Here is a 57,671-nt window from a genome sequence, read left to right as displayed (position 1 = left end):
TATCACAACCCTTACCACTTCTTGCCACGACAGGAACAACTGGCACTCCGAGCTGGTTTGAAAGTTTAGAAACATCTATTTGGATTCCGCGCTTATTTGCTACATCGACCATATTAAGTCCAATTAGTGCTGGCTTTTCAAACTCTAGCAATTGCAATGTCAGGTGTAAATTTCGTTCTAATTGTGAGGCATCCAATATATTTAGTAAGCGGTCAACGGTTTCATTCAAAAAGAAGGAAGTAACTACTCCTTCATCCTTTGACAGCGGATTAAGTGTATACACACCTGGTAAATCAATTAAATGACCAATATTATTTTTAAAGAAGCCAACTTTCTTTTCAACGGTTACACCGCTCCAGTTACCAACATACTCATAGGAACCTGTTAGATTATTAAACAATGAAGTTTTCCCTGTATTGGGATTTCCAATTAGAGCGATTTCCATTATATTCTCTCCACTTCGATTCGAACTGCTTCCGTGCGGCGAATACCTACACATTGTCCACATGATTCAATCATCACAGGTCCCCCAAAAGGCATCACACATTTCACACATACTTCTGAGCCTTCAGAAATTCCCAAGTCAAGTAATCGTCTTTGTACCAGGTGACCCACATGGGAAATATCAATAATTTTTCCTTTATCTCCTGCTTTTAACGAACCAAACATGTATATCACCCTATCTATATTAATTGAGAATGATTATCTTTCTATATGGTCATTTTAGCACTTTATAAGAGTTATCAAGCATGACAAATTTGTCAAAAGTTCGAAAATTACAGTAAAAAAGGAAAAGAGATATAAACTCTTTTCCTGTCTTAATTTCATATATTTTTATGAAAATAATTTCTTTGGTACTGCACTCATGACAATGATGATTATGATTGCACTGATGATGAAACTTGGCAGCATGAACGTTCCATTATATAGAAGTGAGTATACAGCTACTGGCTGTCCCTTTGGTGCATATTCTCCAAAGAACAAAATTCCCGAGACAACGTGACAAAGGTATCTTAAGGCACTTCCAAACAATGCACCGATAATTACATATGTCATCCACTTTCCTTTTTCATGGTTAGATATAGATTTCTTTACTTGGTTGGCAAAAATACCCGCTAACCCTACTATAGTAAAGGCAAGGAAATAATCAATAAATCCTTGTAGGAGTGTATATACTTGAGCAAATCCAAGGACCACTTGCAATAAACCTAGAATAAATCCTGTTAATAGTCCGCCCTTAATCCCCCAACGATAGGCCATTAAGAAGATTGGTACCATTGCAATACTCTTCTTTAATTCCATTTACAAGGAAAATATTACGTTCGGATGTTTTACTTAACGAATCTAATCGGTAAAAAAACCTTCCATATATTGCATGGATAGATTTCAAGACTTTTCTTATAAAAAAAGGAGGATTTTCTTTTTTTTCATCGAATAAACCTTCTAGGCAGTTTTTTGCCAATAACATAGGGGGAAAACGGCATGTTCACGGAAAACCAAACAGATTTACTTGATTTTTTCAGTCGAAATAAACAGAAATTAATTCAAGAATGGGAAAATGCCATTGTTACCACTCAAGCTGATCCATTTAAAACAAAAATTCACGATAACGGCGAGGCATTACTCGAAGTTTTACTTAATATGCACAAAATGACCGAACAAGAGGTTTTAGAGATTATTGAAAAACTTGCAATTGAAGTATCAGAGGAAAGAGTTTTGGCTGATATTAACCTTGGAGATTTTGTTTATAATGTAAATATTGGAAGAACCGTTTTATACAGCCAATTAAGCGATACTGGGATTCCATGGGAAGTAATGCAAGAAGCATTAAACAGGATAAATTTTTGTTTCGATAAATTTTTATACTATGCTGTATCACATTACTCTGAAGCAAAAAACAAAATTATTGAAGAAAAAACCATGCACATTGATTCTACCCATCAAGATCGATTAACACTGCTTGGCCAGATGACATCCAGTTTTATTCATGAGTTTAGGAACCCACTAACCTCTGTTCAAGGATTTATCCAGCTGCTAAAAGCGGATTATCCGGATATGAAATATTTAGATATCATTTCAAGTGAGCTGGATCAACTGAATTTTCGCATCTCACAATTCCTCCTTTTATCAAAGAAGGAACTGATTGGCAAAGAAAAAGATAACTTCAATTTAAATAAATTAGTAGAGGAAGTATTGAACTTCCTTTATCCAAGCATTCTTGACGGAAAAGTAAAAATTAGAAAAGAACTAAGTGAAGATATTACTCTTAATGGGTATGCAGATGAAATTAGGCAGGTTTTAATTAATATTATCTTTAATGCGATTGATGTATTAAATCATGATGAGAATCCAAATCCAACGATCGAAATCAATAGCAGTCTCGAAGATCAGTTCATTAAAATCAATATTTCCAACAATGGACCCGTGATCCCCGCGGAACTAAGAAAATCAATTTTCGAACCATTTTTTACAACAAAAAAACTGGGTACAGGTTTAGGCTTGTTTGTATGTAAAGAAATTATCGAAAAGCATAAAGGGAATTTAGAATGTGATTCTTCTCCTGATAAAACAACATTTTCAATTCTCTTACCTGTTGCAGCCTTAACCCCTTAACCTTAATTGAATTTGAAATTTCGTCGCCCATGTGACCAATCCCACTTTATTTAAAGCAGGGATTTTTTTATTTCTCATTAATAATTCCTCCCGTACCGAACCTAATATGCATATGATGAACTAAAAATTTATATCGGGAGAATAGACCAATGTTTACATTAAAGGTTGATAATGAAATTGAACTCCAGTTATTTCAAACGCATCACGCCTTACGATTATATCATTTGGTTGAAGAGAACCGTGAACATTTGCGGGAATGGATGCCTTGGGTGGATAGCATGAACTCTCCCTATCAGTTTGAGTCCATAATACCGATTTGGCTAAACCAATTTGCAGAAAATAGTGGATTAAATGTGGGGATACTTTATAAAGGGGAACTGGTCGGTTCCATTGGGTTACATCAAATCGATTGGCATAACCGAATGACAAGTATCGGTTATTATCTTTCAAAAAAGGCAGAAGGTCATGGCATCATGTCTCGTTCAGTTCAAGCCTTACTAAATTACGCATTTTTCCAGATAGGATTAAATCGAGTTGAAATTCGCTGTGGTGTCAAAAATAAAAAAAGCCGTGCTATACCAGAAAGACTAGGGTTTAATAAGGAAGGGATCATTAAGGAAGGCGAACAATTATATGGCCGCTTTCATGACCTCTATATTTATAGTATGCTTGCCCGTGACTGGAATAAACGAGTTCCTTATTAAAATATAACCATCTTCTCTTGTAGCTGCCTATTGGGCAGCATTTTTTTAGGTCGATTTGCTAATAGATTTTTTTTTTGAAATAATGTATTGAGACCAACGTAAGTGAGGTGGCATACCTTACCTCTTGTAAGGTGATAGATGATTTGGATGAATGTAGTTATTATTGTTATCCTAATAGCCTTTACAGCCCTTTTTGTGGCTTCAGAATTTGCGATGGTAAAGGTTCGATCCACAAGAATTGATCAATTACTATTAGAAGGAAATCCAAAAGCTGAAGCAGCAAAAAAGTTAATATCTAATTTGGATGGTTATTTATCTGCCACCCAGGTTGGGATTACCATCATCTCCCTAATTTTAGGGTGGCTTGGTGAGCCCACTATTCGAGAACTGCTCAATCCTATTTTTGACCTGATTCACATACCTTTATCACTCAAACACATTATTTCGTTTATTTTTGCTTTCATTGTCATAACTTATTTCCATGTCGTCATTGGCGAATTATCACCGAAAACGATTGCGATTCAAAAAGCAGAAGAGATTCTCTTGATTATTGCTCGTCCGCTCATCTTGTTTTATAAACTGATGTACCCGTTTATTTGGATTCTAAATCGTTCAGCTCGGTTTGTTACTGGTCTTTTCGGAGTACAACCGGCATCCGAGAATGATATCGTCTTGTCAGAGGAAGAATTGAGGTTAATCCTTTCGCAAAGCTATGAAAGCGGAGAAATTAATCAATCTGAATATCGATATATGAATCGAATATTTGAATTTGATAACCGGATTGCTAAAGAAATTATGGTCCCTAGAACTGAACTTATAACTCTTTCCATAGATGCCTCCATGGAAGAAATTATTGAAATCGTTAAAGAAGAAAAATACACTCGATATCCCTTAATTGATGGGGACAAAGATAATATTTTAGGGGTTATTAACATTAAGGAAGTCTTAACAGATTGCATCCAGCAAAAATGTACGGGCGACCGACCTCTTCTACCCTATCTAAAACCAGTGATTCATGTCATTGAAACCATTCCAATTCAAGAGCTTCTTGTCAAACTGCAAAAAAACCGTTCGCATATGGCAGTTTTATCTGATGAATATGGTGGGACAGCAGGAATTGTCACGGTTGAAGACATACTTGAAGAAATTGTTGGTGAAATAAGGGATGAATTTGACTTGGATGAGCTCCCTCTTATCCAGAAAAAAGCAGACAGCCATTTCATTTTAGATGGAAAAGTTTTAATCAGTGAAGTAAACGATCTACTCGGCACCACACTGGATGAAGAAGATGTCGATACAATAGGCGGCTGGTTTTTAACACAAAAGTTCGACGTACATAAAGGTGATTCTATTGAAAACGACGGATTTGTATTTAAAATTAATGAGATCAAAGGTCACCATATCTTGTACATTGAAGTTAGCAAAGTAGACACCGCTACTAAAAAAGCAGAAGTGGCTCCTGAGTAGGAGTTGCTTTTATTTTGTATAATTTTTGTAATATTTAGTCTTTTGTTGTTCATATTCACTTTGTTTTCCCATAAAATATAGTTATCTACCAATATACTAACCAGAACGTTTGACTGTATAGTTCAAATTCTTTATAATTATTGTTAATTTATAAAATTGTCGAGGTGGTATGATGACCATTAGACGATATTAGGAAAAAAACAAGAAATAAATTTAAGGCAATATGAGCTAATTTTTTTATCAAACTGGGAGGTGACTCCTTACCTGTCTAAAAAACAGGATAAGGGAACTTATTTGGACATATTTAACTTGGTTATTATAGCCATTTTAATTGCATTAACTGCTTTTTTTGTTGCTTCTGAATTTGCTATTATACGAGTTAGAAGCTCCAGAATTGATCAGTTAATTGAAGAAGGAAATTCGAGTGCTGTGACTGCTAAAAGAGTGATTTCTAATCTTGATGAATACCTTTCCGCCTGTCAGTTGGGGATAACCATAACCGCCCTTGGTTTAGGATGGCTTGGTGAAGCAACATTTGAAAAGTTGCTCCATCCGCTGTTTGAAGGATTGCATATTTCCGAAAGCTTTAACCAAGTAATATCTGTAAGTTTTGCATTTGCGGCTATTACCTTTTTACATGTAGTAGTTGGTGAACTTGCTCCAAAAACATTGGCGATTCAAAAGGCAGAATGGATTACCTTAGTGATGTCACGTCCGCTTGTACTTTTTTACAAGGTTATGTACCCTGTTATTTGGTTGCTAAATGGCTCTGCACGAATTACGACTAAATTTTTCGGGCTTAAGCCTGTTTCAGAAAACGAAATTGCCCATACAGAGGAAGAACTTCGAATTATCCTATCTGAAAGCTACAAAAGTGGTGAAATTAACCAATCAGAGTTTAAGTATGTAAATAAAATTTTTGAATTTGATAACCGTATTGCCAAAGAGGTTATGGTACCGAGAACGGAAATCGTTTCCTTGTCTAAAGAAGATACATTAGAAACTTTCCTTCAGGTATTACGGGAAGAGAAATTTACACGGTATCCGATCATTGATGGGGATAAGGATCATATCATTGGGCTGATCAATATAAAAGAAGTTATGACAGATTTAATTGGTAATGAAAAACTTGCAGAACGGACTCTAGAAAACTATACTCGGCCAATTATAAGAGTAATAGAAACAATTCCAATCCATGACTTATTAGTAAAAATGCAAAAGGACCGTGTTCATATGGCGATTTTGATGGATGAATATGGCGGTACTTCAGGACTTGTTACAGTAGAAGATATCCTTGAAGAGATTGTAGGGGAAATTCGTGACGAATTCGATATGGATGAAATTCCAGAGATTCGCAAAATTAAGGATAATCATTATATAATCGATTCTAAAGTTTTAGTTAGTGAAGTGAATGATCTTTTAGGGGTAGAAATTGACGATGAAGATGTCGATACAATTGGCGGTTGGATTTTAACCGAAAATTACGAAGCAAAAGAAGGCGATATCCTCCTTCATGAAACCTATTCCTTTAAAATTCTCGATATGGAAGATCATCATATTAAGTATATTGAAGTCACCAAAAATGCCAATAGTGAAGATTTAGTCAGCCAACAAGTCTCCATACCAAATTCAGAAGTGCTTTCTTAATACGATATTAAACCAGACGGAAAATCAATCCGATCTGGTTTTTTTGTTAAACCTCATAGTACTTTTGTCCAGTCAAGCTCCCCCGTTTAAGCATACTCTAATTTCAAAGGAGGGGAAGAATATGGATCGATTAGGAAGTTTATTTTTATTTTGTATCTTAGCTGGCTTTGCTTTAGTTCATATGCCAAGCATTTCATTCCTAGCTGGCCTGTCATCATTTTTCCATGTTGTCGGTGCACTTGCAATTTTAGTATTTGGTTTATTGTTGCTTTTCCTAGGCGTTAAAGCAATATTCAAAGAATTGTAAGCGTTTTCTAAACGAAAACAAAAAAGATCAGATCGTTTTCAATCTGATCTTTTTTCTATCTTGCTAAAATGATTATTTACACTTAAAAATAATCATATTCTCTTCCAACTTTGCGATTTTTACTAAATGTGAATCAAGTCGGCGATTGATATGCTGTATATCACTATTGTTTGTCTCTTCAATCCGCTGCAGAGATTCTTTTATATCGGAAAGGTCAATTTGATTTACTTCCACCCGGTGTTCAATGCTATCCATTTTTTCAAGCCGAGAAAGTCGTTTTTCAATACTCTCTAATGTATCATTCAATGTACGAAATAAACTTTTTATTTCATTAACATTATCTGTTAGCTTATCGATATCCTGCACCATTGGAATACCCCCTTCACTGCTTTTATATTATCATCATTTTCACTATATAAATGTTACAATATCAGCAACACTTGCTGGACAGCGAAATCGAACGATATTTTCCAACCCTTTTATACATATGCCCTCATCTACACTGATACATGTGAAAGTTTTATGGAAAATAAATGAACAATTTAAAACATCATAAAACCTCTTGATGGTGCGTGAATAATATCACATGCAAAACCGATGAAAAGTTATACCCTTTTGACATAGGGAATGGAAAACAGACTTTTATCAAGTTTACTATCCGAGCCATCCCATATGAATGATTACCTAATAGATAAAGGTGGGTGCATTTAGATGTTCATGTTTGTCGACGAAAAAGCTGCGACTTGGTTCACAAAAGAATTCGCAATAAATAAACCGTTTTTCATTCGGATGTTTCCTCAATATGCTGGTTTTGGAATAAAGCATAAAGGGTTTAGCCTTGCTTTTTCAGCTGAATCACCTGTTCATGTTGGATATTCTTATGAAATTAATGGTATTACCTTTTTTGTTGAAGTAAATGATGTATGGTTCTTTGAAGATACTGAAGTAACCTTAACCATTGATGAGAACCTTGATGAGATTTTGGTCAGGTACCAAGAACTCACAACCTTAGCGGTAAATTAATATTTTATTGTAATACAGTTCATGCCAGTATGGTGCATTAGGGAGTTTACAAATGGGCCCTGCATTCAGATAAGTTCGAACCTTCCCTTGTCCGAATATATGACTCTCATCAGCAGACGGTCCTGGAATACCATTAGACTTACACTTAAATTCTTCTATAAAAACAAAAAACACACGATACCGTGTGTTTTTTGTTCTAGAGCAACCTCGTCCTCTAATAAATAGTAACCAATATTAGTTTACTTGCTTATCTACGCTTGGCGGAAGTAATTTTTCGCTTTCATATACTTTTCCAAGTTTTTCTTCCCCTTGTGTGAAGGTTGCTGTTGCTGCATCAAAATTAGGTGTTTCTTTTTTTAATTCATCGGCTTTAGTTTGGTAAGATGCTGCAAAATCCTTTATTGCAGCCTCAAGATCGGCTTTTTTGTCTTTTAATGATTCAGGAATTTGATAATTATTTAATTCTGCAGCCACCGCCGCAGCTGATTCACTTGCTTTAGCTCGATCTTCAGCAGTTGGTAATTCTTCAGGTTTCGCATCTTCTTTAGTTGCCTTTGCAACATATGCATTTAAATCAGCATCTTTTGCGTTAATTTTATTTCCAAGATCCATATAGAATCTAACTAATTCCTTTTTAACGTCCGTTTTCGCTGCTGTCTCTTCTTTTGCATTCGTCTTGTCTGTTTTTACTTCATCATTGCTTGAACAAGCAGTAAGGCCCAAAGCCATCATAATTGTTGATACTAAGACCAAGAACTTTTTCATTTCCATCTCTCCCAAATTCACTAATTTTAAACCTTGTATATTTTACAACATTTGATTAGACGAAAAAAGTATTAAAGTGTTTCAAATCTTAAATAAAAATTTTCATATAATTTTTAATTTGCAATTCTAAACAAAAACATCAGTTAAATTACAATAGAGAGCACCTCATGAAATTGAGAGGTGTTTCTATTGTTTTTTCCTCCTAAGTCATAAGATTTTGCAAATAATCCATATATAAGTAATTTTTTTTGCTTTTTTTTAATTAAAATTGAGATAATAGCAATAGACAATAATATTTTTCAAAAATGAGGGGTTTCAAAGATGGTTAATCGTCAAAATAAAAAAACACAGCATTTAGCAACGATTTTTCTTGCTGTGATGGGAATCGGCTTTCTGGCAACGATACCTTTAAAAGATTCTATTTGGAGGACAATTCTGCAGGGCGGATTTGAAGCTGGATTGGTTGGAGGACTAGCCGACTGGTTTGCCGTAACAGCATTATTCCGTCACCCATTAGGTATTCCAATTCCGCATACAGCACTGCTTCCCAAAAACCGTCATAGAATTATCGCGGGTATAATTTCAATGTTAGAAAATGATTGGTTGACAAAAGAAAGTATTCGTAAAAAGATTGATACCATTCATTTTACTGATAAAATATTTGAGATAATCGACAATGAATTACCATCACCAGCAGTCCAAAAGAATTTCATCATGATGTCTAAACATTTGATAAAAATATTTGATATTAAAAGATTCGCACCGCTGCTAGAAGAAGAACTAAAAGCTCGAATCCACGAAATCGATAGTAAGAATTTTCTTCCCCTACTTATTGATCAGGTTACGATTAGAAAATATGATGAAAAAGCTCTTGAATATATGCTTAAAGAGATAGATGAATGGGCAAGGAAAGAAAGTACCAAGTATAAACTCGGCGGGTTGGCTGTCGATGCGGTGGAAAATATCAAAGCTGATGGTTTTATGCAATTTGCTTTAAAATCATTTAGTAACTTGGTTAATGAAGAAAAATTAGGTAGTATCATTCAAAACCTTATTTTAAAAGGGGTAGCCAGCTTTCGGGACCCATTAAATCAAAATCGTCAAACATTAATGATTCATATTGATAATAAACTGCAATCATTAAAAAATGACCAAAAGGTCTATGAAGAACTAAATCATTTTAAAACACATCTTGTTAATAAGTGGGAACTGGACGAACAAATTACTGAGTTATTAAATCAGATACAACAAAAAGCATATGATTTTATTGACAAGCCAAACTTTTATGATGATTATCTCCTCCCGATCATGAAAAATGGCTTAGAGCAAATCAAATCTAATCCAGAAAGAGTACTTTCGATTGAAGCCTGGATTAAGAACCATATTTCAAACTTTGTTGATAAAAATCATTCGAAAATAGGAACGCTTGTTAAGGAAAATTTAGAAAAACTAGATAATAAAACACTTATTAAAATGGTCGAAACAAATGTTGGAAAAGATTTACAATGGATCCGTGTAAATGGTGCTGTGTGTGGATTCCTCATCGGGCTTGTTTTAGTTGGTATTAAAGCGCTATTTTAATTCACTTTCAAAAAGCTGCCTAACTGGGCAGCTTTTCCTATTTAAAATTCTCATTTTGTCCCTATGAAATCAACGTTCTTTTTCAGAATTTCCCAACATATTTAGTACTGTAGTCACAACTTTAAGTAAAAAAGGGAGGCTGGAAAATGGCAGTAAGATTGATTAAAATTTCTGTGGTGTATTTTGTCATTGGGGTTTGCCTGGGGATGTATATGTCAATGACAGAAAATTTAAATTTTGCTCCTGTCCATGCACATATTAACTTATTAGGTTGGCTGACTATGGCAGTTGCTGGTCTCATTTATGTTGGTTTTCCAAGCGCAGCAGAAACAACACTCGCAAAGGTTCACTTCTGGGTTCATAATATATCTTTGCCCATTATGATGATTGGACTCGCTTTTTATGTATCCGGGACGAAAAGTGCCGAACCTGCCATAGCTACTGGTGGTACATTAATGGTATTGGGGATCATTGTCTATGCAATTAATATCCTTAAAAATGTTAGGAGTTAAGCGGCACTTTTAGTATTATTGTTATTCTACAACGGTTTAAACAAAGACGCCTCTTCAAGCGTCTTTGTTTTGTTAACGGTACGTTTCCAAGAATTTCCTTCTCAGTTTCATTTTTTCGTCATCCGTTATCTTGTTATAATAATTATAAATAGCACTTTCCCAATCTCCATACATTGGGTTTGGAAAGAGAATAAGTTTTTTACCGAACTCTTCCCTGTACTTGTCGACCGTTTGATTTCTTTTTGAAACAGATAATCCATCAAATCCATTGAAATCTCCCAGGTTATCACCAAATAATAAGACAATTTCATGGGTTCTCTCCACTTGGCGGCGGCGTGTTTCTTTCCCCTTTTCACCATGCTGCATTAATAACACATGCTCTTCATCTGCTTGTGGTGCACCCACATGCTGTAAATTCTTAATAGTGGCATCCTTTTGTGAATGATACCGGTTGGAAATGTAATAAATCTCTACACCTAAAGATTTTGCATACTTCAAAAATTCAATTGCTCCCGGAAGCGGTTTTGCCTCAGCCCTTTTAAACCATTCATTCCAATTAAAAGGAATTTTTCTACCTGCTATCACATACCAAGCTTGATGCGGGCTGTTATCTAATATGGTTTCATCGATATCAAGGACAACAGCCGGCTTTAAGGCATTCCTTCCCCTTCTTTTACTCATGATTTCATCCAATCTCATTCTTCCAATGTTATAACCCTGATAATATAATCCTTTTGCTTCCCCTGCTTTTTGAAACCATAGCACGGACATCGTGTTTTGTTCTGATAAACCGGCCACTACTTCGGCATTGACCTGAAAACTTGCAAGAAAAATCGATAAAAATGCTACTGTGATTAAAGTAATTATTTTATTCAATTCCAACACCAATCCCTCATTTAAGTTTCAAAGTTAGTATGTGAATTAGTAATAATTCCAATCATTAATCCTGATTATTCTTTTTTGTTACTTTACTTCAGTCTCCAACTTCGTTATAGTGTACTTATCAACTGATAAGGTAATAACGACGAAAGGACCCATATTTTATGAGTAAGATGAACATGGAAGCTAAAGCAATGAATCAAACGGAAACATACCAATTGATTATTCAGACTGCGCGGGGCCTATTTATGGAACAAGGCTATCGTGCCGTATCCACAAGGCAAATTGCAAAAATTTGTGGGGTTACACAGCCGGCGCTATATCATCATTTTAAAAACAAGCAAACTCTTTATGTTGCTGTGATGCAGCAAACTCTTCACCAAACTGAAGTTGACCTAAATGGTCTGTTATCACAATTCACTACCTTTCAGGAAAGGCTTACACAAATTGCACTTTATATGGCGGCTCATTTTGAAATGGATATGTCCCAAATGTTTCATGATATTTCACATGAACTTCACCCCAACGACCAGCAACAACTTTATCAATCGTGGATTAAAGCATTTTTAACTCCTGTTGAAAACATGATTAATGATGGGGTTTCAAAGGAAGAAATAAAAAATCCAGCAAGGATGAATACTACTACCACGCAATTAGCCTATTTGATATTAAACTTTATTAAATCTATTCTAGAACCTGAAAATACCGCAAGACTCTCTGTGAAGGAGAGACAAACAAAGGCGGAGGAAAAAGCCAAATTAATGGTTAAAATTTTTATTTACGGGATGAGAGCATAATTTTTTTTACCAACAACTTATCAATTGATAAGGAAACAAGAATGGAGTGTGAACAAATTGGAGAAACAATGGGTTAAGATGTATGGCAATGCTGTAAGCGGAAAGAAAGGCAGATGGATTGTTCTTTTGATCTGGCTGTTACTAGCAACAGTATTAAATGGAACTCTTCCACAAGCAAACTCGCAAAAGAATGAGATGGCTTCTAATTTAGAAACATCCACACCGTCACAACAAGCAAAGATCATTGCAGAGAAAGAATTCCCATCAACTTCAGGTATTCCTGCTTTGTTAACTTGGTATAAAGCAACTGGATTGACGGAAGTAGATCTTGCACTCATACAAAAATATTCCAAAGAATTAGATCAAAATCCAGTAGACTCCCAGGATTCTGTTGTCCCTTTTTATCAACTCCCACTTCCAGCTCTTAAACAACAGCTCTCAGAGGATGGAACAACATTAATTTTACCTGTTACGTTTAAAAGAGATACGGACAAGGAGAAAATTGCTGATGGCCTCTCAGCATTTAAAGAAAAAGCTACAATAATCTTTCCACAGGATCCAAATAAAGCAAAAATTAGTGATAAGGATCAAATAGTATTACGAATTACCGGACCAGCCGGGATTTCAACAGATGCAACAGCTTTATTTAGTCAAGGAGACCTTTCCTTACTATTTGGGACGGTTGCCATTGTTCTTGTCTTATTATTACTAATCTATCGTTCGCCTGTATTAGCGTTGATCCCATTATTAGGGGTTGGGATTGCCTATGGTATCATTAGTCCCATCCTCGGCGGTATTGCAAAGGCGGGCTGGGTAGAACTGGACTCACAAGCCCTATCGATTATGACGGTACTCCTTTTCGGTGCTGGCACCGATTATTGTTTATTCCTCATTTCCCGATTTAGAAGCAATTTACTTGAAGAAAAAGATAAACTTACTGCAATGAAGCTTTCACTTAAAGGGGCTTCTGGCGCAATCGCCATGAGTGGGCTAACGGTTGTTTTCTCATTGTTAGTGCTTTTACTATCCAAATATGGTGCGATCCACCGTTTTGCCATTCCATTTAGTCTTTCTATCCTAATTATGATGGCAGCCAGTCTAACACTTATTCCTGCACTCTTAAGTATTTTTGGCAGAGCCTCCTTTTATCCGTTTTTGCCGCGGACCAGGGCCATGCAGGAGGAACGAGCAAAAAGAAAGGGAAAAACTCTACAGCTGCCTAAAAATAAAAAGGGGTTTGGTTCACGACTTGGAAACCTAATTGTGAAAAAGCCACTCCAGCTGATGATTGTTTCGTTATTATTTTTAGGTATTTTTGCTTTTTTTTCATCCAAAATTGTTTACACTTACGATACATTGTCTTCTTTTCCAAAAGATATGCCGTCAAGAGAAGGCTTCAATATCATTTCCGAACACTTCAACCCAGGTGAATTAGCACCTGTTCTAGTAATTGTTCAAACGGATGGAAAATCAAGTCCTGTAAAAGAAAATTTAGAGAAACTCGCATACGTCGAACTAGTTTCCGAGGGTAAACAAGGAGCAAATAATAAAAATATCACTAGCTATAATGTAGAAATGAATGTCAATCCGTATTCTAATAAGGCAATGAGGCATATTCAGGGGCTTCGCAATAATGTGGAAAATAGTTTAGAACAAGCTGGAATAGCTAATGTGTCTGATCATGTTTGGATTGGCGGTTTAACAGCGGAACAATACGACACTAAACAGACAACCAGTCAGGATAGTAATATCATCATTCCCATTGTGATTAGTATCATTGCTGTTCTGCTGCTTGTATACCTTCGCTCCATTACAGCAACAGTCTATTTAATTGGTACTGTTCTATTATCATACTTTAGTGCTCTTGGACTGGGCTGGGTTCTTCTTCATTATCTGTTCGGGGTAGAAGCGATCCAAGGATTTATTCCGCTTTATGCTTTTGTGTTTATTGTTGCACTAGGGGAAGATTATAATATCTTTATGATTTCGAGCATATGGAAAAAAAGCAGACACTTACCCCTTCTACAAGCCATTAAAGAAGGTGTAGCGGAATCTGGGTCGGTCATTACTTCGGCAGGACTTATCCTGGCCGGAACATTTGCTATTTTAACGACCTTGCCCATTCAAGTCCTTGTTCATTTCGGAACCATCACCGCCATCGGTGTTATATTAGACACCTTCATCGTAAGACCATTACTTGTACCATCCATAACAGTCTTACTGGGCAAATGGGCTTTCTGGCCATCAAAAAAACACATTTCGGCTGTAAAACGTAATACGGCAAATTAATTCCTATCAAAAAAGCAGTGGGACACATCACTCCCACTGCTTTTTCTTGTATCTAATTCTTTTAACTTACTCGTTCTTCTTCTTTAGCCTCGATTGAACCTCTTTTATGAAACCCTTTTCCATAATAAACTATAACCAAGAAGACGAGGAATAAAGGTCCAATTACTAATGCAATCCTTGTATCTGGATTATACGCCATCAGCCCAATCACAAATGCTAAGAAGGCTAATGAAAGATAAGAAGTAAAAGGGAAAAGCGGCATCTTATATTTTAGACTTCTCGCCTCAGTCGGTTTTAAGGATTTACGATAGCGAATTTGTGATAAAAGAATGACGCCCCATGTCCAGATGGCTCCAAAGGTTGCGATGCTCGTCACCCATGTAAAAACTTTTGCAGGAACAATATAATTTAAAATAACACCAATCAATAAAGCACCTGCTGAAGCTATAACTGCAACACCCGGAACACCACTCTTCGTTACTTTGGCGAAATTCTTTGGCGCCTCATCATGTTGTGCAAGGTTAAATAGCATCCGTGCCGTACTAAAAATCCCACTGTTACACGATGATAATGCGGCTGTTAGTACGACAAAGTTAATGATACCAGCGGCTCCTGGTATTCCAATTTGTTCAAAGGTAAGTACAAATGGGCTTCCTTTTGTACCAATTTCCTCCCATGGATAGATAGACATAATGACGAATAACGCACCTACGTAAAAAATGAGAATTCGCCAGAAAACAGAATCTATTGCTCTCGCAAGGGACTTTTCAGGATTTTTAACCTCTCCTGCTGTAACCCCAATCATTTCAATCCCAAGATAAGCAAACATAACCATTTGTAATGATAATAAAACACCTTTAATCCCATTAGGGAAAATACCGCCATGCTCCCATAAATTCTTAATTCCTGTTGCAATACCGCCATTGCCAATTCCAAAGAAAATCATTCCAATACCGATGGCAATCATCGCAATAATGGTAACAATTTTAATAAGCGCAAACCAAAATTCTAATTCACCATATGCTTTTACCGCAAGGAAGTTAACTGTTGCCATTATGACTAGTGCGCTAAGTGCCCAGATCCACCGTGGAACATCCGGATACCAATACTCCATGTAAATTCCTACAGCTGTAATCTCAGCCATACAAGTTACAACCCATAAAAACCAATAATTCCAGCCTGTTATATATCCAGCAAGTGGTCCTAAATAATCACGAGCATATTTACTAAACGAACCTGCTACCGGTTTTTGAATCGCCATTTCTCCCAATGCACGCATAATAAAAAACATGATTAATCCAGCAACACCATACCCAACCAAAATACCTGGTCCTGCCATTTTTATAGCTGTTGCAGAACCAAGAAATAACCCTACCCCGATGGCTGCCCCTAAAGACATCAAGGTGATATGCCTTTCTTCTAAACCACGGTGAAGCTCTTTATCATGAGTGTTTTTACTCATATAGATCATTCCCCTTTATGTATAGAATTTAGAATTTCTCTCATCCCATTTGAATAATTTCTTTACTTTATTACTATAGCAATGTTAGTCTCAACTTTTAAGCCTTTTATTATGAATACCTCCTTTTTACCTATTGGTAACGCTTTCAGAAGATTGATTTGTTAAAATATTTATTCTTTTAGGATTACTCGAAATTATTTTAACATTATTGCATAGTATTTATTTTGTAAAATTACATGAAATTGTTCTATAATTTTTGTAAAATTAAACAAAGACAATGTAAAAACTTCATAAGAATAACATCGAGCATTATACATTAATGGGGGTAATCATTTTGAATACTAGACTACATGATCCATTTAAGACTGCTTTTGATCGCTTAGATGAATTTGCCGACCTTATTAGTCAGGTACTAATGTGCCCTATTACCATTGAGGATGCAAACCACCGATTACTTGCCTATAGTACTCATGATGAACGGACGGATCCAGCAAGAATTTCTACCATCATTGGACGGAGGGTTCCGGAAAAAGTCATTAATCAATTATGGAAAGAAGGAACGATTCCTGCTTTACTTAAGACCCAAGATCCTATCCGTGTGAAAAACATGAGCGATATCGGTCTTAATAATCGAGTCGCCATTTCCATTTGGAAGCAAGAAGAAGTGATCGGATTTATTTGGGCAATCGAAATTGATAAATCTTTAACTGATGAAGATTTCATTCTTTTAAAGAAAGCTGCAGATTCCGTAAAAAATAAATTATTACAACTTCAGACCAGAAAGAACAAAAAAGAAGAGCGCTCACAAGAATTTCTTTGGAAACTTTTAACAGGTCATTTAAAAGAAAAAGAAGAGATTTTTGATCATTTCCATTCATTACAATTAACACCGCCTTCCACTTTTGCGATTCTTGTTTTTCAGTTTAGAGAAAATATCACGAACAAAGTAGAGCAATCCATCTCCTATCTATTAAAAACAAATCAACGGATAAAAATCATTCTTTATACAATTGACTGCAATCAACTCATTCTATTGGTCTCAACAACTAATATTGAGAACCCTTTCAATGAACTTGATCAATTTGTAAAGTTCTTCATCCTGCAAATGAGTGAACGATATGGAATAAAGGAGATCCAACCAGGCTATAGCAGTATTTATGAGGATTATCTACAAACAAATAAAGCATATAAGGAAACACTGGCTGTTTTATCAATTAAAGAAAAATTCCCTCTCGAGACTAAGGAGATTTTTAATTATCAAAGACTCGGCATTTATCAAATTTTCGATCTGATTTTAGAAAAAAGACAAACCGAAGCCTATGAAAATTATTCTTTAAAACGGCTTCATGAATATGACCAAAAGCATAATAGCAACTTAATCGAAACATTAGAGGTTTTCTTAAATAAAGATAACAACATTAACGATGCAGCTAAGGAACTAAATGTCCATGCCAATACATTAAATTATCGACTTAAAAGAATCGCGGAAATTGGGGATGTTAATTTCAAAGATCCTAATCAAAAGATGATCCTTTACTTAGATTTAAAGTTGGAAAAATATCAGGGGATTTGAACGATTTGTGAAAATCCCCAAAAAGTATGATCATCTTTCTCTTTTCTGAACAAAGAAATTCTCTAGGAAACATTCTATACTTTAGCCATAGCAAAACACTTATATGTACCTAGGGGAGGACATTTACTTATGATTATTGGTGTACCTAAAGAAATTAAAAATAATGAAAATCGTGTAGCACTAACTCCAGCCGGTGTTGTTTCATTCCTAAATGACGGCCATATCGTTTTAATGGAAAAAGACGCAGGAATTGGAAGCGGTTTCACTAACGAAGATTACGCCAAAGCTGGTGCTGAGATCATTGATAGTGCTGAACAAGTTTGGACTAGAGCAGATATGATTATGAAGGTGAAAGAGCCTCTTTCAAGTGAATATAAGTACTTCCGTCAAGGTTTAGTTTTATTTACTTACTTACACCTTGCTGCAGAGCCAGAATTAGCACAGGCTCTTAAAGAAATAGGTGTCATCGCTATTGCCTATGAAACAGTAGCTGTTAATCGGACTCTTCCATTACTTACCCCAATGAGTGAAGTAGCAGGTCGTATGGCCGCACAAATTGGTGCACAGTTCTTGCAAAAGAATAATGGTGGTCTTGGTATTCTGCTTGCAGGTGTACCAGGAGTTAACCGCGGGAAAGTTACCATTGTCGGCGGTGGTATTGTCGGAACGAATGCAGCGAAAATGGCCATTGGTTTAGGTGCTGACGTAACTATCATTGACTTAAGCGCAGAACGCCTTCGTCAATTAGATGATATTTTTGGAAATCAAATCAAAACATTAATGTCTAATCCATTCAATATTGCAGAAGCAGTGGCAGAAGCGGACCTTCTTATTGGTGCGGTATTAATCCCTGGTGCCAAAGCTCCTAAGCTGATTACTGAAGAAATGGTTAAATCAATGAAACCTGGTTCAGTTATCGTCGATGTTGCGATTGACCAAGGTGGCATCGTGGAAACAATCGATCATGTGACAACACATGACAATCCAACATTTATCAAACATGGTGTTGTTCACTATTCTGTTGCTAATATGCCTGGTGCCGTTCCAAGAACTTCAACCATTGCTCTTACAAACGTGACGGTTCCATATGCATTGCAAATCGCTAATAAAGGGGTTTTCAAGGCCATTTCTGAAAATGCTGCTTTAAATCTTGGCGTTAACGTTGCCAATGGAGAAATCACGTATGAAGCAGTAGCAAAGGACCTAGGTTATAATTATGTAACAGTAGAAAAGGCATTAGAAAAAGAACTAACTGCGTTTTAATTGTAGTTATCCCCTCAAGAAACTCTTGAGGGGATTTTTGATTTAATACAAAGGCAGATATATCGACCAGCTGCCTTTTATTGATGCAATGTGCTTATTTTTCCAATTACTATAGGTCTTCCAATTGAATAGTATTCAACTGGATATTTTTTTATGGTTTCTAAATGAAAGCAATTTCTTCCGTCAAAGATAACCGGTTCTTTCATTAACTCATTGAAGAGATTTAATTGTAGATTTTTAATTTCCTCCCATTCTGTGACAATGAACGTAAGGTCTGCATATAGAAGAGCTTCCTCGACCGTATCTGCATAAAATATTTGCTCTCCTAATACTTTTTTTGCATTTGGAATTGATACAGGATCATAAGCAATTACTGTCGCCCCTTCATGAACTAGTCGCTTTGCTAACTTAATCGAAACAGCTTCCCTAACATCGTCTGTATTAGGTTTAAATGAAAGCCCCAGTATTGCAGCCCTTTTCCCACGTAAACTTTTAAATCGATTCAATGCCTTTTCCACTAGCTTAAGTTCCTGCTTTTTATTAACTTTAATAACCTCCTCTATGAGGTTAAAAGCCTCCCCTGAATCATTCCCCATCTGAACTAGTGCGTGGGTATCTTTAGGTAAGCATGAACCGCCAAAACCTACTCCTGCCTTGAGAAATGATGATCCGATTCTTGTATCCAACCCCATTCCAAATGAGACGTCTTCAATATTTCCGCCAGCATGTTCACAAAGGCTTGCGAGAGCATTCACGTAACTAATTTTTAACGCTAAGAATGAATTTGATGCTACTTTTATTAATTCAGCACTATTCATATCCGTTTTAAAAATGGGAGTACCAATCGGCCGATATAGCTCTTCCAAAGTATTGAGGGCTTCCTTACTATCAGATCCAATAATTATCCGATCACCGTGAAAAGTATCATAAATTGCCGTTCCTTGGCTGATAAATTCAGGGTTTGAAACAAGTTGAAATTTAAGACTTGATTGCATCTCTGATTGAATCCAATTTTTAATTTTTTTATTCGTTCCCACTGGTACCGTACTTTTCGTAACGACTATGACGTTATTTCTCTTTATTGACCTGGCGATTTCCTTTGATATCTGTTCAATATACAGTAAATCAAGAGCGCCATTTTCATTTTGGGGAGTTCCTACTGTTATCATGATGACTTCAGCAGATTTATAGCCAATAGTAGGGCTGCTTGTAAAACGTAACCTCCCCTCCGCAATATTTTTCTTCAACAGTTCATCTAATCCGGGCTCATAAATGGGGGAATACCCATTGTTTAATGTCCTAACTTTATGATGGTCCCGTTCCACGCAAATCACATCATGGCCGATTTCTGCTAAACAAACCCCTGTGACAAGTCCTACGTATCCTGTTCCCGCAATAGCTATTTTTTTCAATGAATATTTTCCTTTCCATATTGAGTGTTACTTAATAATTAATCCTCAGTTCATTTTTCCAGCCATTTATATAGAATTATTTCGTGATAAACTGGATCAAAAAGCTCGTTAGAACGGAACGTTGCTATCTTTTTGATTTTTCCATCTATTGAAACGCCTTGTGACTTAAATCCTTGAATCACTTTATCTGTTAGTAGCACTGTTCTTCCTTTAAAATATTTCGCATCATACCGGAAATATTGATAGGTTTCTATCCTCTTATGTGTATATGAAACATCTAAATATTGCAGTACCCTCGTTTCTTCCCATGTGTAGAGTATAACAGGTTCATCCATTTTCTCTATAAATGCATTCATTTTATAAACAGATGGAAGTTCTGTTGCTTCCGCCTTTAATAGGGTGACATTTTGATTTACTTGATGCCCTAGGAGGAAAATGGAGAGTCCTACTATTATGAAAGGGATTCTTTGTGAAAAAAGACGAATACAAAGGAAAAATATCAATAAGACCGCAAGCGGGAGCGCATGTCTAGCCTTCTCTACATTTTGTGCAAAAAGTGCCCAACCAAAATAACTGCTAAACATTATATATAGAAGGTTCATAAATGGCCATGATTTTTTTTGTTTTTTGAACACCCTAGAAAATAAATAAATGAGAAAGAAAATATAAATGAATGCACTAAGCATTGATTCAGAGGCAATCCCTGTCCATAGGATGTTTCTCGATAAAAAAATCGTAATTCTATCAAATAAACCAATATCAGCTGCCTCTACCGTACCTCCCCAATCATTGAAATGGCCACTGGTAAACGCTAAAGAAAGCTTAATAAAGCCGAGTATACTTCCTTCTGAAATGACAAGTCCCATTACCCATATTGCTTGAAAGATCCCCCCCAAGACAGAATAATATACAATCTCTTTCATTTTAAATCCATCATTTTTTACTTTCCAAAAAAACAGATAGATAATACCAGTTGCAAATGGCAAGTAGGAAAGTCGAATACCCAACATAAGACTCAAAAGCCCCAAGGGTATGATGATAGCTCTTGAATTTTTATTGTTTAACGCAAAAAGAAGACTCCATAAATACCACCAAAATGCTGCCAGTGCTGCTCCTTCTGACATCGGCTGATTAACCATAATAACACTATAGCTAGCTGAATATATAATTGCAGTAGATAAACTAGCAAATGACTTATGCATAAATCGACTGGACAATTTATAAATTGGGATAATAGAACTTGCATAAAAAATGATATTAAAAATAGTTAATGCCTTGGATGGGTCCATCACAAAAAGATGAATGAATTTACCTCCTAGAATAAAAAAAGGGTACCCAGGGAAGTGCGGTTGCATGGCCATTAAATCATAACGCTTAACGGCAAGCGCAAAATCGACCTGATCCCACGATGAGGTAAATGGATTAATAAAATACAGTTGAGATACAAAAACTATTAACAGAGCAACTATACTAAAAACTATTAATAGACCTTTTTTCAAGTCAAGATTGGACAATAAAAAAACACCTCCTTATGTAGAGAAAAAGTACAAGGCAGCGGCCTTGTACTTTACATGTTCAAATTCATTTCGCTTGTGTTTTAAGTATGTTGGCTGTCTGTGAATTCGTTTCCTTTGTTTGCTTTTTTCCTGCAGGTTTGGAAGAAGTAAGCAATATAATTGCAACAAAGTATCCGATATATGCCAGTATTTCTTCAATAGAAGGCATGGAAGAATAGCCAAACAGAGCTTTGAGAAATATCCCAATATCTCCTGATAATAGCGGAGCAGAACCTGTATCACGAAGATAATGTGTGTAATCAATCGGATGCTCTGGCAGGAACCAAGTAAGATCATACACATGTGGCATAATACTGCCAATTATGTTAAGGTCCTGCATCATGGAAATCGCTTGTACTAGTAATCCAGCAGATATAAGAATAATAAAAGCACCGGTTAACTTGAAGAAGCTGCTTAACGGAATCCTCATCGTTCCTTTAAAGAACAAATAAGAGACAATGGCGGCTATGGCCACACCAGTAATCGCGCCCCATCCTTGCATTGCAGCACCGATGTTTCCCCCTGTAATTGCAGCAAAGAAGAACACGGTTTCCACACCTTCACGAAGGACCACAAGAAAGGAGTGGATAACCATCCCTACTACATTACCAGTAGAAATAAACTTATTCATTTTCCCTTCCATGTTTCCTTTTAGATCACGGCTGTGACTGGCCATCCAGAATACCATTTGGGTTAATAATACGGTCGAAACGAGCATAATGCCTATTTTCAGGTACATTTCGCTTCCCATTGCAGCGAAACCAGTAAAAACAATTTGAAATAGGAGGGCTACCCCAACACTTGCCAAAACTGCAAGACCTGCTCCTAACCAAACATATTTCGTGTACTGCTTATGGTCTACTCTTTTAAGATAGGTAGTTATGATGCCAACTATCAACAAAGCTTCTAAAACTTCGCGGAATGTAATTAATAGTGCTTGAATCTCCACAGCCGTGTCCCCTCCCAATGGTGTTGTATCAGTTTCTATTTTCTTCTTCTTCGGATAACAACTATCAGTACAGCTATGATTATACCTGCGATTATTACGAGTGGTATCCAGTTTTTGATATTCGAAATATCCGTCCAGTCTTTTTTAGCAGTTCCTGATTCTGTTGCACTTTCAGAAAAATGCCCGACATCAAGGCTCTTTAACTTGAATTCAGTTTTTAATGAGTTTAGAATATCTTCTTTATTTTCCTTAAATGCGTCTAAATTTGCCTCTTTTTTCCCGACACCAAACAATCCGGGATTTCCTAATGCTTCAAGTGCCTGGTCAAAATCAGTTCTGATTTTCTTATCATTCTCGGGTTTTTCAGCTTCCACTATAGGCGACAACGCATCATATGTAGCAAATGCTTTAGCAAGGAGCCTTTTCGTTGTGTCATATTCAGCAAAGTTTTTTTCAATACTCTCTAAACGCCTTGCAATATTTAATACCAGAAGTTTTTCCATATTGTTAATGGTAGCTTCCTTGTCTTTATCTTTAAGGTTATTGAGAATTAACTTAGCAGGCTCTGGGCCCATATGCATATCAATTTCTTCTTTAACGGTTTCAAAATTTTTTTGGGCGGAATTGAAATTGGGAGGATTCTCATCAAGCTTCACTATCATTTCTTTATAAACTTCAGCTACCTTCTCCTCATTCGGATCCCCATAGGAGTAGGCAAATGCGCTACTTAAAGGAATACTGTTAAAAATTAATGCGATAGTAAAAAATAATACAAAAAATTTTTTCATAAGAATTTCCTCCTATATCGATAATGATAATGATTATCATCCTCGCTGTCAATGCAAGGATTTAGAATGTCATATATTTATCATATTTAACTTCCTAACTAATCTCCCTTGTTATCCAAGGTTTGTATCCCCCTAATGCTTAGACTAGATGTTGTCTTATTATGGATAACCTTTTTTACTGGCCTTCTCATTTCTTTTAAAATCGCCGGTAAGACCGCTGTCATATAACTTCGAAACTTGATAAATGATTCACCTGTTTTGCGGACCTGATAACGAATCGGGATCTCTTTCATCCGAAATCCTTTTCTTATTAGATTTAGCGTGACTACTTGTGCATAGTTATAATCGTGGACGATTTCAGCTTCTTCCATCGCTAATCTTGAAAAAGCTCTCATCCCGGACTGACCATCATAAATCCATTTTCTTAGCAATAGGGCTTGTAGCAACGTGAAGCAATAATTCCCGATTCTCCTGTTCCACTTCATCCCCTTAATGGTGCCCTTAAAACGAGACCCCATTACATAATCGGCTGTCCCCATTAAGATTGGTTTGACTAAATCCGGTATCTGCTCAGCTGGGTATTCGTTATCGGCATCTATCATTACACCAATATCGGCTCCATTTAAAACACAAAGCTCCAACCCTTTACGAACAGCAGCACCTAAACCATGGTTTTTATCAAAGGTATGGACATAATCTGCCCCTGCCATCCAAGCTTGGTCAACCGTTCGATCATTTGACCCGTCATTTATAACTAGAACCTCAACCTTTACCCTCGGGTCGAAATTTCGAGGTATTTTATGAATGACTTGGGCAATCGACTCTTCCTCATTAAAAGCTGGAAGAAAGACAATTACTTTTTGCTGCTTCATTGATTAATAACATCCTTCCTTACTGCCTCTATTAATACTGGTCCACGGCTGTGACTAGGAAATGGTGCTCCCATTAAATAGGAAATCGTTGAAGCGAGGGAAACCAAACTATGTTTTTCCTCTACACTTTTTCCTTTTTCAATCGCCGAACCGTACATAAAAAACGGAACAAATCTTTCACCTTCATCGAGATGGCCATGTCCACCAATCCCATCAGCTTGGCCATGGTCAGCACATACAATAAACGTATAATTTTCCAGTTTACCTCTCTCTTTTAACCATTCAAAATATTCTTTAACCAAAGCGTCAGCCTCTTCGATTTTCTGAATATATTCGTCATATAATACTCCGCGGCTATGTCCGGTTTGGTCTGTACTTATTAATTGTACAATTTGCAAATCGGGATCCTGTTCTTCCATGATATTCTTCGCTCGTTCAATAATTTTACGATCGACAACATTATTGTGCATCACAGCCGTAAATGTCTCTACATCCTTTCCAAAGGAATCAACGAGATGGGCTACGGCTAATAATGAGCCCTTTTTCCCTACTTTTCGTAATGTATCAAAAACGCTCTCTACTTTAATACCCAGCTTCCACACCATATTCGACTTTATTCCGTGTTCAAATGGATAAGTCCCTGTAAACATCGACGAAAAACAAACTACAGTTCTTGCTGGATATACGGTTTCCATTCTAGTATAGTCTGTTCCATTTTTTCTCAAATAGTCTAGAAACGGGGTGTTCGCTTCCTCAAAGCGTTCTTTCCTCATTCCGTCAATGACCATAACAATAACTTTTTTATTTATTGCATCTGTCCGCTCCTCAACATTTGCAGTAAAGGTAGGAATAATCTTCGGTTTCCAATCAAATAGATTTTTATGGAGAATCCAAGAAAACAATAGAATTCCTATATAAAAGAGGACGATTACTCCAATTTCACTTCCCGACCAAGTTTGGTTTTCAATAGTCAAATTCCACAGTGATAATAACAAAAGAAACTTCGGCAATTGTTCTTGGGCATTCCCACTAGTTGAATCACTATTTTTTAAAACGAGCTTCCAGAAACGGGTAAAGTTAAGCCAAGAGGTACCGATTCGTAAATGGTAATAGAATGTACCCCAAAAAAAGACTGTAAAGAAGAAATATAAACCGATCCCTGTAAATAGCAAACTAAGATTTACATGATCCCAAATGATAAGATAGGCAGTAAATGGGATCCATAAATAATTTCTTAAAAATAATGGATAATCGTACAAGTAGTAAATAATTAATAGAGGTAAGATTGCTAATAACCCTATGAAAAGATCTAAACAGTAAGAAAGAGATCCCAACTTTGGCAGGGAATAAATCAGCATGATGCCGATGGTGAATATTGGAGTAAACGGCTTTCCCTCATTCAACAGGTTCCAACACCTAGCCGCTACTTTTTCAAAACGAGATGCTTTTTTCATTTTTGTCTTCCTCTCATTCTTAGAAACGCTTTAAGTTGTTTAATATTTATTCCAGGTGAATATATCAATAGAAGGAAACCAACGAAATAGGAAAAAATAAATTTATAACTATGGCTAATAAGCGCCACCATATATCCATCCTTTGCAGGATAACCAAAACTAGTTAAAGCTGCAGTCATGACTGATTCGTATGTAGATATTCCCCCTGGTGTAATTTGAAATACCTGGCCACCCACAGTTATAGAATTTACCCAGATGGCCTTATAAATAGGAAGACCATTTCCTAACGAAGCTGTGACTCCCCACAAAACTGCTCCTTCCAAGCACCAGCTTAATAAAATTAGGATAAAAATATAAACTCCATTCCAACCTTTTAAGCTTGTTCTTAATAATAAGATATGCCTCTCCACATAGAGTGGACAGTATTTATAGACTATAAATATCCCGATAAAAATACTTAGAACTAAAATTATTAATACTCCAAGAGACAAGCGAAAGATAAACGCTTTTGAAAATGCCACAAGTCCTATTATGGAAAATATCAATAGGAACAACATATCAAGTGATCTGAGTACAACTACCGAGTGTGCTGAAATATCAGGCTTTATGTTTTTTTCTTTCCAGGACAAAACACCAATCCTAACTGCATCCCCAACCTTAATTGGGGTAATATGATTTACAAAAAGACTTAACAGCACTCCTTGAAGGCAGTTAAAAAACCTGACGTTCTTTCCCAAATATTGTCTCCATGCTTCGGCCCTGAGGATAAATGAAAACAGGTAACCAACGGTTACCATTATGATAATCAAAGGATTGTCTAAAAAAAATATTCTGGACGACTCAAGAAAATTCCCAGCATGAAAATATCGCAAGGACAACAGGATAAAAATCCCTGCTAAAATGAATCCTGTCACTTTAATAAAACGTTTAACTAATTTCTGAAACATGTTTTTTTGCCCATTCAATGGTTTTAGCAAGTCCCTCTGAAAAAGGTACTGAAGGGGAAAATCCAAGTTGTTGTTGTGCTTTCGAAATATCCGCCCATGTGGAATTGACATCACCTTGGCGAAAGGCTCCTTGTTTTACAGATACATCAGAAAAATGGAGTTTTAAATACTCTACTAATTCTTCAATAAATATCGGTTTACCCGACCCAATATTATAAGTACCGACTCTTTCAGGTTGATTAAATGCACTAATGATCCCTGCTATGCAATCATCTATATATGTATAATCTCTAGCAGTACTATTTCCAAACAACGTAATTTCCTTTTTATGAAGAAGCTTTTTAATAAATCCTGTGATGGCCATATCCGGCCTCCCCCATGGTCCATAAACCGTAAAAAAGCGAAGAATCGAAATTTTAAAGTCAAATAATGAAGAATAAGCATGGCAAAAAGATTCAGCCCCAAACTTAGCGGCCGCATAAGGAGAAACAACCTTTCCCATAGCCATTTCTTCTCGAAGTGGGACGTTCTTTTGATCTCCGTAAACCGATGAGGAAGAAGCAAAAATAAAATGTTTTACGTTTGATTGACCCGCAAATCGTAGTGCATTAATGGTGGCTTTAATATCGTAGTCAACATACTCATTCGGTGCCGCGATAGAATGGGGTACACCAGGAATTGCAGCTAGATGGATAACTATTTCTGGCTTGTAGGAGAGAAAGATTTCTTTCACTTCCACTTCGTCATGTAGAAGACTTTTTTGAAAGAAAGCGAACTCACCTGCTTGACTTGCAAATTCTAGCTGGCGCTTTTTCCTATCGACAGAATAGTAAGGATGCAGTTCATCGATGATTAAAACCTCATGACCATCCTTCAACAATCTCCTTGTAAGATGGGAGCCAATAAACCCCGCTCCCCCAGTTACTAGTACTTTCAATTTATAACACCTCTATACCTATTTTGTTCATCACCATTAATTATGTACATTATTCTCTCATATCCGAGAAAAAAGGAAAAACCTTGAGTTTATTAACCAAGGTTTTTCCTCTGCATTATTTCGCTTTTTCTACGATTGTATTCAGAGTGGAAATTAACTCGTTCAATTGTTCTTCACCAGCAGTTTTATCTTTAGCTTTGGCTGTTTCAACATATTTCTGTGCCTTTTCAGTTAATGTCTTATAAGCATCTTCACCAAGAAGGGTTTTGATATCTTCACCGATGATATCGATAAATAACGCACCCTCTAAACCAGTGATAACCGCTTTATCTTCACCAAATAATTCCTTACTCTCACCGTATTCATCAATAGCAATTTTCGCAAAACCACGGACGAACGCTTTGTTAACAGCAGCAGGATCTAATGTCTTTACATCAGATTCAAGATTGAATTGTTTTTCAATGAAGGCAGTTTCATCAGCTGCATGCTTGCTCAAGTAACTGCTTAGAGATTGGTAAAATGCCCAGCCTTCTGCTTGCTCGACCTTAGCAAGTGCAGCGTCTTTACCCGCTTCAGCTGCTGCCTTTGTTGCATATCCGTTTGGAAGTGCACCAGTTGCAAGATAGAATGTCTTCATTAATGTTTTGTCAACCACTTGCTTACCTAAGTTAAAGCTAAGTTGATCATTATTTTTAACCGCTGTCTCGATTTCGCTGAATCCACCATCAATTACACTAACAAGGGTAGTACCATATGCAGCATCACGTTTTTCTACAGTTGTTTTAAGAATGGCATAATAATTTTTTGCTTCTTCTAGCTCTGCATTCACTTCTTCTGTGTTACCCCATTTTTCAGTTACTTCTGTAAAATCGTGTTTAATAGATGTATAAAATACCTTTTGCATTAATTTATCAAAGATTTGTTTGACGACTACTTTGTCCATTGATCCGTCTTTACCTGCCGATAGAGCTGCAGTGATTTTTTCGTCGATTGTGTCTTCAAATTCTGCGTCACGTTGTTGAACTAGCTCTTTAAAATTCTTATTATATAAATCTATTACTTTATCAAAATCAACATCTTTTCCTTCTTTTGCTTTTTCAAGTTCCGTAGTAGCTTCAGTAAATACATCAGCATACGCTACTTTTTCTTTTTCTTCTACTTCTGTTTCTTTCTTCTCTGCTGATTTTTCTTTACTTTCTACTTTTGGTTTGCTAGCTGTTTCTTCAGCTTTCCCACAAGCTCCAAGAACTAATGAAAGGGCTGCCATAGCTGCTAGAAGTTTAAATTTGATCGACATTGTGTTTCCCCCGGTTTGTTTTTTTATTTTATTGATAATGATTATCATTTACATTTATAATTATAAAGAGAATGATTATCAATGTCAATGGTATTTGAAAGATTGTTATAAAAAAGACACTCTTTAAAATTTTAATACAAAAGAAAAACTATCTTGCAGTTACAAGATAGCTTTTATCTTCTATAAATTTTTACTAACTTTAATTATTTCCTCAAGATCAGTCCAATGTTTAATACGGGGTAAATCCAGATGCCTATTATAGGATTGATCCCTGAGAAAAATGTTAATTGAATGGTTAAGTAATGTATTTAATACTTCAGGTTTATCATCAAAATAATAATCGAGATGTAACTTTTTAATGATTTCTACCTTTTCATGATCTTGCATTCCATAAAAAAATCTTTCATCATTGACAGGAAAGCCGTTTTCTCTCATCCATTCCTTTGTTCGTTCACCATGTTCTTTAGGTCTTGCCGTAATATAGTATATTTCATGCCCTTTCTTATCTAGTTCTTGCAAGGTTTTAACAGCACTTGGGAAGGCAGGACATGATGTATAATAAATTTCTTCTAAAGAATTATTCCACATTTTTTTCCCTTGTTCTTCAGTCAACCCAAATGGCTCATGTATTTCAACTCTTTTGAGATTGTGAAATATTTCAATCGGAACACTTTGATTCAACCTTCGATTGTATATATTAAAGGCATGCTCTCGTAGATTTATTAATGTATCGTCTATATCAAAACCAAATCTCATTACTTAATTCCCTCTTTTGTATAACTTGGATAGCCAATAAATTTAAAATCTTTACCAATTTTTATGATAGATGTGTCTAATAGCTCTACCGCATCTCCCATCTTTTCCATTCCTGTCCCTTCCAGGAATGTTGGTGCATCCTTACCACCGATTAATTTTGGGGCAAAGTATAGTATTACTTTATCAATACATTTATTTTCTAGGAAAGATGCATTAATCGTCCCTCCGCCTTCTATTAATACAGAAGAAACTAGGTTCTTTCCTAGTACTTGCACAACTTCTTTTGGATCTACTTTTTCCACTCCATTTGTAACAAAAACTTTCAATCCTAAAGACGTTAAGGTTTTTTCCTTTTCTTTATCATAATTCTCACTTGTAAAAATCCAGGTCTCAGCAAGGTTATCGGTAACCACTTTTGATTCTAATGGGATTTTTAACGTGGTATCAAGAATGACACGAATTGGATTTCTTCCGTTTGGTATTCTCGTTGTCAATTCTGGGTTATCTTTTATCACTGTATTGACACCTACGAGAATGGCCATATTTTCATTTCTTAAGTGGTGGACATCATGTCTGGATTCTTCCGAAGTAATCCATTTACTATGGGAAGTGTAAGTGGCAATTTTTCCATCTAAGGTAATCCCTGATTTTAATGTGACAAATGGCCTTTTCTCCACAATAAATTTATTAAAAACTTCATTCATCTTCTGGGATTCCTCTTGATGAACTCCAATGATTACTTCTATTCCTGCATCTTTTAGAATCTTAACCCCATTACCTGAAACAACCGGATTGGGATCAAGTGTCGCAATAACAACTTTTTTTATTCCAGCCTCAACGATGGCAACAGCACAAGGGCCTGTCCTGCCATGATGGGAACATGGTTCTAATGTCACATAGATGGTCCCACCCTTTGCTGCTTCACCAGCCATTCGTAGAGCGTGAATTTCAGCATGCGGCTCTCCCGCTTTTAAATGAGCACCGAATCCGACTACTCGGTCATCATTCACAATTACAGACCCGACAAGTGGATTGGGATCTGTTTGTCCTTTCATAGCTTTAGCATTTTTTAGAGCTAAATCCATATAAAATTCATGGTTAGTCATTTGGACAAGTCTCCTTATCTTTTAAATGACCCGAACGTTTTATTTTTGTCTGAAGGTATTTTTCGTTATACTCAGATACATCTCCCCATAAAGGCTGTCTGCCTGAGACCTCTAAACCAGCGTTTTTTAAGGCTGCTAATTTTTTCGGGTTGTTTGTCATAAGTGTTACAGGTTTTGATCGTAATGCTTTAAGGACTAAAATAGCATCTCCATAATTTCTGGAATCATCTACAAATCCAAGGCCTTCATTTGCTTCAACAGTGTCATATCCGTTTTCCTGAAGTACATATGCCATCGCCTTGCTAAATAGTCCAATTCCTCTTCCTTCATGGTTAGCCAAATAAAATAATGCTCCCGTACCATGTTCTGAAATCATTTTCATTGATTGTTTTAATTGGAAACCACAATCACATCTTTTGCTCCCGAAAATATCCCCCGTATGGCAAATCGAATGAAATCTTATGATTGCATCATCTGCATATTCAAAATCACCATATACTAAAACACTGGATTGTTGAAACTCGGCTAGGTTGACCGAAGATAATTTTTCAATAATTCTTTCAAAATCTTCGGTTACTTCATTGCAATTCAGCCAACAGTACCAATGGAAAACGACCGTTTCACCATATAAATTAACTGGGAGCCTTATCGGACCGACTATGTAAATTGCTCCTTTTTGTGTTTTAATTAATTTAATTTTGTCTTCTAAAACAGATAGAACATTTGGGCTGAGTGTTTGTTTCATCGTCATTTATCCCCTTTTAAGCATAGTGTTCACTACATCAACCTATACATTCATGAAATGATTTCCTTTCTAAATAAAAATGGGCTATCTTGATAGTACAAGATAGCCTAAAGAAATTACAAATATTTGCGATGCACCCCTTTTCCATCATAGGAGAACAACATTTTTCTTTCTTCAATCATCGATTCGATATGGACAGGTCTGCCCCACAGTTGTTGTATATAAGGAAGAACTTTTTCCAAATATTTAACGTCAAGTTCCACACCTTCATACCAGTGTTTTAAATAAAGTTCACCATTTTTTAAATAATCGCCATCATTGACTGTAATGTATGGGAATCCCCCATTTACACGCATATTAACAAGCTGATCACGAACCTGTTCCCATTGTTTATCGACAATTTTGTAGTCCCTTCCTTGTTTTTGGAAAAGATACATATCTTCTCGCATGACCAAGTCCTTATTCAGATAGTTTCGCAAGAAGGAAATATCAGATTCCACTTCTCGAACTTCAAAGATTTTCTCTCTTCCAGACCCTGGCAGTACTCCTCTTCGTTTCATTTCTTCTGTTGGATTATTGTACCGCTCTTCAATATCTTCAAAAATCTTTATTCCTAGATAATATGGATTGATACCCGTTTTGGAGGGTTGCACCACTCCGGCATTTAACTTTGCAAATTCGATTGCTTCACCACTTGTTAAATCCATTTCCCTTAATATCCGTTGATGCCAATAAGAAGCCCAGCCTTCATTCATGATTTTAGTTTCCAGCTGCGGCCAAAAGTATAGCATTTCCTCCCGCATCATGGTTAGGATATCTCGTTGCCAATCTGTTAACTCTCTACTATAGGTTTCAATAAATAATAATAAATCCTTCTCTGGCTTTGGAGGAAATTTCTTTTTCCTTGGTTGATTCGTTTCCTTTTTATCCTTATCATCTAAACTCCATAGATCATCATAAGGCGTTGCAGAATGAACTTCGTGGTCATCATCTTCCTCGTCATCCCCAATAGACCAAGATAACTTTGGTCTCATCAATGAGGGATCAATATGTTCATCAATGGCCAATACTGCGTCGAGGAAGGTTTCAACCTCTTTTTTTCCATATTGAATCTCATATTGATGGATTCTTTCTGCCGTGGCAGCCATGCTTTCAACCATATCCCGCTTAGTGTTTTGAAAGCGAACATTATTTTTAAAGAAGTCACAGTGTGCTAAAACATGGGCTACAATTAGTTTATTTTGAATAAGGGTATTAGAGTCAAGCAAAAAAGCATAGCAAGGATTTGAATTAATAACTAGTTCATAAATTTTACTAAGACCTAAATCATAATGCAGTTTCATTTTGTGAAATTGCTTCCCGAAGCTCCAATGTGAAAATCGGGTTGGCATACCATAGGCCCCAAATGTATAAATGATTTCAGCAGGACAAATTTCATAGCGCATCGGATAAAAATCCAAACCAAACCCGGTTGCGATTTCAGTGATTTCACTGATAGCATATTCAAGTGCATTACGACCTTCCACGTTCATTTGCCATTCCCCCTTTTCCTCTTACCACAATGTATGAAGAAAAAAGGGGAATGATGAAACAAGATAGAAAAAACAATAGGCAAGTATGCTTTAATTTGAGATTTTTTTAGCCTCTTTCGCGAGCTTTAAGCCAACATATCGATTTCGTTTCCATTCGTTATGAAAAATCGATAAGGGTGGATTGGTTTCACCAACATAGCGACTAATTTCGATTGTCAACGCTGGTCTGTGATATGTAGTAATAAACCAGTCGGTGAATCCGCCTCCTATTGCATTTTGCACCGGCATCGCTAATTTATACCCCGTTAATTTCGAGACTTTTTTTGCAATCTGTTTATCTCGTTTTAAGTTTTTTCCATTTTTATAATTCCAATAAATTTCTCTTCCCGCTGTATGATAAGCAACAGCGATCGAGGGGTTGATTTCACTAATAAATTTTGTTAAGGCTCTTACTTCTTTCGATTCAAGAGGTTTCTCTCCTTTATAAAATTTATACCAAGGAAATACAGATTCTTGATCGAGACGTTCCCAACCGGCAGGATATTGCCTGTTCAGGTCAATTCCCATCCCATTAGCCTTCCATCGCTTAAAGTTAGCGGATCCATCATTCATCTTTACCAAAAGTTTTCGATGATGAGATGGAAAACTCTTAAAATCATTCTGTTGAATGGAAACACCATCAGGATTTAACATTGGCACAAACCAAATAGAGACATCATTAAATATTTGATGGGACTTGAAACCAAAAAAATTCCTCTCATTATAAGTGGATGCATACGACTCAAGCATTTCCATTAGCAAAAGGCTAGTCATCCATTCCCGGCCATGATGTGAACCAATCATGACTACATTTTTCTTTCCTTTTCCGAGCTTGATTGCCCAAATATCCCGCCCAAAATGAGATGTTCCGATTGATTTGATGTTTATTTTCTCTTTATATTTTTGGGTTATTTTTGATAGGTCATCTTCTAACATTTCATAACTATAACGTGTATTGGCATTAACTATTTTGGCGCTTGTCACATTTTCCTGCTGAACGGAAAACAAGATGATGATACAGGTAATAATTTTAGCCAAATAAACCTCCCCTTTGTTCAATCAAAAAAAATATATACAGGTAAATGTTGAAAACAGCGTAACCAGTGGGTGTCCAACATTTTCTGTGAAAGTTCTCCTCAAAATATCATACAATAATCTCAACTCCTAATAAGGAGGAGATAAAACAAATGAATAAAATGGATTATGATCGAGCGTTATATTATACACATCGTTCCGAGTGGGATAATTTGCTGATTTTAATGGTACGAACAAAAGACCAATTTTTATCGAAACGAATTGAGCAATTCCTGCATGCATACAATTTCGAACGTGATTACGCGGTAATTGAAACGACACTATACAACCTGCTGCGCTACATTGACCATGCGAATGAAACCGTAGATCCTGACCCTAATGAGATACCGATGTTTAGTCTTTCCTAAATTAACAAGTGAATACCATTTAAGTTGAGAAACATTAATTACCGGACCAAAGAATTCCACCACCAAAAAACACGGCTTCCTCGAATGGAAGCCGTGTTTTAACATTCAAAACAAACGGTTTTGATTATCTTATTTATGCTATCGGATATTGTTGAGCAAATGGATGTAAAATAATTTCATCAATCATCATATACTTTGGTGCCGAAGCCATGTATACAACTGCGTTCGCTATATCTTCTACCTTGAGCCAATCCTCTTTTTCAGGCAATCCTTGAGTAGACTCTGCAAAATACGTATCAACCATACCTGGATTAACCGTACCTACACGAACTCCATATTCACGAACTTCTTGAGCTACTGAACCAGAAAATCCTTGGACAGCATATTTGGTAGCTGTATATGCCGCACCATTTGGAATGGTATACCTAGCAACGTCTGAAGAAATGTTGATAATCGTACCTGATTTACGATTTTTCATATGTGGTAAGACCGCTTTTGTGGCTAGGAATACACCTTGAACATTTACTTCGAATACTTTTTTCCATTCCTCTAGGGATACTTCTTCCGTTAATTTGAAGAAGCCGACACCTGCATTGTTAACAAGTAAATCTACAGAACCATAAGTATCAATTGTCTTATTCACAACAGCAATCATGTCCTCTTCCTTAGAGACATCCGCTTGGATAGGCAATACATTGGCATAGCCCATATTCTTAAGGTCCTCAGCTGTTTGTGATATTTGTGAGGAACTGCCCACGATCGTTAATTTCATTCCTTGTTCGGCCAGTTTTCGTGCAATTTCCTTGCCAATTCCTCTTGAACTACCTGTAACAATAGCAATTTGGTCTTTAAGCATGTTTTTCTTCCTTCCATGATGAGGTTCTTGGTTGGTAATGAAGTTGATTAAATTTCCTGAACCATTTTCATTTTATTATCAACTAACGACATAAAATCATTTTCAATTGTTCTTAGTTTTGCTTTGCTTTCTTCTAAACTTTTACTATTGACACCAAAATAGAATTTCACCTTTGGTTCCGTACCAGATGGTCGTAAACAAACCCATGAACCGTCCTCAAATGTATACTTTAAGACATTCGATTTTGGTAAATCAATCGTTTCCTCACCATTATCCGTTACTCGAGTACTTGTTAAATAATCTTCCGCAGTAGAAACTGCCAATGTTCCTAGGCTTGTAATTGGCTCTCTTCGGAAGGAAGCCAATAACTGTTGAATCGTCTCTGCTCCTTCTTTCCCTTTTAGAGTCAAGGAGCGTAAGCCTTCTTGGTAATACCCATACTTTTCAAAGACCTGCATTAATCCTTCATAGAGGGACATGCTTTGCTTCTTATAATAAGCACAAACCTCTGTTGCTAAGAGAGCCGCTTGAACAGCGTCTTTATCACGGGCAAAATCACCAATTAAATATCCGTAGGATTCCTCGTATCCAAATAAAAATGTACGATTACCCTTTTTCTCATACTCATTGATTTTTTCTGCGATAAATTTAAATCCTGTTAACACATCGACTGTTTCTAACTGATTGGCCTCAGCTATTTTCCGACCGATTTCTGAAGTAACGATTGTTTTTAACACCACTCCATTTTCAGGAAGGGTTCCTTTTCCCTTTTTCTGGGTAATAATATAATCAAGTAATAGGGCCCCAGTTTGGTTACCGGTGAGGACTACATATTCACCTTCAGGATTTAATACAGCAATCCCTAAACGGTCTGCATCTGGGTCTGTTCCAATAAGAAGATCTGCGCCTATTCTTTTTCCATCACGAATCGCTAATTCAAAGGCAGCATGTTCTTCTGGGTTAGGACTTTTTACCGTTGAAAATTCTGGATCAGGAAGTTCTTGTTCTTTGACAATCGTTACATTTTCATATCCTAATGCTTCTAGTGCAGCACGGACAGGCTTGTTAGCAGTCCCATGCAGCGGAGTAAAAACGACTTTGAGATCCGTTTCTTCAGCAAGGGTTGGATTCTCAGATATTGTTTTTAATTTTTCTATATAGGCTTGATCAATTTCCGCACCAATTGTCTTAATTAATCCGGCTGCTCTTAATGTTTCTTCACTGTCTACCTCAATCAATAATTCATTTTCAATCTCATTTACCTTGGCAATAACCTGGTCTGCTGCTTCTAGTGGCAGTTGGCCACCATCCGACCCATACACTTTATAGCCATTATACTCAGGAGGATTATGGCTTGCAGTTATTACAATGCCTGAAAAGGCGTTTAAATATCTTAAGGCAAATGATAATTCAGGAGTAGGTCTTAATTCATCAAAGACATAGGTTTGTATACCCTTTGTGGCTAATGTTTTAGCAGCCTCCAGCGCAAATTCTGGAGATTTATGACGGGAATCATAAGCAATGACAACTCCTCGTTGTTTCGCTTCGCTACCATAATTTTCTATGTATGCCGCCAGTCCGGCCGATGCTTTTCGAACAGTATAGAGATTCATGCGGTTGGTACCAACCCCAATTTCTCCACGCATTCCGCCAGTACCAAATTCTAAATTTTTATAAAAGGCCTCTTCTAATTGCCTCTCATCCTTTGTTAAATCTTTTAACTGGTTCTGTAATTCAGTATCCAATCTGTCAAATTCCATCCAACTTTTCGCTGTCTTTTTCCAGTCCATGACGATTCCCTCCAAATTATGTCTACCGTATATTGTTTCTAATTTCATCTTGGTTACTCCTTTAAAAATCTCATGAAATTAGCCGACAATTTTCGTAGAACTAAAATTATTCAGTTCTTTCTCTATATTACCTCAAAAACCACTCCTATTAGTAGGAAAAAAAATAAAAGTCTGCAGGTGCAGACTTTTTTTACCTATATTAATAACTCATTATCGGCTTTTGAATAAATACTAAGCATGGAAGTTCTAATACATTTCGCCTCTTCAAAGTGTTCATATTTAAAGGGAAACAACAAGCCAAACTCATTTAATGTCTCAACATTCTTATTAAATAGTGAGGTATATTGTTCATCTAGTTGAGAGGCTTCTAAAATTGAGATTAATGTTTGAATGCAAGTCATGACCTGAAAAGCATCTTTTAATGTATTGAAATCTTCTGAAGTGTGCAGAACTTTTAATCGCTCAAACTGACGAATCTCCTCATCAGTAAAATAGAGCGGAAATATATTCGAATAGATATACCTCACCAGTCCGTTAATTTCCTCTTCTTGACTTGGTGTCGAGGCAAACACAATTTTCACTTATAACCCACCTTTGCCATCGCTTATTTCTGTCATATTATATATGATAAGAATATCATAACTAAGTCAGTATTAACTGTGGTAATTATAACCTGAAGGAGAATTACATGCTTAACACAATGCGAATGGGAGAATGGTTTCAAATAACTGTTCCTTTAGAATGGAATGGCATAACCGTGGCTGATATTTTTAGACATGTCTTTGATTCCCCTAAAAAATTAACTCACTCTTTTAGAATGGAGAATAAAGTGTTAGTTAATGGGGAGCGGGCTAACTGGAATACGCCTCTTATCAAGGGGTCCAAGTTACAATTGAAACTATTTGAAGAAGAAAATATAGAAATTTTCCCAAACTACATAGAAATAGAAATTCTATATGAAGACGAACATATTTTGGTAATTAACAAACCACCCTTTATGAATACTCATCCAAATGATCCAAAGGCAGACCATGATACACTTGTAAATGCTGTGCAATTCTATCTGCAAGCAAAAGGGGAAAATAGAAATATTCGGCAAATTCACCGCTTAGATCGGGACACATCAGGTGCCATCCTTCTTGCCAAACATGCATTAGCAGGGGCAATAATGGACAATATGCTCGTTAAAAGGAAAATTAAAAGAACCTACATAGCTTTAGTTCACGGAATAGTTAAACAAAGACGAGGGACAATTAATAAACCGATTGGGCGGGATCGCCATCATGCAACGAAAAGAAGAGTGTCTCCATCAGGACAAGTTGCGCTTACTCATTATGCTATATTAAAGGTAGACAATGAGAAGCAGCAATCCTATGTCAAATGTTGGCTCGATACGGGGAGAACGCATCAAATCAGGGTTCATTTAAGTCATATGGGACATCCTTTAATTGGAGATACGTTGTATGGAGGGAGACCGATTGTTCAAAGACAAGCACTTCATGCAGCAAAGCTTGAGTTCAATCATCCTTTTACTCAAGAGAAGATTATATGTCATGCTCCATTTTTAGACCAACCTATTATTTTTAAGGATATTGACATCTATTCCTTGTAAGGAAATAAAAAGCCTCCGAGGTTATCGGAGGCTTTTTATTTCTTATCTATCGGTTTTTCTAAAGGAACGCAAAATGAAGCTTACGAGCAAGACCAAAACTGCTGAACCGATGATTGCAGGAATGATCGCAAAATCAGCAACATGTGGCCCCCAATCACCTAAAATGGCAGTACCAAGCCAAGCCCCAACAAAACCTGCAATGATATTACCAATAATGCCGCCCGGAATATTTCTTCCAACGATTAGGCCTGCTAACCATCCAATAATCCCACCAATAATTAATGCCCAAATGAAACTCATTCAGTACACTCCTTTTTAGTATTCAATTATTTTGTCTCAGGCAGTATTGGAAAAGTAACGTATTTTCATGCTACCTGTATCTATAAAGTACCCTATTTTCAATTTTATACTCAAAAAAGAAAAAATCTTAACACGTACAACAAAGTACATAAATACATGAATATAGGCAAAAGTAAAAAAGTCCCCATCATAATGTTAATTTTTTGTAAACCTCATTGAATTTATCCTTTAAAATAAACTATTCAAAAAATTCTAATGTTAAGTTTTTGTAAATTTATAAAGAATTTGTTTCATTTTTCGACATCTTTCAGATAAAATTATTTGGGTTGGTATACAACACTTGTTCAAATGAAATTGGGGGTATTCACATGGCATTTAAAAAAACTGATAAATTTATGGCATTACTTAGTAATATTTCCGCTAACCTTAAAGAAAGTGGAAATTTCTTCACCGAATACAAATTAAAAAATGTAAGTGATTTAAAAATTTTTTCAGAGAAAATGAAGGAACTTGAAACAAAAGGAGATACATACGTTCATGAAGTAATCAAAGAATTGAACGATGCATTCATCACTCCAATCGAACGTGAAGACATTCTTCATCTTGCCATGAGCATGGATGATGTACTTGATGGACTTGAAGGATGTGCTGCATTATTTGAAATGTACTCGATTACGAATGCGGATGACTATATGAAGAAATTTGTGGATGCAATTCAAGCCAGTGTTCATGAAATCGACAAGGCTGTCGAACTGCTTTCTAATAAGAAATTACAACAAATTAGAGAGCATGCAATTAAAATAAAAGATTTTGAATCAAACTGCGATAATATCTTACGTCAGTCGATTAAAAACTTATTTACTGTCGAAAAAGATCCAATCCGTATTATTCAATACAAAGAAATTTACGAAAATCTTGAAGATATTGCAGACTATTGCCAAACTGTCGCAAATACACTTGAAACCATTATCATGAAAAATGCTTAAGGAGCAAACATATGAGCGTTGTATTAATATTAACGATTTTAATAGTCATTGGTGCCCTTGCATTTGACTTTATTAATGGATTCCACGATACTGCAAATGCAATTGCTACCTCTGTATCAACTAAAGCTCTTAAACCACGCCAAGCAATCTTGTTGGCTGCGGTAATGAACTTTATTGGTGCATTAACATTTACTGGTGTAGCAAAAACTATTTCTAAAGACATTGTTGATCCATTCTCACTTACTGGCGGTCATACCGGGTCAATTGTTATTTTTGCGGCACTGTTATCAGCGATTTTTTGGAACTTACTCACATGGTATTACGGTATTCCAAGTAGTTCTTCTCATGCAATTATCGGTTCTATTGCGGGTGCGGCAATTGCTGCAAAAGGATTTGAAGTAATAAAAGCTGAAGGTTTTATTAAAATTCTTGAAGCTTTAATTATATCACCAATCTTAGCTTTCACAGTTGGGTATATTGTTTACAGTATTTTTAAAGTGGTTTTCAAGAACTTTAATTTAACTAAAACGAACCGATCCTTTCGTTTTATTCAAATTGCTACTGCCGCATTGCAATCCTATTCACATGGAACAAACGATGCTCAAAAATCAATGGGGATTATCACCATGGCTCTGTTAGCTAATGGTTATCTTCATACGGATGAAGTTCCTTTTTGGGTACAACTCTCTTGTGCGATTGCCATGGGACTAGGTACCTCAATCGGTGGATGGAAGATCATTAAAACCGTTGGCGGAAAAATTATGAAGATTCGTCCGATTAATGGTGTTGCCGCAGATTTAACGGGTGCAGCAATCATTTTCGGAGCCACTTATATCCATCTACCAGTCAGTACTACCCACGTCATCTCTTCAGGGATACTAGGGGTTGGTTCTGCACATAGGCTTAAAGGGGTAAAATGGGATACAGCACAACGTATGTTAGTTACATGGGTAATTACACTACCAATTACAGCATTATTAGCTGGTATCATCTACTTCATCCTTAATATCTTCTTTTAAAAAAACAACCAGAAAAATTCTTCTGGTTGTTTTTTTAACTATATCACTTCTAAAAGTACTGCTTGTACATATTTTTATGTTAGAGGACAAGTTTTGGAGTGATGGAATGTGAAAGAAAAAATGGCAGCAATGCTGCTCGGGAGTTTGCTGTTGAGCCTTGGTGTAAATGGATTTTTAGTTCCCTATCACTTACTTGATGGAGGAGTAATCGGTTTAGGACTCATCATTCATTATTTTTACGGATGGCCAACTGGACTAAGTATTATTGTATTAAGTCTTCCATTATATGTTTTAGCTTGGTTTTTCGAAAGACGCTATTTCTACTATAGCCTCCATGGTCTTATTATTTCTTCATTTTGTATTGATTTTTTATCCTTTATGAATGGAAAAATAAATATGGGGATTTTACCAAGCACAATCATTGGTGGATTGCTTGTCGGTATAGGGATAGGGCTTATGCTTCGTTATGAAACTAGTACAGGCGGGACCGATTTACTTGCCCAATTGTTAACTAAATTTACTTCCATTAATATTGGGATCATCATCTTTTTAATAGATGGTTTAGTCATAACAAGTGGTATTCAGGTTGTTGGTTTAGAAAAGTTCTTTTATTCACTTTTGACAATCCTCTGCGTCGGTTTTATGACGACCTTGACTGTTAGGGGAAACAATAATGAACATTTCCCTTACTATTGACACATTGAGAATTAGATAACCTAAAAGAACCGCTGGCTCTTCTGAAACCAGCGGTTTCCTTTATGAATTCCACATTAACTCGTGTGCACAATTGGAAAAATAGCCGTAAACCTGCTGCCCTTGTCAAATTCAGATTGAACAGTTACCTGACCATTATGTGCTTTTACGATTTCTTGGACTATCACAAGCCCTAATCCTGTTCCGCCAATTTTCCTTCGGTCAGAGTTATCAACCCGATAGAATTTAGTAAATAATTTATCTATAGCATCACCAGGGATTCCTAAACCAGTATCTATAATAGCTACATGTATTTCATTGCCACTTTGACTTTGAGATACTTCAACCTTAATTTCTCCTCCTTCAGGAGAATATTTAATGGCATTGTTAATTAAGTTCGTGAAAACTTGCTCAAGCTTTTCTTTATCCCCCAAAATGATTGGATTTGAAATGAAGTTTTCTAAAGAAATCTCATGTAACTTCGTATTTACTTGCTGAGCCTCTATAACTTTTTCAAGAATGGGTATCAATTGAATATTTTTTTTTCGTAAGATTGCTTCCCTGCCTCCATTTTTTGTATATCTAAAAAATCGTTGATAAGCGCAGTCAGTCGTTTTGCTTCATTTAATATAGTAATTAAATACTTTTCTCTTCTTTCTGGCTTTAACTCCCTTTGTAGTAATAACTCCGTAAAACCAAGTATACTAGCTAATGGTGTCCGTAATTCATGACTGACAGTGCTAACGAGTTCTGATTTTAACTGAACTAGGAATTTCAATTCTTCGTTTCTTGCCCTTAAATCCTGCTCTTTTTCCTTTACCTTATCTACCATTTTTTGAAAAGCTATGGACAATGCTCCAATTTCATCTTCCTGATTTCCATTTACCTCTATCACAGCATCATTTCCATGTGCAAGTTCATTTGCTGCATATGCAAGCTTTGACATTGGCTGACCAATTTCCTTTAGCATTATTCGTATGATCCTTAAAAGTAATAATAAAAGCAACAAAATAAATAATAAAAATGCAAATTGGATTATTGTTTTAATCTTTGTTAGCTGACTATAATGTACTTCCAATTTACTATCTAATATTTGTAGGTAAGCACCCAACGAGTCCTGAAATTGAGCAACGTCGGCTATCGCTTGATTATTTGCTATTCTTTCAACCTCATCAATATGTCCTGCTTCATATTCAACCATAACTTTAGGTAATATCACATGAAAATAATAGTGGTTAAACGCATCAATATTACCTACTAATTTTTGATCTTCCTTTGTTGTAGCAAATTTTTTAAATTTTTGACTTAACTCTTTGATTTTGGACTCCTGTACTAGCGCATTTTCTTTCAGTACTGTATTCCCATATGCGAAATATCCTCTTGCATCAAAAAATGCCTTATTAAATGCATTATTTATTTCTTCTGTAATCTGTTGTTTTGCTCTAAGTTCGTCACGTGTGGTGATATAGGATTCATTCAGCGAATATAAGGTAACAAGTAAGAGTGTGGCTCCTAAAATAAAACTAGCAATAAATATTCCCATTAAAGTAACAAACTTTTTCGATAAACTCTTCCTTATCACAGACTTACTTTTCATTCAATATTTCCTCAACTGTTTCTAAAAGCTGACTGGGGCTAAAGGGCTTGGCCATGAAATGGTCAGCCCCTGCCTTAATAACCTTCTCCCGCTCATTTTGCTGATTCTTTGCAGATAACATTAATATCTTTGTATTTTTATTTTTCTCAAATAACTTCACTTTTTCTATCACTTCAAAACCTGTATAAAGAGGCATCATGTAATCTAAAATAATGAGATCATAGGCATGTTCTTTAAGATAATATAACGCCTCCTGACCGTCTTCAGCCTCGTCAATCAAAAAATCATGATTTTCAAATATATCTACAATTAACATTCTTAGGACTTCTTCATCTTCAGCTAATAGGATCCTCTTCATCTGTTTCCGTCCTTCAGTTCCGTCGTTCCATAAGTCTCTTTCATGATTCCATATGATTTTTTCAATCTTTCATAAAAGGCTGGTTTCTCCCACTTCTTCCAGCTGTACAAAAATGTATCGGTTTGATGAAGCTGATTATTAGTTGCTTTAGGAAATGTCTGCATGACCATCCCTTTTTCTGTTGTCACAATGGCCAGTCGAATTCCGCTCGTTTCAACACTACCAGACAAACCACTTTCCCACACATTCCCCATAACTTCCTTTAAACTTGGGTCTTTCACATTTAATAACTGCCACGGAATCCTTCCTTCAATAACTTTCTTATCATTACTAATACTAACATCCGTTAAAGAGTTAAATTCTTGATCATTTGGATTCGCGTTCCCAAACTTCAGTTTTCCTGTCTCGTAACTTTCAAATGGAATAATCTCCTTGGTGGTCGGAATCGTCAATTCCTTATTAAGGGCAAGTCTAATGGGATGAAACACTCCATTATTGTTGTGATTCGCATATGGCTGCTCCTCAACCATCTTCAGGAGATGAGCATACTGATAATAAAATGTATCATAATAACTATCAACCATTATTCTTGAAGTCTCAGGCCCCGTTAGTTTAACTAAAAAATCAATTCCAAAGTCTGTTTTTACGGAAATCTCATCTTCTAATGGTATTTGGCTCTGGCCTTGTTGATTAATGGAATCAAGAAGCAGGTAAGTTCCTTGGTTACGAAAATCAACCGGACGATTATATTTTATAAGGAAATATAAATACCCATTATCAGAAGTTAACCAAACTTCCTTTAAGGTCTCCTTCTTATCTGTACTATGATAACTCTTTTTCAATCCTGCTAGCTCCCAATCCTTTACATTGCCGTCAACAGTGATTTGGTTTTCCTTTTTTACTGGTTCAAATCCTAATAACCCAAAGTGCTGTTCATTTGTTTGCAAGTTACTCCAATATGGCCTTCGATCGGGATTATCAAAATCCATGGTATTCCATGTTCGTTTAAACCATTCATCCTGCCAGGTGAAGACAAGTCCCCCCATATAGCCTTCTGAAACAATTGATTCATATAGATGCTTATTAATATTCCCTTGTTCCTCTTCTGAATGAAACCCTTGGTTCATTCCATAAGCGTTCTTATGTGTTAACCCTCTGGAAGCGGGAACGCCAAATTCCGCAACAAGAACTGGCATTTGATGGGCAGCACGCAGATCATTCAAGTAGCCAGCATAATTATTTTTCTTACCCTTTGCATCTATATAATTAAGGTATGACTTCTCAAAGTTGAGAAAATCAGGATAATAAGGATAGATATGATAGGAAGCAAATAAACCTGAAGAAAATTGTTTAGATGCTTTAATATGATTGGGATTAACGGAAACCATATCTTCATTCGCCAGTGGTTCAGTTGGATGCTTCAACATATCTGTAGTAACCCAGTTCGTAAAACTCAACGAATGCTGCCACTGGTATTGTTTCGCTTCATAATCAACAGCATAGTCCATTAAACCTGCCAGCCAGATTTCAAAGGGATTTGCCCGTTCTGTTTTAAAGTATTCCCCCTCAAATTGACCAATTTTTGAGTGCTTTTCATTTGTGTTTGTGACCATAGCTGGATCCCATTCTGTGCCGACAATGATTCCTAGAACATACTTTGAAATGTCGTTTTTATATACACCGGACGCGTGTCCAGGTCGATCTGGTATGTCTGCCTTTCCATGGATAATATCAATCATATTTTTTATTTCAAGCTTCGCATCGTCTAAATTAACTTTGGCAAAGGCATCTTGGGTTCGTATTAGATTCTCTTCATTGACCCACGTACCATGAAATAAGAAAAGCGGCTTTTTAGCGATTTTGTTATATTCGTAAAAGGCTTCATAAAATTGCGGCGGGTGGAGCGTGTAAATTCTAATCGCATTTGCATTCATTGCACCTATTTCTTTAAACCAACGAAAGTATTCGTCTTTTGTAATTGCTGTTTCACCGGGAAAATAACCAGGTTTCCCTATCCCCATATTTACACCCTTAATTAAGAGATTCTTCCATTTCCCATCCTTTTGAATCTGTATATAGGTATCTCCAGTTTTACTGTTTGACTTAATCCCATCAAGCTCGGCCAACTCCACCTTTTCCTGATGAGCTACATGGTGCAATCCATTTTTTAAAATATCCTTCATCATTGGCACGTAGGTTTCCCAATAAAACGAACCGCTAGAACCCACATTCCTCTTCCAAGCATCGAATCCCTTTGTTTGATAAATTCCAGGAACATCCGATTCGTCAGCAAAATCTCCTGAAAAATAATAGGAGGAATATTTAGCATTTTTGTGATAAATAACGGCTGGAAAATAGGTGGGAATCCCGTATCCTTTAATTGTATCTTTTGCTTGCGGAGATATCGGTAACTTATAAGTGGCCAAAATTTCATTCTTATCTTTGGCATTAATAATATCGAACCAATACGTATATTTCCCATGGAGTCCGCGTGTAAAATGTTTCTTTCCTTTATCTGTTAATTGAAAAAGAAGACCATCGTCTTGAACATTTCCCCCCCCAATTACAACTACATAATTATTTTTACTGACAAACACAAATCCTTCACCTTTAAAAGACCATTTCTTGTTTTGCTTCTCATAATTCTCTTTTACCCATTCTGGTACTTCCGTACTTTCAAGGTTGGAAAAAAAGCGTCCAATCCAGCCGGACCATTCTACATTAAGTAAATCAGAGATCTCCGCTTTTGTTGCTTCTGATGTAGGACTCGCAAACGTATTAAATTCTGCTATTAAGGTCTTTCCCTTTGATTGAATAAGTTCCTTTTTTATTTGATTGACTTCACTGGTTTTAAGTCCACCATAAATTTTTGTAGAGTGTTTCCCTAACGGATTCTGTCCGAAAAACTCTTCTTTATATACCCCATATTGATCCGTTAAATAGATAAGATCATAATTTTTTAAGTCCTTCGGCAATGGAGCAATCGTATATTTCTTCCCTGCTTTTGGTTCAAATCCTTTATAATCATCAGTAACCGAATAAGGTTTTTGTCCGTTTTTAAAATATTTAGCATTGTTTAGTATCCAAACAAGGCCTTTATGTTCTCTATAGGAAGGATTTGGAACCGTCTTATCAACAATTAACACGTTTAATTTTTTCACGGGCTGTACTTGCCATAGCCAAAAGGGGCAGGTGATAATAATTAAAAATAGAATTGTATAAATAATTAAATTGATTGGTTTTTTCATTCGGAAACACCTTTTCTCTTCATTTCTCCCCAACTTCTATCACCGATTATCATTTGCCATATTCCCTCACATCTCCAGAGCACGGTCATCGGCCTATACCAAATGGTTTCAGTTAAAGAGTATAAAAACAACTTCATGATATCTGATACCTTTGGATACTTTGTTAGACTCCATTCTTCTAAGAGAACGGCTGTCATTGAAAAAACAGACCCATATAAACAGGATAGAAGAAATAACAAAATAGCAAATTCAACATAGATTCCACCTAGGAATAAACAAAGTATCATAAAAAGGTATCCTAAAAACTCAATTATTGGCCCGAAAAATTCGACAATCCAAAAGTAAGGAAAAGATATGAAACCAATCGAACCGTATTTAGGGTTAAATGTAATTTTCTTATGAGTCCACAAGCTTTCAAACAGTCCTCGATGCCATCGTCTCCTCTGCCTGCGTAAGAATGTAATGTCTTCAGGAACCTCAGTCCAACAAACAGGGTCAGGAACATAGACAATCTTCTTATTTGTCTTCCTCTCCTTTAAGAGTCTGTGCATCCTTACGACTAATTCCATATCTTCCCCAACCGTATCCGTTTTATAACCACCTGCTTCAATCACCCAGTGCTTTGAAAAAACACCAAACGCACCCGAAATGATTAATAAAAGATTGTGACGGCTTAAGCCAATTCTCCCCATTAAAAAAGCACGTAAATATTCAATAATTTGCATTACGACCAATGGGTTATTGGATAACCCGATTTTTTGAATATGCCCGTTTTTGATTTGGCAGCCGTTCGCGATTCTTACACTTCCACCCGAAGCAATAACTTCTTCATTTGAATCTATTATAGGTTTCATCACCTTTAAAAAAGCATCCGGCTCAAGAACAGAATCGCCATCTAAAGAACAAAAATAGGGGTAATGGGAAAAGTTAAGACCGACATTAAGTGCATCTGCCTTTCCCCCATTTTCCTTATCAATAAGAAACAAATTTGATAAAATGGTTGATTGATATATCCTTCCAATAGGTTTTGTATCCACTTGCTTTCTAACCGCTATTTTTATTTCCTTCATCTCATAGTGCTCTATCACACTTTCAAGTGTGTGGTCGGTTGAACCGTCATTAACCACAATCACTTCAAATGTAGGATAATTAATGCTTAATAATGAACGTACACTTTGAATAATACCTGCTTCTTCATTGTATGCAGGTACGATAATTGAAACGGGTTTGACATAAAAATCATCTGAATAATCTTCATATGCTTTGACTCTATCGAGTTGGTATTCCTTCCGCAATTGAATAAAAGAGATAACCAAAATAACAGAGTAAAAAGAAATGACAATCACCATATATACAGCTATAAACCAAGCAAAAACCGTAACAACATTGCCCCACTCAAAAATTGTCATTTGTCTATACCCCTTTATGCAGCCATTCCCATGCCATATCCTTGGCAAATGTATCGTTTGATGTTTCTAATACTTCCCGCAAAATTTGGTGCCCATTTGGAAATTGGCAGATTGATTGTCCAGCCTGTGAACGAACCCACCACGTTTGGTCATGCAAAAGTTCAATTAATCTTGAAATACCTTTGACTTCTTTTAATGAACCAATTAGTTTTGCGGCAACCATTCTTTCTTCCCATTTGGTAGAATAAAGAAGTTCTAAATAGGGTTCTGTATTTTTTACATAGCCTATTACAGATAATGCCTTTAAGGCTCGGATCCTGATTTCCCCTTTATAGGCTGAAAAAATACTTTCAAGAAACGGAAGATAACTTATTTCTCTTTTTATCGAAATTACATCAAGAATTGCTTTTTGTAATGGTGGACTGCTTTTATAAAAATGAAGAATAAATTGGTCGAATTGGTGTTGCTCGAGGCGTACTAATATATGACGGTACTCAAATTCAGAAAAAGAATTGAAGTTGGATGTTAACATATCAAATAAATTTTCATATTGGAATAAGGCAAGGATTCTAAGTGTATGAATAAGTTCTTCGTGAGAAAGTTGTTTCTTCGTTGTTAGCATGTAAATATCTTTGATCAGGAGCTTTAGATTGAAATCCTCAATATGATAGAGAGTATTCATCCGTTGACTCCATCGCTTGCTTTTAAGTAGTTTTCGATAATACTCTGCTAAATACATTGTTGCTAATTCTGATAAACGTTTCTTTTCATCATCGCCTTCTAAAACTTTACTATAGCTGCTTAGGAGCTCTTCGATTGCCTTCTGTTCAAGAACTGATTCAGGATTTATCCCCCTTGAATAACCTCCCTCCGTGATCATTGTAAAAAGGTTTGACCGATGTTTTTCGATATATCGCTCAATGATCTTTCTGTTCTTAATATCTATTGCTTTCCGTATCGATAAGTACACAAGCAAAACCATCAATAACCCTAAAATAGTTATCGTTAGAATTGTTAGGAAAAATAACTCATTCTTCAGCATTCTACTTCATCCTTTTAATTAAACGTTCTATCCTTGCTTGAAGTTCTTTTATACTGAAAGGTTTGGTCACATAATCATCAGCACCAAGCTTTAACGCCCGCTCAATATCCGTCTCACTTTTTCTCCCCGTCAGCATCAGAACATGAATATTTCTTCTTTTTTCAATTTTTTTTACTTTTTGCAGGATTTCAATTCCATCCATGATAGGCATAACACCATCAAGTATTAAAAAGTGTTCTCCTATTTTCTCTAAGCGTTTTGATTCAAAAAATTGAAGACCATCTTCAAATGCTTCAAGGTCTAGTTCATAATGATCAAAATCCATAATTTTAAGTATTCTCATTAGCATTGTTCTGATAATAGCATCGTCATCAATGACAGAAACGAGCAAGGTTTTTTTGGTAATTACTCGGGGATTCACCCCATCCAAATGTACTAATTGGTCAAATATTTTCTTTCTTTTTAAAAGTCCCTCAATTCGAACTGTCAATTCTTCTAAATCGATTGGTTTTTCAATAAAATCATCTGCTCCTAATTTATAAGCTGTGATTCTTGTTTCACGATCGTTAAGTTGACTAGTAATAATTTTTGGAACAAATTGTTGGCTATTATGATTTTGCAAATCATCGAGAATTTGAAAACCACTGATACCATGCAGGTGTTGATTGATTATTACACAATCTGGACTTAAATCGAAATACTGTGATATAGCCTTTTTAGCTTCCGTATTGGCTACCACCATCCAGCCCTGTTCTTCGAGTGTATCCTTTAATAAGATAAGCATCGAAACATCATCATCTATAATTTGGATGAGAGGAACATTTTCTTCTTGACGCAGTTCTTTATTCTTCTCCTTCTCAATAAAATTTTCATATTCGTAGGCAAGACTAATTAAATCATCTAGAAAGGTTCTAAGCTCGTCCTTCTCCCATTTTTTTTGTTTCGTCTCCTCAATTGATTTCATTAATCTTCCGGAAAGTTGGTGAAGACCACCTAGTAAAATTGTTCCTGAACTCCCATGGATAGAGTGAAGAAACCGGTAAACCTCCGAATTTTCAATAATAATCAGATCTTTTGATTCGAACCACAAGGAAATTTGCATTTTTATTTTCTGGAAAAGCAGGTTTTTATATTTATTTAAGTCCATAACGATCTACTCCCTGATTGAAAATCATTCAAACGATGAATGAACAGAATTTCTCTTTATTTGTTTTATTGCTTTACTATTCCCTTTTTTCTTCACAGTTTATATGTATCTAAAGTTTATTATTAATAATTCCAAGTGTCACGTTCAAAATGCAGAAAATTTGACAAAAAATATTAATATTTGACAAATTTCCTCAAATTTTAAGACTACAAAAAAAAGGATCCATCTACCTGGATCCAAGAATGTTATTTATATTAGGTTTTTAACTTTATTTGTACAGCTGTCCATTGCTGCCATAATTGACCCTCGAAATTGCTTTTCTTCTAGGGTAACAACTGCTTCAATCGTTGCTCCTCCAGGCGTACACACATTATCTTTCAACTCACCAGGATGTTTACCCGTTTCAAGTACCATTTTTGCAGCCCCTAGAACACTTTGAGCAGCAAGTCGATATGCTTGATTCCTCGGTATTCCCTGCCTTACTCCACCATCTGCCATTGCTTCGATTAACATATAAACATATGCAGGGGAGGAGCCGCTGATAGCAGGAACAGCATCCATAAGCTTTTCTTCCAGCCGTTCGGTCTTACTAAAGGTCTGAAACAATTGCTCCACCTCAACAATCTCGTTTTCGGTGAGATATTCATTCGCACATATCACACTCATACCTTCACTCACTACAGATGGAGTATTCGGCATTGTCCTAATTGACTTTACCTGGAAACCAAATGAATCCTCAATATCCTTTAAAGTAATTCCAGCAGCAATCGTTACAATGATTGCCGTTTGTTTAATATCATTCTTGATTTCTTCAATTACCATCGGATATAGATCTGGTTTCACCGCAATGATAAGAATGTCAGCAAACGTTGCAACATCTCTATTATGTAAAGAAGTGCGTATTTCATATTTTTGTTCGATCAATGTTGTCGTTTCAATTGTCTTAGCACTTGCCATGATGTTCTCGTTTGGAATCGTCAAAGAGTTAACCATACCCTCCATCATTGCCTGAGCCATTTTTCCCGCCCCAATAAAACCTATTTTCTTTTTCAAGCTAATCTCCCCACCTATTTATACATTTCATTCTCTAATACAATGATATTTTCTGCGTAAGTTGTTCTCCCAATTTCTTTTGTATTTTCAACCAACCTATATATATTATCACAACATTGTTTTGCACCTATAACTAATAATGGCACACCGATAAAATCAATTTTTAATCCCCTCGAAAAAAATCCACCCATGGACATGGCAAATGGGACAGTTGGTGAAGTGTTGGAGAATACAATTTTTTCTTCAAATTTAAATTTTTTTTGCAGCAATAAACACATTTCCTTTAATGCTGGAACAACATATTTGTTTCTTTTCCGTCCAATCGTATAAACAGAATTTCCGTCTTCATCCATTCCGTGGAAAATAAGCTTTCCAAAATCAGATTTCGTTAATTTATTGAAATACTTCACACTTAATATTTCTTCCTTTGTGAGTTTTCGTTCGGATTGAGGTAATCTTTTTAAATGGTAGGCCGCAGCTATAGAAGTTGTATGCGTCCCGCCATAATCATTATAAATATATATCATGGAATCATCCTTTAATTTTTTACGTATATTATGTTCCATATTGTAGTTGCCAATTCATGGGAATATTCTCTCCAAAAAAAAGAAGTTTATCACACGGATAAACTTCTCTAGCTTATTTAGTTAAATCTTTTGGTGAAAAAGCTCCAGGAAGTAAATCTTTTACTAGAACTTTTTGAATATCACCTTTTAAATTTGTAAGCACAACTTCCATTTCATCATCGCAAAGTTCAGAAATCACTTGACGACAGGCACCACATGGTGGAACTGGGCGATCTGTGTCTGCAACGACTACGAGGGAATCAAATTCTGTAATTCCTTCCGAATACGCTTTAAACAAAGCGGTTCGCTCTGCACAGTTTGTCATACCGTAAGCCGCATTTTCAATGTTGCAGCCGTGGAATACTTGACCATCTTTAGATAATAGTGCTGCACCAACTTTAAATTTTGAATATGGTACATATGCAAACTCTCTTGCTTTATTTGCTTCGACAATTAGGTCTTTCTTTTCCATCATGTTCACGCTCCGCCAAGGAAATTAATGCTGCACTATTTTAGTAATCCATTCAAGAAGCACGCCGCCAAAATAGACCCCGAAGACACCTACTACTGCTGAAAATACCGGGGGAGCTGGTAGTGGAAGTTTTAAAAATTTAAACAACATACCAACTATTAAACCGGCAATTAATGCCATTATTACGTCTCTCATCGAATTAACCTCACAATAGATTTTTTAGTAATTACTTAATGAAAGCTCACCTTTACTAATTGAAACACCAGAACTTGCACCAATACGAGTTGCTCCTGCCTCAACCATTGCTAGCGCGTCTTCACGGCTTCGAACTCCACCTGAAGCTTTCACACCAATTTCTGGACCGACTGTTTGACGCATCAAACGAATATCCTCGACAGTGGCTCCACCTGTAGAAAAACCTGTAGATGTTTTTACATAGTCTGCCCCAGCCTTAACAGAAATTTCGCATGCCCTTATTTTTTCTTCTTTAGTTAACAGGCAAGTTTCGATGATTACCTTGACCAATGCTTTTCCTTTAGCAGCCTCGACTACCGCACGGATATCTCTTTCCACCAAATCGTCTTGCTTATCTTTTAGTGCTCCAACATTAATAACCATATCGATTTCATTGGCTCCATTTTCAATAGCATTTTTTGTTTCAAATGCTTTTGTTTCAGGTGTAGTTGCCCCTAGAGGAAAACCAATTACTGTACATACTTTCACTTCTTTAGTCTCGGCTAGCATTTCAGCGGCTGTACGAACCCAAGTTGGATTAACACACACAGACGCAAATAAATATTCCTTTGCTTCTTCCACTAATTTTACAATTTCTTCTTTTGTTGCATCTGCTTTTAATAATGTATGATCAATCATTCTTACTACATTCTGTGTCATATTTTTAGTCTCCCTCAAAGTCAAAATTTATATATAAAATTTTAATGTCGTATATCACAATGTAACTATATCAAACCAACTGAACATTTGTAAACACATTTATGAACAAATGTAAAAATTTTTCTTGGCTAATTTTTATCAAGCAAGAATTGTGCAGTAAATTGGTCTGTAACGAGGACATTTGCATACCCGCCTTTTAGAGCACCGTATATTCCCTCAATTTTATTCGGCCCGCCTGCTACAAGAATGGATTGATCCTTTTTCTTTAAATCGTCCAATTTTACTCCAAGGGTTCGATCATTCAGGCTATCATTACATATTTGCCCGTTTTCATCAAAGAAACGTGAACAAATATCTCCCACAGCTTTTCCATATAGGGATTCCAAGTCACTCTCAGTAAAATAGCCTAACTGGAATAATAAAGAGTCTGTTTTAATTGGACCAATTGTAAATACTGCAATATTTGCCTGACTGCCAAGTTCAAGGATTTTTCGAATATGACGGTCTGCCTCCATTGCCTGTTTTACAACAACATGGTCCACTATCGCTGGAAGTGGGAGATTATGTGGGGTTGTATGAAATGCTTTACCAAAAAGATATAAAATCTCTGATGCATACGTATTTGTTTCTGCATGACTTACACCACCCTTTAGTTGAACGACTTTTACCCCTTTCACAAATTTCTGCCTTAATTCAACTGCAATATGGTAGAGAGTCGTTCCCCATGTTACCCCAATAATGTCATCATCTTTAACAATTTCATCTAGATAAATGGCTGCTTTTTCCCCAAGGTAATTTTTTATCATGTGATCTTCATATTGTGGAATCGAAACGACAATTGCTTTTTTCAGTTTGAACTTTTTTTCAAGTTCTGTCGCAAGATTCTCAACATCTTCCGTAGGATCTAATATTTTGATTTGGACAATACCGTCACTTTTTGCCTGCTGCAATAAACGCGACACAGTGGGCCGGGAAACGCCCAATTTTTTGGCAATTTCATTTTGATTATGATCCAATAGATAATAGAGCTTTGCTGCTTCAATGACTTTCGTTAATTTTTCACGATCCACTGTTATCACCTTACATTTAATATTTTCTCTTTATTGTAGCAAAAAAAATATTCGATATCACGGCAATTTAACATTTGTAAAAGTTGGCATGAATTTTATTTCAATTCGTTTTAAAGAAGCTAAGCAGGAAAATGCATTTTAAACAGTTATTATGGGGAACATTTATTAAGAAATATCGGGGCAGATCGACGAAATTAGCATCCGCTATTGATTAGTATCTTTACTTTTATAATGAAAAATGATTCCTGTTAAGGAGGCGAGTCTGTGCAGAAAATGGGCGGATTTATTTTCCGAAATCGTAAGGTGGTACTCGTAACGTGGATATTAGTTATTCTCCTCTTAGGATTATTTGCGACAAAACTGCCGTCCGTCCTTAGCGGAAATGGTTTTGAGTATAAAGGTGAATATAATAAAACACGTCTAATTCTCGAAGAAGAGTTTGGTCTTGCTAAATCCTCGATTATCCTGGTTTTTGAAAAAGACAAAACCGTTAGTAATTTGGATTTCAGGAAATTTATTTTAGCCAACTTTGAAAAAATAAAAGATTATGATAACAGAGAGCAAATTATTTCCCCTTTGGAACATACAGGAATGATTAAAGATCAATATGCCTATGGGATTATTACTTTTAACAAAGATGCAGAAAGCCTGGGAAAAGAAATCAACGAATTAAAGACTTTACTCGTTAATAAAAAGGGTCTAATGGTTACAATGACAGGGGAACCCATTATTGTCCAAGACCTTAATACTGCAAGCCAAGAGGATTTAGCGAAAGCGGAAATGATTGGTCTGCCTATTGCTTTAGTTGTTCTTATCCTTGCCTTTGGCGGTCTCATTGCGGCATCGCTCCCGATCGTCATTGGTGTCGTTTCGATATTATGTACCATGGGTACCGTATACTTTTTTAGCTATGGCGCTAATTTAACGATTTTTATTTTAAATATTGTACCGATGATTGGGTTAGCACTAAGTATTGATTTTGCCTTATTATTTATTAATCGTTATAAAGAAGAATTGAAAACAAAATCGATAAAGGATGCTATTGAAATAACCGTTTCAACTGCAGGTCGTTCCATTATCTTTTCAGGACTTTGTGTTTTTATTGGTCTATCAGCGTTATGGTTTATCAAAATAGATATTTTTCAGAATGTTGCACTTGGCGGAATGACCGTTGTGTTAATTTCTGCCGTTTGTGCATTAACCTTACTTCCTGCGTTGCTTGGAGTGTTGGGAACTAAGATCAACAAATTAAGTATTTTGCCAGCAGTTGACAAGGAATCGATAAGTTTTTGGCACAAGTTTGCTAAATTTGTCATGAAACGCCCAATTCTTATGACTGTAGCTGCCCTGGCTCTTCTCCTAGCTGGATTGATTCCAGTTAAACAAATGATTTTAGCCATCCCTGGTACCGAGTCCCTGCCGCCAGATTACCCTTCAAGAACTGCTTTAGAAACTTATAAAGATCATTTTGTTTCTAATGAAACGAGCGATGACAAAAAGGTAATCGTCGTCCTTGAATCCAGAGGTAACATCCTTGATCTAAACAATCTTGAAAAAGTAAAAAAAGTAGTTAAAAACTTTGAAAAAGATACACTTGTGAATTCCGTATCCTCACCTTTTTCCGCAACTGGATTAAAGGACGAGAACCAGCTTTATCAAGCACTCACTCATGGGGATCAAACCAAGATTGCCCCGATTATGGATTATTTTATTAGAGATAATAAAATGCTCATCGAGGTAAATTTAAAAACTGGGGAACATTCCGCTAAAGCAAGACAATGGGTTAGTGATTGGTCTAAACGAGATTTAGGTTTAAACGCTTCATTTGGCGGGTCGATTAAATTTGAGCAAGAAATTTTTTCTGAAATATACCAAAAAGCACCAGACGGACTATTATTGATTGTGGTTTCTACATTTATCATATTAATGGCCGCTTTCCGATCCATTCTTATTCCTCTAAAAGCGATTCTGATGAACGTATTAAGCCTAAGCTGCACCTTTGGAATCCTTGTTTGGATTTTCCAGCTGGGTCATTTTGGCATCACACCTGTAGATATTGCGTTAATTTTACCTGTTTTTGTCTTCACTCTGGTTTTTGGACTTTCGATGGATTACGAAGTATTTCTCATCTCGAGAATTCAGGAATTCTATTTAAAAACTGGGGATAACAGTGAAGCGACTATTTCTGGTTTAACCTATACGAGTAAAATTATCACTTCAGCCGCTGCGATTATGATCGTCGTCACCGGAGCATTTGCCTTTACTGCCGTCATGCCAGTTAAACAGTTAGGAGTGGGTATTGCCATTGCTATCTTGATTGATGCAACCATTGTGAGGATGGTGTTAGTTCCTGCACTGATGAAACTACTTGGCGATTGGAACTGGTGGTTTTTTGGCATAAGAAATAAAAAACAGTTGATGACGAGAAAAAAGCCAGCCTAGTCGTCAAGAGGCTGACTTTTTTGTATTTTATTGACTCCACCACATCTGTTATTTCAAATGCTCTTAGCGGTTTTTAACAAGCTTGTTTTGTCCTTAATCAGCTTTCATGAAAGAAAATCATCCTGCTTTCCTGTAGCTTTTTGTCCTTCATCAGCTTTATGAAGGACATTCCTCTGCTTTCCTGTACCGTTTTGTCCTTCATCGGCTCTATGAAAGACATTCCTTCGGCTTTCCTGTACCGTTTTGTCCTTCATCGGCTCTATGAAAGACATTCCTTGATTGAGTCCATATAATTGTGTAAAAAGAAAATGAGTCAAATTAATTCCTCATGGTTACAATGTTAACGGCGAAGAAAACAATGTGGAGGAATTAATTATGACTCAAATACAGTTTAACCTAAATA

Annotated in this window: 57 protein-coding genes (1 of these 57 running past the window's edge); 18 read left to right on the top strand and 39 right to left on the bottom strand. The window is 36.2% G+C overall.

Going from position 1 to position 57,671, the window contains the following annotated elements; translation table 11 throughout:
• The 3 genes from feoB to thiT form a co-directional block, all read right to left on the bottom strand.
• On the bottom strand, positions 1–445 hold the 5' portion of the coding sequence (gene feoB / locus KW850_RS23315) for a ferrous iron transport protein B (protein ID WP_218350153.1). Its footprint begins 1,559 nt before the window's first position; the window shows 445 of its 2,004 coding nt (coding positions 1–445); the start codon lies at positions 443–445; the stop codon falls past the left edge of the window.
• Positions 445–669 carry a FeoA family protein gene (locus KW850_RS23310; RefSeq protein ID WP_218350152.1) on the bottom strand — a complete coding sequence of 75 codons (225 nt, stop codon included), beginning with the start codon at positions 667–669 and terminating at the stop codon, positions 445–447. Before KW850_RS23310 ends, feoB begins: the two co-directional genes overlap by 1 nt.
• Before the next feature lie 165 nt (positions 670–834).
• Positions 835–1,302 carry an energy-coupled thiamine transporter ThiT gene (gene thiT, locus KW850_RS23305; protein WP_218350151.1) on the bottom strand — a complete coding sequence of 156 codons (468 nt, stop codon included), beginning with the start codon at positions 1,300–1,302 and terminating at the stop codon, positions 835–837.
• Between the two features lie 180 nt (positions 1,303–1,482).
• Here thiT and KW850_RS23300 point away from each other — a divergent pair, with 180 nt between their 5' ends.
• The 5 genes from KW850_RS23300 to KW850_RS23280 all read left to right on the top strand — a co-directional run bounded on the left by KW850_RS23300 (position 1,483) and on the right by KW850_RS23280 (position 6,738).
• Entirely contained in the window at positions 1,483–2,613 is a 1,131-nt protein-coding gene (locus KW850_RS23300) for a histidine kinase N-terminal domain-containing protein (protein ID WP_218350150.1), read from the top strand.
• A gap of 149 nt (positions 2,614–2,762) precedes the next feature.
• Positions 2,763–3,317, top strand: a complete 555-nt coding sequence (locus KW850_RS23295) for a GNAT family N-acetyltransferase (RefSeq protein WP_218350149.1) — start codon at positions 2,763–2,765, stop codon at positions 3,315–3,317.
• A 138-nt stretch (positions 3,318–3,455) separates the two neighbouring features.
• Complete coding sequence (locus KW850_RS23290; RefSeq protein ID WP_218350148.1) at positions 3,456–4,784, top strand: hemolysin family protein; 1,329 nt, start codon at positions 3,456–3,458, stop codon at positions 4,782–4,784.
• Between the two features lie 294 nt (positions 4,785–5,078).
• Complete coding sequence (locus KW850_RS23285; RefSeq protein WP_218350147.1) at positions 5,079–6,431, top strand: hemolysin family protein; 1,353 nt, start codon at positions 5,079–5,081, stop codon at positions 6,429–6,431.
• Positions 6,432–6,552: 121 nt separating this feature from the next.
• Positions 6,553–6,738 (top strand): hypothetical protein, encoded by a 186-nt coding sequence (locus tag KW850_RS23280; RefSeq protein WP_218350146.1) that lies wholly within the window; start codon positions 6,553–6,555, stop codon positions 6,736–6,738.
• Positions 6,739–6,810: 72 nt separating this feature from the next.
• On the opposite strand, the gene KW850_RS23275 is transcribed toward KW850_RS23280, so the two are convergent.
• On the bottom strand, positions 6,811–7,107 hold the full coding sequence (locus KW850_RS23275) for a hypothetical protein (protein WP_218350145.1): 297 nt from the start codon (positions 7,105–7,107) through the stop codon (positions 6,811–6,813).
• A gap of 342 nt (positions 7,108–7,449) precedes the next feature.
• Between KW850_RS23275 and KW850_RS23270 the strand changes: the two genes are divergently transcribed.
• The gene (locus KW850_RS23270) at positions 7,450–7,761 is read left to right on the top strand and encodes a HesB/YadR/YfhF family protein (RefSeq protein WP_218350144.1); all 312 of its coding nucleotides are present in this window, start codon (positions 7,450–7,452) and stop codon (positions 7,759–7,761) included.
• A gap of 234 nt (positions 7,762–7,995) precedes the next feature.
• On the opposite strand, the gene KW850_RS23265 is transcribed toward KW850_RS23270, so the two are convergent.
• Positions 7,996–8,526, bottom strand: a complete 531-nt coding sequence (locus KW850_RS23265) for a hypothetical protein (protein WP_218350143.1) — start codon at positions 8,524–8,526, stop codon at positions 7,996–7,998.
• 321 nt (positions 8,527–8,847) lie between these two features.
• On the opposite strand from KW850_RS23265, the gene KW850_RS23260 reads away from it, so the two are divergent.
• Both KW850_RS23260 and KW850_RS23255 read left to right on the top strand, forming a co-directional pair.
• Positions 8,848–10,107, top strand: coding sequence for a DUF445 domain-containing protein (locus KW850_RS23260; protein WP_218350142.1), 1,260 nt, complete (start codon positions 8,848–8,850; stop codon positions 10,105–10,107).
• A gap of 146 nt (positions 10,108–10,253) precedes the next feature.
• A complete protein-coding gene (locus KW850_RS23255; protein ID WP_218350141.1) occupies positions 10,254–10,619 on the top strand; it encodes a cytochrome-c oxidase in 366 nt (121 codons plus the stop codon).
• A 72-nt stretch (positions 10,620–10,691) separates the two neighbouring features.
• Here the strand turns inward: KW850_RS23255 and KW850_RS23250 are convergent, their stop codons facing one another.
• Positions 10,692–11,495: a 5'-nucleotidase, lipoprotein e(P4) family gene (locus KW850_RS23250; RefSeq protein ID WP_374226383.1), complete on the bottom strand. Its 804-nt coding sequence runs from the start codon at positions 11,493–11,495 to the stop codon at positions 10,692–10,694.
• 167 nt (positions 11,496–11,662) lie between these two features.
• On the opposite strand from KW850_RS23250, the gene KW850_RS23245 reads away from it, so the two are divergent.
• Together KW850_RS23245 and KW850_RS23240 are read left to right on the top strand one after the other, a co-directional pair.
• Entirely contained in the window at positions 11,663–12,295 is a 633-nt protein-coding gene (locus tag KW850_RS23245) for a TetR/AcrR family transcriptional regulator (protein ID WP_218350139.1), read from the top strand.
• Positions 12,296–12,352: 57 nt separating this feature from the next.
• On the top strand, positions 12,353–14,584 hold the full coding sequence (locus KW850_RS23240) for an MMPL family transporter (protein ID WP_218350138.1): 2,232 nt from the start codon (positions 12,353–12,355) through the stop codon (positions 14,582–14,584).
• Positions 14,585–14,645: 61 nt separating this feature from the next.
• Here the strand turns inward: KW850_RS23240 and alaP are convergent, their stop codons facing one another.
• The gene (gene alaP, locus KW850_RS23235; RefSeq protein ID WP_218350137.1) at positions 14,646–16,046 is read right to left on the bottom strand and encodes an alanine permease AlaP; all 1,401 of its coding nucleotides are present in this window, start codon (positions 16,044–16,046) and stop codon (positions 14,646–14,648) included.
• Between the two features lie 319 nt (positions 16,047–16,365).
• On the opposite strand from alaP, the gene KW850_RS23230 reads away from it, so the two are divergent.
• Together KW850_RS23230 and ald are read left to right on the top strand one after the other, a co-directional pair.
• Positions 16,366–17,619, top strand: coding sequence for a PucR family transcriptional regulator (locus tag KW850_RS23230; RefSeq protein ID WP_218350136.1), 1,254 nt, complete (start codon positions 16,366–16,368; stop codon positions 17,617–17,619).
• Between the two features lie 129 nt (positions 17,620–17,748).
• A complete protein-coding gene (ald, locus tag KW850_RS23225) occupies positions 17,749–18,882 on the top strand; it encodes an alanine dehydrogenase (protein ID WP_218350135.1) in 1,134 nt (377 codons plus the stop codon).
• Positions 18,883–18,959: 77 nt separating this feature from the next.
• Here ald and KW850_RS23220 read toward each other — a convergent pair whose 3' ends face one another.
• The 14 genes from KW850_RS23220 to KW850_RS23155 form a co-directional block, all read right to left on the bottom strand.
• Positions 18,960–20,294, bottom strand: a complete 1,335-nt coding sequence (locus KW850_RS23220; protein ID WP_218350134.1) for a UDP-glucose dehydrogenase family protein — start codon at positions 20,292–20,294, stop codon at positions 18,960–18,962.
• 50 nt (positions 20,295–20,344) lie between these two features.
• Positions 20,345–21,808: a hypothetical protein gene (locus KW850_RS23215; protein WP_218350133.1), complete on the bottom strand. Its 1,464-nt coding sequence runs from the start codon at positions 21,806–21,808 to the stop codon at positions 20,345–20,347.
• 67 nt (positions 21,809–21,875) lie between these two features.
• The gene (locus KW850_RS23210) at positions 21,876–22,799 is read right to left on the bottom strand and encodes an FTR1 family iron permease (RefSeq protein WP_218350132.1); all 924 of its coding nucleotides are present in this window, start codon (positions 22,797–22,799) and stop codon (positions 21,876–21,878) included.
• Positions 22,800–22,834: 35 nt separating this feature from the next.
• Complete coding sequence (locus KW850_RS23205; protein ID WP_218350131.1) at positions 22,835–23,587, bottom strand: hypothetical protein; 753 nt, start codon at positions 23,585–23,587, stop codon at positions 22,835–22,837.
• Positions 23,588–23,685: 98 nt separating this feature from the next.
• Positions 23,686–24,459: a glycosyltransferase family 2 protein gene (locus tag KW850_RS23200; protein WP_218350130.1), complete on the bottom strand. Its 774-nt coding sequence runs from the start codon at positions 24,457–24,459 to the stop codon at positions 23,686–23,688.
• Positions 24,456–25,913, bottom strand: coding sequence for an alkaline phosphatase family protein (locus KW850_RS23195; protein ID WP_218350129.1), 1,458 nt, complete (start codon positions 25,911–25,913; stop codon positions 24,456–24,458). Before KW850_RS23195 ends, KW850_RS23200 begins: the two co-directional genes overlap by 4 nt.
• Positions 25,910–26,860 (bottom strand): lysylphosphatidylglycerol synthase transmembrane domain-containing protein, encoded by a 951-nt coding sequence (locus KW850_RS23190; protein WP_256358400.1) that lies wholly within the window; start codon positions 26,858–26,860, stop codon positions 25,910–25,912. The genes KW850_RS23195 and KW850_RS23190 overlap by 4 nt, the downstream gene beginning before the upstream one ends.
• Positions 26,841–27,797, bottom strand: a complete 957-nt coding sequence (locus KW850_RS23185; protein WP_218350127.1) for an NAD-dependent epimerase/dehydratase family protein — start codon at positions 27,795–27,797, stop codon at positions 26,841–26,843. The genes KW850_RS23190 and KW850_RS23185 overlap by 20 nt, the downstream gene beginning before the upstream one ends.
• Before the next feature lie 115 nt (positions 27,798–27,912).
• Positions 27,913–29,094, bottom strand: coding sequence for a hypothetical protein (locus KW850_RS23180; protein ID WP_218350126.1), 1,182 nt, complete (start codon positions 29,092–29,094; stop codon positions 27,913–27,915).
• A 180-nt stretch (positions 29,095–29,274) separates the two neighbouring features.
• The gene (locus tag KW850_RS23175; protein WP_218350125.1) at positions 29,275–29,850 is read right to left on the bottom strand and encodes a 5' nucleotidase, NT5C type; all 576 of its coding nucleotides are present in this window, start codon (positions 29,848–29,850) and stop codon (positions 29,275–29,277) included.
• Positions 29,850–30,956 carry a bifunctional diaminohydroxyphosphoribosylaminopyrimidine deaminase/5-amino-6-(5-phosphoribosylamino)uracil reductase RibD gene (ribD, locus tag KW850_RS23170; RefSeq protein WP_218350124.1) on the bottom strand — a complete coding sequence of 369 codons (1,107 nt, stop codon included), beginning with the start codon at positions 30,954–30,956 and terminating at the stop codon, positions 29,850–29,852. The genes KW850_RS23175 and ribD overlap by 1 nt, the downstream gene beginning before the upstream one ends.
• Positions 30,949–31,707, bottom strand: coding sequence for a GTP cyclohydrolase II (locus KW850_RS23165; protein WP_218350123.1), 759 nt, complete (start codon positions 31,705–31,707; stop codon positions 30,949–30,951). Before KW850_RS23165 ends, ribD begins: the two co-directional genes overlap by 8 nt.
• 110 nt (positions 31,708–31,817) lie before the next feature.
• Positions 31,818–33,233 (bottom strand): SpoVR family protein, encoded by a 1,416-nt coding sequence (locus KW850_RS23160; RefSeq protein ID WP_218350122.1) that lies wholly within the window; start codon positions 33,231–33,233, stop codon positions 31,818–31,820.
• A gap of 90 nt (positions 33,234–33,323) precedes the next feature.
• Positions 33,324–34,310, bottom strand: a complete 987-nt coding sequence (locus tag KW850_RS23155) for a M14 family zinc carboxypeptidase (protein ID WP_256358399.1) — start codon at positions 34,308–34,310, stop codon at positions 33,324–33,326.
• Positions 34,311–34,459: 149 nt separating this feature from the next.
• Between KW850_RS23155 and KW850_RS23150 the strand changes: the two genes are divergently transcribed.
• Positions 34,460–34,714 (top strand): YhdB family protein, encoded by a 255-nt coding sequence (locus KW850_RS23150; RefSeq protein WP_218350121.1) that lies wholly within the window; start codon positions 34,460–34,462, stop codon positions 34,712–34,714.
• 133 nt (positions 34,715–34,847) lie between these two features.
• Here KW850_RS23150 and KW850_RS23145 read toward each other — a convergent pair whose 3' ends face one another.
• From KW850_RS23145 to KW850_RS23135, 3 genes are all read right to left on the bottom strand, one after another.
• Positions 34,848–35,570, bottom strand: a complete 723-nt coding sequence (locus KW850_RS23145; protein ID WP_218350120.1) for an SDR family oxidoreductase — start codon at positions 35,568–35,570, stop codon at positions 34,848–34,850.
• A gap of 47 nt (positions 35,571–35,617) precedes the next feature.
• A complete protein-coding gene (locus KW850_RS23140) occupies positions 35,618–37,360 on the bottom strand; it encodes a phospho-sugar mutase (RefSeq protein WP_218350119.1) in 1,743 nt (580 codons plus the stop codon).
• 194 nt (positions 37,361–37,554) lie between these two features.
• Positions 37,555–37,941, bottom strand: coding sequence for a YhcU family protein (locus KW850_RS23135; protein WP_218350118.1), 387 nt, complete (start codon positions 37,939–37,941; stop codon positions 37,555–37,557).
• A gap of 107 nt (positions 37,942–38,048) precedes the next feature.
• On the opposite strand from KW850_RS23135, the gene KW850_RS23130 reads away from it, so the two are divergent.
• Positions 38,049–38,972: an RluA family pseudouridine synthase gene (locus KW850_RS23130; protein WP_218350117.1), complete on the top strand. Its 924-nt coding sequence runs from the start codon at positions 38,049–38,051 to the stop codon at positions 38,970–38,972.
• Between the two features lie 42 nt (positions 38,973–39,014).
• Here the strand turns inward: KW850_RS23130 and KW850_RS23125 are convergent, their stop codons facing one another.
• Entirely contained in the window at positions 39,015–39,272 is a 258-nt protein-coding gene (locus tag KW850_RS23125; RefSeq protein WP_218350116.1) for a GlsB/YeaQ/YmgE family stress response membrane protein, read from the bottom strand.
• Between the two features lie 368 nt (positions 39,273–39,640).
• On the opposite strand from KW850_RS23125, the gene KW850_RS23120 reads away from it, so the two are divergent.
• From KW850_RS23120 to KW850_RS23110, 3 genes are all read left to right on the top strand, one after another.
• Positions 39,641–40,258, top strand: coding sequence for a DUF47 domain-containing protein (locus tag KW850_RS23120; protein WP_218350115.1), 618 nt, complete (start codon positions 39,641–39,643; stop codon positions 40,256–40,258).
• 11 nt (positions 40,259–40,269) lie between these two features.
• Positions 40,270–41,277, top strand: a complete 1,008-nt coding sequence (locus tag KW850_RS23115; RefSeq protein WP_218350114.1) for an inorganic phosphate transporter — start codon at positions 40,270–40,272, stop codon at positions 41,275–41,277.
• A gap of 108 nt (positions 41,278–41,385) precedes the next feature.
• Positions 41,386–41,973 carry a YitT family protein gene (locus tag KW850_RS23110; RefSeq protein ID WP_308128840.1) on the top strand — a complete coding sequence of 196 codons (588 nt, stop codon included), beginning with the start codon at positions 41,386–41,388 and terminating at the stop codon, positions 41,971–41,973.
• 74 nt (positions 41,974–42,047) lie between these two features.
• Here KW850_RS23110 and KW850_RS23105 read toward each other — a convergent pair whose 3' ends face one another.
• The 13 genes from KW850_RS23105 to KW850_RS23045 all read right to left on the bottom strand — a co-directional run bounded on the left by KW850_RS23105 (position 42,048) and on the right by KW850_RS23045 (position 54,826).
• Positions 42,048–42,500, bottom strand: coding sequence for a sensor histidine kinase (locus KW850_RS23105; RefSeq protein WP_218350113.1), 453 nt, complete (start codon positions 42,498–42,500; stop codon positions 42,048–42,050).
• Complete coding sequence (locus KW850_RS23100; protein WP_218350112.1) at positions 42,497–43,567, bottom strand: HAMP domain-containing sensor histidine kinase; 1,071 nt, start codon at positions 43,565–43,567, stop codon at positions 42,497–42,499. The genes KW850_RS23105 and KW850_RS23100 overlap by 4 nt, the downstream gene beginning before the upstream one ends.
• Complete coding sequence (locus tag KW850_RS23095) at positions 43,557–43,925, bottom strand: response regulator transcription factor (protein WP_218350111.1); 369 nt, start codon at positions 43,923–43,925, stop codon at positions 43,557–43,559. Before KW850_RS23095 ends, KW850_RS23100 begins: the two co-directional genes overlap by 11 nt.
• Positions 43,922–47,173, bottom strand: coding sequence for a hypothetical protein (locus KW850_RS23090; protein ID WP_218350110.1), 3,252 nt, complete (start codon positions 47,171–47,173; stop codon positions 43,922–43,924). Before KW850_RS23090 ends, KW850_RS23095 begins: the two co-directional genes overlap by 4 nt.
• Entirely contained in the window at positions 47,170–48,582 is a 1,413-nt protein-coding gene (locus KW850_RS23085) for a glycosyltransferase family 2 protein (protein ID WP_218350109.1), read from the bottom strand. The genes KW850_RS23090 and KW850_RS23085 overlap by 4 nt, the downstream gene beginning before the upstream one ends.
• A gap of 4 nt (positions 48,583–48,586) precedes the next feature.
• Positions 48,587–49,624: a HEAT repeat domain-containing protein gene (locus KW850_RS23080; RefSeq protein ID WP_218350108.1), complete on the bottom strand. Its 1,038-nt coding sequence runs from the start codon at positions 49,622–49,624 to the stop codon at positions 48,587–48,589.
• Position 49,625: 1 nt separating this feature from the next.
• The gene (locus KW850_RS23075; RefSeq protein ID WP_256358398.1) at positions 49,626–50,771 is read right to left on the bottom strand and encodes a response regulator; all 1,146 of its coding nucleotides are present in this window, start codon (positions 50,769–50,771) and stop codon (positions 49,626–49,628) included.
• A gap of 249 nt (positions 50,772–51,020) precedes the next feature.
• Positions 51,021–51,824 carry a pyrroline-5-carboxylate reductase gene (gene proC / locus KW850_RS23070; RefSeq protein WP_218350107.1) on the bottom strand — a complete coding sequence of 268 codons (804 nt, stop codon included), beginning with the start codon at positions 51,822–51,824 and terminating at the stop codon, positions 51,021–51,023.
• Between the two features lie 14 nt (positions 51,825–51,838).
• Positions 51,839–52,351 carry a DUF3189 family protein gene (locus KW850_RS23065; protein WP_218350106.1) on the bottom strand — a complete coding sequence of 171 codons (513 nt, stop codon included), beginning with the start codon at positions 52,349–52,351 and terminating at the stop codon, positions 51,839–51,841.
• 112 nt (positions 52,352–52,463) lie between these two features.
• Positions 52,464–52,862 (bottom strand): cytidine deaminase, encoded by a 399-nt coding sequence (locus tag KW850_RS23060; RefSeq protein ID WP_218350105.1) that lies wholly within the window; start codon positions 52,860–52,862, stop codon positions 52,464–52,466.
• A 24-nt stretch (positions 52,863–52,886) separates the two neighbouring features.
• On the bottom strand, positions 52,887–53,057 hold the full coding sequence (locus KW850_RS23055; RefSeq protein WP_088085922.1) for a DUF1427 family protein: 171 nt from the start codon (positions 53,055–53,057) through the stop codon (positions 52,887–52,889).
• 24 nt (positions 53,058–53,081) lie between these two features.
• Positions 53,082–53,756: a deoxyribose-phosphate aldolase gene (gene deoC / locus KW850_RS23050; protein WP_218350104.1), complete on the bottom strand. Its 675-nt coding sequence runs from the start codon at positions 53,754–53,756 to the stop codon at positions 53,082–53,084.
• A 128-nt stretch (positions 53,757–53,884) separates the two neighbouring features.
• Positions 53,885–54,826, bottom strand: coding sequence for a DNA-binding transcriptional repressor DeoR (locus KW850_RS23045; RefSeq protein ID WP_218350103.1), 942 nt, complete (start codon positions 54,824–54,826; stop codon positions 53,885–53,887).
• 273 nt (positions 54,827–55,099) lie between these two features.
• Here KW850_RS23045 and KW850_RS23040 point away from each other — a divergent pair, with 273 nt between their 5' ends.
• On the top strand, positions 55,100–57,268 hold the full coding sequence (locus tag KW850_RS23040) for an MMPL family transporter (RefSeq protein WP_256358407.1): 2,169 nt from the start codon (positions 55,100–55,102) through the stop codon (positions 57,266–57,268).
• A 104-nt stretch (positions 57,269–57,372) separates the two neighbouring features.
• Here the strand turns inward: KW850_RS23040 and KW850_RS23035 are convergent, their stop codons facing one another.
• Positions 57,373–57,585 (bottom strand): hypothetical protein, encoded by a 213-nt coding sequence (locus KW850_RS23035; RefSeq protein ID WP_218350101.1) that lies wholly within the window; start codon positions 57,583–57,585, stop codon positions 57,373–57,375.
• Positions 57,586–57,671: the final 86 nt, after the last annotated feature.

Source organism: Bacillus sp. sid0103 (genome assembly GCF_019219025.1).
Note: the sequence above shows the minus strand (reverse complement) of the source record. Positions and strands in the feature narration are given on the sequence as shown.

What these genes read in the sequence shown, in the direction of transcription:
- KW850_RS23055 (WP_088085922.1), bottom strand. Translation starts at nt 53,057, where the DNA reads ATGAGAGACGTAATAATGGCATTAATTGCCGGTTTAATAGTTGGTATG.
- KW850_RS23165 (WP_218350123.1), bottom strand. Translation starts at nt 31,707, where the DNA reads ATGACGATGAAACAAACACTCAGCCCAAATGTTCTATCTGTTTTAGAA.
- KW850_RS23230 (WP_218350136.1), top strand. Translation starts at nt 16,366, where the DNA reads ATGGGGGTAATCATTTTGAATACTAGACTACATGATCCATTTAAGACT.
- KW850_RS23195 (WP_218350129.1), bottom strand. Translation starts at nt 25,913, where the DNA reads ATGAAAAAAGCATCTCGTTTTGAAAAAGTAGCGGCTAGGTGTTGGAAC.
- alaP (WP_218350137.1), bottom strand. Translation starts at nt 16,046, where the DNA reads ATGAGTAAAAACACTCATGATAAAGAGCTTCACCGTGGTTTAGAAGAA.
- KW850_RS23190 (WP_256358400.1), bottom strand. Translation starts at nt 26,860, where the DNA reads ATGTTTCAGAAATTAGTTAAACGTTTTATTAAAGTGACAGGATTCATT.
- deoC (WP_218350104.1), bottom strand. Translation starts at nt 53,756, where the DNA reads ATGACACAGAATGTAGTAAGAATGATTGATCATACATTATTAAAAGCA.
- ribD (WP_218350124.1), bottom strand. Translation starts at nt 30,956, where the DNA reads ATGACTAACCATGAATTTTATATGGATTTAGCTCTAAAAAATGCTAAA.
- KW850_RS23080 (WP_218350108.1), bottom strand. Translation starts at nt 49,624, where the DNA reads ATGCTGAAGAATGAGTTATTTTTCCTAACAATTCTAACGATAACTATT.
- KW850_RS23280 (WP_218350146.1), top strand. Translation starts at nt 6,553, where the DNA reads ATGGATCGATTAGGAAGTTTATTTTTATTTTGTATCTTAGCTGGCTTT.
- KW850_RS23205 (WP_218350131.1), bottom strand. Translation starts at nt 23,587, where the DNA reads ATGAAAAAATTTTTTGTATTATTTTTTACTATCGCATTAATTTTTAAC.
- KW850_RS23310 (WP_218350152.1), bottom strand. Translation starts at nt 669, where the DNA reads ATGTTTGGTTCGTTAAAAGCAGGAGATAAAGGAAAAATTATTGATATT.
- KW850_RS23075 (WP_256358398.1), bottom strand. Translation starts at nt 50,771, where the DNA reads ATGGACTTAAATAAATATAAAAACCTGCTTTTCCAGAAAATAAAAATG.
- KW850_RS23300 (WP_218350150.1), top strand. Translation starts at nt 1,483, where the DNA reads ATGTTCACGGAAAACCAAACAGATTTACTTGATTTTTTCAGTCGAAAT.
- KW850_RS23040 (WP_256358407.1), top strand. Translation starts at nt 55,100, where the DNA reads ATGGGCGGATTTATTTTCCGAAATCGTAAGGTGGTACTCGTAACGTGG.
- KW850_RS23255 (WP_218350141.1), top strand. Translation starts at nt 10,254, where the DNA reads ATGGCAGTAAGATTGATTAAAATTTCTGTGGTGTATTTTGTCATTGGG.
- KW850_RS23095 (WP_218350111.1), bottom strand. Translation starts at nt 43,925, where the DNA reads ATGAAGAGGATCCTATTAGCTGAAGATGAAGAAGTCCTAAGAATGTTA.
- KW850_RS23090 (WP_218350110.1), bottom strand. Translation starts at nt 47,173, where the DNA reads ATGAAAAAACCAATCAATTTAATTATTTATACAATTCTATTTTTAATT.
- KW850_RS23245 (WP_218350139.1), top strand. Translation starts at nt 11,663, where the DNA reads ATGAGTAAGATGAACATGGAAGCTAAAGCAATGAATCAAACGGAAACA.
- KW850_RS23065 (WP_218350106.1), bottom strand. Translation starts at nt 52,351, where the DNA reads ATGATATATATTTATAATGATTATGGCGGGACGCATACAACTTCTATA.
- KW850_RS23175 (WP_218350125.1), bottom strand. Translation starts at nt 29,850, where the DNA reads ATGAGATTTGGTTTTGATATAGACGATACATTAATAAATCTACGAGAG.
- KW850_RS23160 (WP_218350122.1), bottom strand. Translation starts at nt 33,233, where the DNA reads ATGAACGTGGAAGGTCGTAATGCACTTGAATATGCTATCAGTGAAATC.
- KW850_RS23200 (WP_218350130.1), bottom strand. Translation starts at nt 24,459, where the DNA reads ATGAAGCAGCAAAAAGTAATTGTCTTTCTTCCAGCTTTTAATGAGGAA.
- KW850_RS23085 (WP_218350109.1), bottom strand. Translation starts at nt 48,582, where the DNA reads ATGACAATTTTTGAGTGGGGCAATGTTGTTACGGTTTTTGCTTGGTTT.
- ald (WP_218350135.1), top strand. Translation starts at nt 17,749, where the DNA reads ATGATTATTGGTGTACCTAAAGAAATTAAAAATAATGAAAATCGTGTA.
- KW850_RS23060 (WP_218350105.1), bottom strand. Translation starts at nt 52,862, where the DNA reads ATGGAAAAGAAAGACCTAATTGTCGAAGCAAATAAAGCAAGAGAGTTT.
- KW850_RS23150 (WP_218350121.1), top strand. Translation starts at nt 34,460, where the DNA reads ATGAATAAAATGGATTATGATCGAGCGTTATATTATACACATCGTTCC.
- KW850_RS23270 (WP_218350144.1), top strand. Translation starts at nt 7,450, where the DNA reads ATGTTCATGTTTGTCGACGAAAAAGCTGCGACTTGGTTCACAAAAGAA.
- KW850_RS23140 (WP_218350119.1), bottom strand. Translation starts at nt 37,360, where the DNA reads ATGGACTGGAAAAAGACAGCGAAAAGTTGGATGGAATTTGACAGATTG.
- KW850_RS23260 (WP_218350142.1), top strand. Translation starts at nt 8,848, where the DNA reads ATGGTTAATCGTCAAAATAAAAAAACACAGCATTTAGCAACGATTTTT.
- KW850_RS23295 (WP_218350149.1), top strand. Translation starts at nt 2,763, where the DNA reads ATGTTTACATTAAAGGTTGATAATGAAATTGAACTCCAGTTATTTCAA.
- KW850_RS23115 (WP_218350114.1), top strand. Translation starts at nt 40,270, where the DNA reads ATGAGCGTTGTATTAATATTAACGATTTTAATAGTCATTGGTGCCCTT.
- KW850_RS23145 (WP_218350120.1), bottom strand. Translation starts at nt 35,570, where the DNA reads ATGCTTAAAGACCAAATTGCTATTGTTACAGGTAGTTCAAGAGGAATT.
- KW850_RS23100 (WP_218350112.1), bottom strand. Translation starts at nt 43,567, where the DNA reads ATGAAAAGTAAGTCTGTGATAAGGAAGAGTTTATCGAAAAAGTTTGTT.
- KW850_RS23130 (WP_218350117.1), top strand. Translation starts at nt 38,049, where the DNA reads ATGCTTAACACAATGCGAATGGGAGAATGGTTTCAAATAACTGTTCCT.
- KW850_RS23180 (WP_218350126.1), bottom strand. Translation starts at nt 29,094, where the DNA reads ATGTCGATCAAATTTAAACTTCTAGCAGCTATGGCAGCCCTTTCATTA.
- thiT (WP_218350151.1), bottom strand. Translation starts at nt 1,302, where the DNA reads ATGGAATTAAAGAAGAGTATTGCAATGGTACCAATCTTCTTAATGGCC.
- KW850_RS23265 (WP_218350143.1), bottom strand. Translation starts at nt 8,526, where the DNA reads ATGAAAAAGTTCTTGGTCTTAGTATCAACAATTATGATGGCTTTGGGC.
- KW850_RS23120 (WP_218350115.1), top strand. Translation starts at nt 39,641, where the DNA reads ATGGCATTTAAAAAAACTGATAAATTTATGGCATTACTTAGTAATATT.
- KW850_RS23275 (WP_218350145.1), bottom strand. Translation starts at nt 7,107, where the DNA reads ATGGTGCAGGATATCGATAAGCTAACAGATAATGTTAATGAAATAAAA.
- KW850_RS23125 (WP_218350116.1), bottom strand. Translation starts at nt 39,272, where the DNA reads ATGAGTTTCATTTGGGCATTAATTATTGGTGGGATTATTGGATGGTTA.
- KW850_RS23290 (WP_218350148.1), top strand. Translation starts at nt 3,456, where the DNA reads ATGATTTGGATGAATGTAGTTATTATTGTTATCCTAATAGCCTTTACA.